The 55,614-nt window shown below is 66.1% G+C and carries 52 protein-coding genes (1 of these 52 only partly in view); 26 read left to right on the top strand and 26 right to left on the bottom strand.

Annotated features, from left to right (window positions below):
* From AC1DZT_RS19980 to hypE, 9 genes are all read left to right on the top strand, one after another.
* A protein-coding gene (locus AC1DZT_RS19980) for a hydrogenase expression/formation protein (protein ID WP_478008407.1) crosses the window boundary here: on the top strand, positions 1-459 show its 3' portion. Its footprint begins 372 nt before the window's first position; the window shows 459 of its 831 coding nt (coding positions 373-831); its start codon lies beyond the left edge, outside the window; it ends in the stop codon at positions 457-459.
* Positions 456-1,247, top strand: a complete 792-nt coding sequence (locus tag AC1DZT_RS19975; RefSeq protein ID WP_478008406.1) for a [NiFe]-hydrogenase assembly chaperone HybE — start codon at positions 456-458, stop codon at positions 1,245-1,247. The genes AC1DZT_RS19980 and AC1DZT_RS19975 overlap by 4 nt, the downstream gene beginning before the upstream one ends.
* On the top strand, positions 1,248-2,123 hold the full coding sequence (locus tag AC1DZT_RS19970; RefSeq protein WP_478008405.1) for a hypothetical protein: 876 nt from the start codon (positions 1,248-1,250) through the stop codon (positions 2,121-2,123).
* Positions 2,116-2,457, top strand: coding sequence for a hydrogenase maturation nickel metallochaperone HypA (gene hypA / locus AC1DZT_RS19965; protein ID WP_478008404.1), 342 nt, complete (start codon positions 2,116-2,118; stop codon positions 2,455-2,457). The genes AC1DZT_RS19970 and hypA overlap by 8 nt, the downstream gene beginning before the upstream one ends.
* Positions 2,457-3,302 (top strand): hydrogenase nickel incorporation protein HypB, encoded by an 846-nt coding sequence (gene hypB / locus AC1DZT_RS19960; RefSeq protein WP_478008403.1) that lies wholly within the window; start codon positions 2,457-2,459, stop codon positions 3,300-3,302. Before hypA ends, hypB begins: the two co-directional genes overlap by 1 nt.
* 3 nt (positions 3,303-3,305) lie before the next feature.
* A complete protein-coding gene (locus tag AC1DZT_RS19955) occupies positions 3,306-4,790 on the top strand; it encodes a sigma-54-dependent transcriptional regulator (protein ID WP_478008402.1) in 1,485 nt (494 codons plus the stop codon).
* Entirely contained in the window at positions 4,791-5,084 is a 294-nt protein-coding gene (gene hypC, locus AC1DZT_RS19950; protein ID WP_478008401.1) for a HypC/HybG/HupF family hydrogenase formation chaperone, read from the top strand. It begins immediately after the preceding gene.
* A complete protein-coding gene (gene hypD / locus AC1DZT_RS19945; protein WP_478008400.1) occupies positions 5,081-6,217 on the top strand; it encodes a hydrogenase formation protein HypD in 1,137 nt (378 codons plus the stop codon). The genes hypC and hypD overlap by 4 nt, the downstream gene beginning before the upstream one ends.
* Positions 6,218-6,303: 86 nt before the next feature.
* Positions 6,304-7,326, top strand: a complete 1,023-nt coding sequence (hypE, locus tag AC1DZT_RS19940) for a hydrogenase expression/formation protein HypE (protein ID WP_478008399.1) — start codon at positions 6,304-6,306, stop codon at positions 7,324-7,326.
* A 42-nt stretch (positions 7,327-7,368) separates the two neighbouring features.
* Here hypE and AC1DZT_RS19935 read toward each other — a convergent pair whose 3' ends face one another.
* Positions 7,369-10,410 carry a valine--tRNA ligase gene (locus AC1DZT_RS19935; protein ID WP_478008398.1) on the bottom strand — a complete coding sequence of 1,014 codons (3,042 nt, stop codon included), beginning with the start codon at positions 10,408-10,410 and terminating at the stop codon, positions 7,369-7,371.
* 88 nt (positions 10,411-10,498) lie between these two features.
* Here AC1DZT_RS19935 and AC1DZT_RS19930 point away from each other — a divergent pair, with 88 nt between their 5' ends.
* The 4 genes from AC1DZT_RS19930 to AC1DZT_RS19915 all read left to right on the top strand — a co-directional run bounded on the left by AC1DZT_RS19930 (position 10,499) and on the right by AC1DZT_RS19915 (position 13,582).
* Positions 10,499-11,218: a DUF3592 domain-containing protein gene (locus tag AC1DZT_RS19930; RefSeq protein WP_478008397.1), complete on the top strand. Its 720-nt coding sequence runs from the start codon at positions 10,499-10,501 to the stop codon at positions 11,216-11,218.
* Between the two features lie 148 nt (positions 11,219-11,366).
* Complete coding sequence (locus AC1DZT_RS19925; RefSeq protein WP_478008396.1) at positions 11,367-12,002, top strand: hypothetical protein; 636 nt, start codon at positions 11,367-11,369, stop codon at positions 12,000-12,002.
* A 64-nt stretch (positions 12,003-12,066) separates the two neighbouring features.
* Positions 12,067-12,789, top strand: a complete 723-nt coding sequence (locus AC1DZT_RS19920; protein ID WP_478008395.1) for a hypothetical protein — start codon at positions 12,067-12,069, stop codon at positions 12,787-12,789.
* A 55-nt stretch (positions 12,790-12,844) separates the two neighbouring features.
* Entirely contained in the window at positions 12,845-13,582 is a 738-nt protein-coding gene (locus tag AC1DZT_RS19915; protein ID WP_478008394.1) for a hypothetical protein, read from the top strand.
* Between the two features lie 16 nt (positions 13,583-13,598).
* Here the strand turns inward: AC1DZT_RS19915 and AC1DZT_RS19910 are convergent, their stop codons facing one another.
* Entirely contained in the window at positions 13,599-14,348 is a 750-nt protein-coding gene (locus AC1DZT_RS19910) for a VOC family protein (RefSeq protein WP_478008393.1), read from the bottom strand.
* Positions 14,349-14,477: 129 nt separating this feature from the next.
* Positions 14,478-14,909 carry an Lrp/AsnC family transcriptional regulator gene (locus AC1DZT_RS19905; protein WP_478008392.1) on the bottom strand — a complete coding sequence of 144 codons (432 nt, stop codon included), beginning with the start codon at positions 14,907-14,909 and terminating at the stop codon, positions 14,478-14,480.
* A 223-nt stretch (positions 14,910-15,132) separates the two neighbouring features.
* Between AC1DZT_RS19905 and AC1DZT_RS19900 the strand changes: the two genes are divergently transcribed.
* The 3 genes from AC1DZT_RS19900 (at position 15,133) to aguB (ending at position 18,452) form a co-directional block, all read left to right on the top strand.
* On the top strand, positions 15,133-16,278 hold the full coding sequence (locus AC1DZT_RS19900) for a type III PLP-dependent enzyme (RefSeq protein WP_478008391.1): 1,146 nt from the start codon (positions 15,133-15,135) through the stop codon (positions 16,276-16,278).
* A 190-nt stretch (positions 16,279-16,468) separates the two neighbouring features.
* Positions 16,469-17,482 (top strand): DUF2235 domain-containing protein, encoded by a 1,014-nt coding sequence (locus tag AC1DZT_RS19895; protein ID WP_478008390.1) that lies wholly within the window; start codon positions 16,469-16,471, stop codon positions 17,480-17,482.
* A gap of 85 nt (positions 17,483-17,567) precedes the next feature.
* Entirely contained in the window at positions 17,568-18,452 is an 885-nt protein-coding gene (gene aguB / locus AC1DZT_RS19890; protein ID WP_478008389.1) for an N-carbamoylputrescine amidase, read from the top strand.
* A 32-nt stretch (positions 18,453-18,484) separates the two neighbouring features.
* Here aguB and AC1DZT_RS19885 read toward each other — a convergent pair whose 3' ends face one another.
* The 3 genes from AC1DZT_RS19885 to gltX form a co-directional block, all read right to left on the bottom strand.
* A complete protein-coding gene (locus tag AC1DZT_RS19885; RefSeq protein WP_478008388.1) occupies positions 18,485-19,645 on the bottom strand; it encodes a hypothetical protein in 1,161 nt (386 codons plus the stop codon).
* Between the two features lie 121 nt (positions 19,646-19,766).
* A complete protein-coding gene (gltA, locus tag AC1DZT_RS19880) occupies positions 19,767-21,059 on the bottom strand; it encodes a citrate synthase (RefSeq protein WP_478008387.1) in 1,293 nt (430 codons plus the stop codon).
* A gap of 98 nt (positions 21,060-21,157) precedes the next feature.
* Complete coding sequence (gene gltX / locus AC1DZT_RS19875; protein ID WP_478008386.1) at positions 21,158-22,555, bottom strand: glutamate--tRNA ligase; 1,398 nt, start codon at positions 22,553-22,555, stop codon at positions 21,158-21,160.
* Between the two features lie 127 nt (positions 22,556-22,682).
* On the opposite strand from gltX, the gene AC1DZT_RS19870 reads away from it, so the two are divergent.
* Positions 22,683-24,800 (top strand): ComEC/Rec2 family competence protein, encoded by a 2,118-nt coding sequence (locus tag AC1DZT_RS19870; RefSeq protein ID WP_478008385.1) that lies wholly within the window; start codon positions 22,683-22,685, stop codon positions 24,798-24,800.
* Between the two features lie 2 nt (positions 24,801-24,802).
* On the opposite strand, the gene lexA is transcribed toward AC1DZT_RS19870, so the two are convergent.
* The 4 genes from lexA to trpC all read right to left on the bottom strand — a co-directional run bounded on the left by lexA (position 24,803) and on the right by trpC (position 28,143).
* On the bottom strand, positions 24,803-25,510 hold the full coding sequence (gene lexA / locus AC1DZT_RS19865) for a transcriptional repressor LexA (protein WP_478008384.1): 708 nt from the start codon (positions 25,508-25,510) through the stop codon (positions 24,803-24,805).
* Positions 25,511-25,652: 142 nt separating this feature from the next.
* Positions 25,653-26,819 (bottom strand): molybdopterin molybdotransferase MoeA, encoded by a 1,167-nt coding sequence (locus tag AC1DZT_RS19860; RefSeq protein WP_478008480.1) that lies wholly within the window; start codon positions 26,817-26,819, stop codon positions 25,653-25,655.
* A 17-nt stretch (positions 26,820-26,836) separates the two neighbouring features.
* Complete coding sequence (gene moaC / locus AC1DZT_RS19855; RefSeq protein ID WP_478008383.1) at positions 26,837-27,331, bottom strand: cyclic pyranopterin monophosphate synthase MoaC; 495 nt, start codon at positions 27,329-27,331, stop codon at positions 26,837-26,839.
* Positions 27,328-28,143, bottom strand: a complete 816-nt coding sequence (gene trpC, locus AC1DZT_RS19850) for an indole-3-glycerol phosphate synthase TrpC (protein WP_478008382.1) — start codon at positions 28,141-28,143, stop codon at positions 27,328-27,330. Before trpC ends, moaC begins: the two co-directional genes overlap by 4 nt.
* Before the next feature lie 379 nt (positions 28,144-28,522).
* Here trpC and AC1DZT_RS19845 point away from each other — a divergent pair, with 379 nt between their 5' ends.
* Together AC1DZT_RS19845 and clpX are read left to right on the top strand one after the other, a co-directional pair.
* Positions 28,523-29,155: an ATP-dependent Clp protease proteolytic subunit gene (locus AC1DZT_RS19845; protein ID WP_477999324.1), complete on the top strand. Its 633-nt coding sequence runs from the start codon at positions 28,523-28,525 to the stop codon at positions 29,153-29,155.
* A 151-nt stretch (positions 29,156-29,306) separates the two neighbouring features.
* On the top strand, positions 29,307-30,575 hold the full coding sequence (clpX, locus tag AC1DZT_RS19840) for an ATP-dependent Clp protease ATP-binding subunit ClpX (protein ID WP_478008381.1): 1,269 nt from the start codon (positions 29,307-29,309) through the stop codon (positions 30,573-30,575).
* A 184-nt stretch (positions 30,576-30,759) separates the two neighbouring features.
* Here the strand turns inward: clpX and AC1DZT_RS19835 are convergent, their stop codons facing one another.
* From AC1DZT_RS19835 to mazG, 3 genes are all read right to left on the bottom strand, one after another.
* The gene (locus AC1DZT_RS19835; protein WP_478008380.1) at positions 30,760-31,707 is read right to left on the bottom strand and encodes a nucleoside hydrolase; all 948 of its coding nucleotides are present in this window, start codon (positions 31,705-31,707) and stop codon (positions 30,760-30,762) included.
* 112 nt (positions 31,708-31,819) lie between these two features.
* Entirely contained in the window at positions 31,820-32,827 is a 1,008-nt protein-coding gene (locus tag AC1DZT_RS19830; RefSeq protein ID WP_478008379.1) for a Fe(3+) ABC transporter substrate-binding protein, read from the bottom strand.
* Between the two features lie 145 nt (positions 32,828-32,972).
* Entirely contained in the window at positions 32,973-33,794 is an 822-nt protein-coding gene (gene mazG, locus AC1DZT_RS19825) for a nucleoside triphosphate pyrophosphohydrolase (RefSeq protein ID WP_478008378.1), read from the bottom strand.
* A 52-nt stretch (positions 33,795-33,846) separates the two neighbouring features.
* Here mazG and AC1DZT_RS19820 point away from each other — a divergent pair, with 52 nt between their 5' ends.
* Together AC1DZT_RS19820 and AC1DZT_RS19815 are read left to right on the top strand one after the other, a co-directional pair.
* The gene (locus tag AC1DZT_RS19820; RefSeq protein WP_478008377.1) at positions 33,847-35,010 is read left to right on the top strand and encodes a M20 aminoacylase family protein; all 1,164 of its coding nucleotides are present in this window, start codon (positions 33,847-33,849) and stop codon (positions 35,008-35,010) included.
* A gap of 49 nt (positions 35,011-35,059) precedes the next feature.
* On the top strand, positions 35,060-35,836 hold the full coding sequence (locus AC1DZT_RS19815; protein WP_478008376.1) for a DUF6636 domain-containing protein: 777 nt from the start codon (positions 35,060-35,062) through the stop codon (positions 35,834-35,836).
* On the opposite strand, the gene AC1DZT_RS19810 is transcribed toward AC1DZT_RS19815, so the two are convergent.
* From AC1DZT_RS19810 to kynU, 4 genes are all read right to left on the bottom strand, one after another.
* Positions 35,833-37,356 (bottom strand): calcium-binding protein, encoded by a 1,524-nt coding sequence (locus tag AC1DZT_RS19810; RefSeq protein ID WP_478008375.1) that lies wholly within the window; start codon positions 37,354-37,356, stop codon positions 35,833-35,835. The genes AC1DZT_RS19815 and AC1DZT_RS19810 overlap by 4 nt on opposite strands.
* 120 nt (positions 37,357-37,476) lie before the next feature.
* Positions 37,477-38,295: a L,D-transpeptidase gene (locus AC1DZT_RS19805; protein WP_478008374.1), complete on the bottom strand. Its 819-nt coding sequence runs from the start codon at positions 38,293-38,295 to the stop codon at positions 37,477-37,479.
* A gap of 152 nt (positions 38,296-38,447) precedes the next feature.
* Entirely contained in the window at positions 38,448-38,924 is a 477-nt protein-coding gene (locus AC1DZT_RS19800) for a GNAT family N-acetyltransferase (RefSeq protein WP_478008373.1), read from the bottom strand.
* Positions 38,921-40,117, bottom strand: coding sequence for a kynureninase (kynU, locus tag AC1DZT_RS19795; RefSeq protein WP_478008372.1), 1,197 nt, complete (start codon positions 40,115-40,117; stop codon positions 38,921-38,923). The genes AC1DZT_RS19800 and kynU overlap by 4 nt, the downstream gene beginning before the upstream one ends.
* 293 nt (positions 40,118-40,410) lie before the next feature.
* Between kynU and AC1DZT_RS19790 the strand changes: the two genes are divergently transcribed.
* Entirely contained in the window at positions 40,411-41,988 is a 1,578-nt protein-coding gene (locus AC1DZT_RS19790; protein WP_478008371.1) for a Re/Si-specific NAD(P)(+) transhydrogenase subunit alpha, read from the top strand.
* 15 nt (positions 41,989-42,003) lie between these two features.
* Positions 42,004-43,440 (top strand): NAD(P)(+) transhydrogenase (Re/Si-specific) subunit beta, encoded by a 1,437-nt coding sequence (locus tag AC1DZT_RS19785; protein WP_478008370.1) that lies wholly within the window; start codon positions 42,004-42,006, stop codon positions 43,438-43,440.
* Positions 43,441-43,499: 59 nt separating this feature from the next.
* Here AC1DZT_RS19785 and AC1DZT_RS19780 read toward each other — a convergent pair whose 3' ends face one another.
* Genes AC1DZT_RS19780 through AC1DZT_RS19765 form a run of 4 tightly spaced genes read right to left on the bottom strand, consistent with a single transcriptional unit; the run spans position 43,500 to position 45,139 of the window.
* Positions 43,500-43,877 (bottom strand): periplasmic heavy metal sensor, encoded by a 378-nt coding sequence (locus AC1DZT_RS19780; RefSeq protein ID WP_478008369.1) that lies wholly within the window; start codon positions 43,875-43,877, stop codon positions 43,500-43,502.
* Complete coding sequence (locus tag AC1DZT_RS19775) at positions 43,874-44,215, bottom strand: hypothetical protein (protein ID WP_478008368.1); 342 nt, start codon at positions 44,213-44,215, stop codon at positions 43,874-43,876. The genes AC1DZT_RS19780 and AC1DZT_RS19775 overlap by 4 nt, the downstream gene beginning before the upstream one ends.
* Positions 44,216-44,222: 7 nt before the next feature.
* Positions 44,223-44,822 carry an RNA polymerase sigma factor gene (locus tag AC1DZT_RS19770; protein WP_478008367.1) on the bottom strand — a complete coding sequence of 200 codons (600 nt, stop codon included), beginning with the start codon at positions 44,820-44,822 and terminating at the stop codon, positions 44,223-44,225.
* A gap of 26 nt (positions 44,823-44,848) precedes the next feature.
* Complete coding sequence (locus AC1DZT_RS19765) at positions 44,849-45,139, bottom strand: hypothetical protein (protein WP_478008366.1); 291 nt, start codon at positions 45,137-45,139, stop codon at positions 44,849-44,851.
* Between the two features lie 192 nt (positions 45,140-45,331).
* Between AC1DZT_RS19765 and AC1DZT_RS19760 the strand changes: the two genes are divergently transcribed.
* Complete coding sequence (locus AC1DZT_RS19760) at positions 45,332-46,609, top strand: DUF3422 family protein (protein WP_478008365.1); 1,278 nt, start codon at positions 45,332-45,334, stop codon at positions 46,607-46,609.
* 135 nt (positions 46,610-46,744) lie between these two features.
* On the opposite strand, the gene AC1DZT_RS19755 is transcribed toward AC1DZT_RS19760, so the two are convergent.
* From AC1DZT_RS19755 to AC1DZT_RS19735, 5 genes are all read right to left on the bottom strand, one after another.
* Positions 46,745-47,689, bottom strand: coding sequence for an ABC transporter permease (locus tag AC1DZT_RS19755; RefSeq protein ID WP_478008364.1), 945 nt, complete (start codon positions 47,687-47,689; stop codon positions 46,745-46,747).
* The gene (locus AC1DZT_RS19750) at positions 47,682-48,689 is read right to left on the bottom strand and encodes an ABC transporter permease (protein WP_478008363.1); all 1,008 of its coding nucleotides are present in this window, start codon (positions 48,687-48,689) and stop codon (positions 47,682-47,684) included. The genes AC1DZT_RS19755 and AC1DZT_RS19750 overlap by 8 nt, the downstream gene beginning before the upstream one ends.
* Positions 48,690-48,768: 79 nt before the next feature.
* On the bottom strand, positions 48,769-50,469 hold the full coding sequence (locus AC1DZT_RS19745; protein ID WP_478008362.1) for a peptide ABC transporter substrate-binding protein: 1,701 nt from the start codon (positions 50,467-50,469) through the stop codon (positions 48,769-48,771).
* 4 nt (positions 50,470-50,473) lie between these two features.
* The gene (locus AC1DZT_RS19740; protein ID WP_478008361.1) at positions 50,474-51,523 is read right to left on the bottom strand and encodes an ABC transporter ATP-binding protein; all 1,050 of its coding nucleotides are present in this window, start codon (positions 51,521-51,523) and stop codon (positions 50,474-50,476) included.
* A 113-nt stretch (positions 51,524-51,636) separates the two neighbouring features.
* Positions 51,637-52,641: an ABC transporter ATP-binding protein gene (locus AC1DZT_RS19735; protein WP_478008360.1), complete on the bottom strand. Its 1,005-nt coding sequence runs from the start codon at positions 52,639-52,641 to the stop codon at positions 51,637-51,639.
* A 239-nt stretch (positions 52,642-52,880) separates the two neighbouring features.
* Here AC1DZT_RS19735 and argE point away from each other — a divergent pair, with 239 nt between their 5' ends.
* Together argE and AC1DZT_RS19725 are read left to right on the top strand one after the other, a co-directional pair.
* Positions 52,881-54,050 carry an acetylornithine deacetylase gene (gene argE / locus AC1DZT_RS19730; RefSeq protein WP_478008359.1) on the top strand — a complete coding sequence of 390 codons (1,170 nt, stop codon included), beginning with the start codon at positions 52,881-52,883 and terminating at the stop codon, positions 54,048-54,050.
* Entirely contained in the window at positions 54,047-55,417 is a 1,371-nt protein-coding gene (locus tag AC1DZT_RS19725) for an NAD(P)/FAD-dependent oxidoreductase (protein WP_478008358.1), read from the top strand. The genes argE and AC1DZT_RS19725 overlap by 4 nt, the downstream gene beginning before the upstream one ends.
* Positions 55,418-55,614: the final 197 nt, after the last annotated feature.

The following is a 55,614-nucleotide window of genomic DNA, read 5'->3' as shown; positions in this document are numbered from 1 at the left end:
GACCGGCTGGAGGTGGCGCCGGTGCCGGGCCTGTCGATCGCCCGCGCCTTCCGGGCCAGCAAAGCGGCGCGGCGTACGCTGGTGCCGCGCGGGCCGGGCGTGGTCAATGCGCCGCCGATCCTCGCCGAACTTCTGGACAAGGCCGCGAGCCACCAGCCCGGCGATCTGCCGCATGTGGTCAACCTCACCCTCTTGCCCCATACCGAGGAGGACCTCCTCTGGCTCGCCGAGGCCTTGGGCGAGGGCGCCGTGACCATCCTGTCGCGCGGCTATGGAAATTGCCGGATCACCGCCACCGCGATTGCCCCGATCTGGCGGGTGCAGTTCTACAACTCTCAGGATAACCTGATCCTCGACACCTTCGAGATCACGCCGATGCCCGAAGTGGCCCTTGCCGCCCGCGAGGATCTGGAAGACAGCGGCGCGCGCATCCTGGAAGTGCTGGAGGCGATCAGATGAGCGGTTTCGAAGGCTCCTACCTTGGCGCCAATGACAGGATCTCTGCCGAGGCGGTGATGGAATGCAAGATCTGCTGGACGCCCTATGACCCGGCAGAGGGCGACGATTACCGACAGGTCCTGCCCGGCACGCCGTTTGCGGCCCTGCCCGAGGATTGGCATTGCCCGGGCTGCGGCGCGCCCAAGGCGCAGTTCATGGTGCTGTCCGACCCGGGCAGCGCCGACATGGCACGTGACGCTGTCATCGCCAGCCGCACCGCCGCCTTGGAGGCCGATTTCCGCGAGATCTGGAACGCCAAGATGAAGGACGTGCCGATCGTCAACGCCGCCCTCCATGTGCAGGCCCTGGGATTTCGTCCCTGGGAGGGGCAGCTGCTTGGCGTCCTGATCTCGCCCTGGTTCCTGAACCTCGTGCTCTTGCCGGGAGAGACGCCCTGGCCCGTCCTGCGCGCCGGAGAGAAGGAGGTGATCGCCTTCCCCTCGGGCGAGTATGAGTTCATCCACAACACGCGGGAAATGGTGGGCGGTTACAAGGCCTGTTCTCTCTTCTCGCCGATGGGCGATTTTTCCAGCCAGCTTCAGGCGGTCGAGGTCGGCAATGCCATCATGGCCGCCCTGTTCGAGCCTGACCACCGCGAGGAAACCGACCGCGCCGCCGAGATCCGTGCGGCGGCGGAAGGGGCGGTGAAGGCAGAAGAGGCTGGCATCGACCCCGTGACGGCAGAGGAGGCCGAACCTGTCGCCCCCACCCGCCGCGCCCTGATCACCGCCGGTCTGGCCGAGGGTTGAATGGGCAAGGCGCTGGTCATCAGGCGGGACGGCGCAGGCTGGGGCTTCACGCCCCCCGCCGACCTGCCGGTGGCGGCGCTGCTGCTTGGCCGCCCGGTGGAGGAGGCCGCAGCCCTTCTGCCGCGCCTCTTCAACCTCTGTGCCGCGGCGCAGGGCATGGCTTTGGCCCTGGCCCTCGGCCAGCCCGCCCGCGCGCCCGAGGCCCTGCGGCGGGAGACCTTGCGCGACCATCTTCTGAAGCTTTGCGTGATCTGGCCCGGCCTTCTGGGCCTGACGCCAATGCGCCTGCCCGCGGACTGGGCCGATCCTGCCGAGACGGCAAGGATCGTCTGGGGCAGCGCCGTGCCGCAGGATTTCGGCCGCTGGCTCGCCTCGGGGCAGGGCGTGGCCCCGGTGCTTGCGGCGATTTCCCGCGCCTTTGCGCCCGGTGAGGCGGTGGCCGACCTGCCGCTCCTCCGCATGGGTACCGCCTTGCTCCCCGTGGCGCAGGAAAACTCGGTCGCGGCCCGCCATGCGGACGCCCCGGCGCTGCAAGGCATCGCGGCGCGCTTTGGCCATGGGCCGTTCTGGCGCGCGGCGGGGCTGATCCATGACATTGCCGCCCTGCAGAGGGGTGCGGCGCAAGGCCAGAGCGCGGGCGATCTGGCGCTGGTTCCCGCTGCGCGCGGCGCCTATGCCTTGCGGGCGCGGGCGACGGGCGGGCTTCTCACCGCCTTTGAGCGGCGCACGCCGACCGACCACCTTTGCGCGCCGGGCGGCATCCTGACCCAGGTCCTCGCCAGCCTGCCGCCGCAGAAGGCGCATCTTCTGCCGCTGGTCATCGACATCCTGTCGCCCTGCGTGGCGACCGAACTGCCGCAGGTGCGCCATGCATGAAATGTCGCTTTGCGAGGGTATCCGTTCGATCATCGAGGATCAGGCCCGCGCCCATGGCTTCGCGCGCGTCACCCTCCTGCGGCTGGAGATCGGCAAATTCGCCACGGTCGAAAAACCCGCACTGGAATTCGCCTTCGAGGTGGTGATGCGCGGCAGTCCGGCGGAAGGCGCGCGGCTGGAGATGATCGACCTGCCCGGGCAGGCCCTCTGCTACGACTGCGCCGAGACGGTCGAGATCGAAGACCGTTTGGCGCTTTGCCCGCTCTGCGGTTCGGGTAAGCTGATGCCGCAGGGCGGCGACGAGATGCGGATCAAGGATATGGAGGTGCTCTGATGTGCACGGTATGTGGTTGCAGCGAGACTTTGGCGTTCGACGGCAAGCGGCAGGACGAGCTTCTGCCCTTCGGCCATGTCCGCGCCCGTGCGCCCGCCGCAGCGCATCATCATCCCCACCCGCAGGACCACCACTACGGCCACGGCGCGGCGGGTGTCTCGGTCCCGGGCATGAGCCAGGCGCGGCTGATCGCGGTGGAAACCTCGATCCTCGCCAAGAACGACGACTTCGCCCGCGCCAACCGCAAGGAATTGCAGGCGCGGGGCGTGCTGGCCTTGAACCTCGTCTCCTCGCCCGGTTCGGGCAAGACCACGCTGTTGTGCAAGACGATCGCGATGCTGGGCGCGGCCCCCCTCGCGGTGATCGAGGGCGATCAGCAGACCTCGGTCGATGCCGACCGCATCCGCGCCACCGGGGCGCAGGCCATGCAGGTCAACACCGGCAAGGGCTGCCATCTGGATGCGCAGATGGTCGGCCATGCGATGGGGGTGCTGAACCCCGCGCCGGGGTCGTATCTTTTCATCGAGAATGTCGGCAACCTCGTCTGCCCCGCCGCCTTCGACCTTGGCGAGGATGCCAAGGTCGCCATCCTTTCGGTGACCGAGGGCGAGGACAAGCCCTTGAAATATCCCGACATGTTCACAGCGGCCAGGCTCGCGCTCCTCAACAAGACCGACCTTGCCCCGCATTGCGACGCCGATCTGGACGCCTACGAGGCCAACCTGCGCCGGATCAATCCCGGCATCGAAATCCTGCGCGTCTCGGCCCGGACCGGGGAGGGGATGGCGGCGTGGATCGACTGGCTTGGCGCCGAGCTTGCGGCCAAGGCCAAGGTCAAGGTCTGACCCATGGCCAGCCCGATCCGCGCCTCGGTTCTTCTGGTGGATGACGAGCCCCACTCGCTTTCGGCGATGAAAATGGCGCTGGAGGACGAGTTCGACATCCATATGGCGGGCGATGCCACCGCCGCGATGGCGGTCCTGGAACAGGAATGGGTGCAGGTCATCCTTTGCGACCAGCGGATGCCCGGGCGCAGCGGGGTGGAGTTCCTGACCGAGGTGCGCGAGCGCTGGCCCGATGTGGTCCGCATCATCCTGACTGGCTATACCGATGCCGCGTCGATGATGGCCGCGATCAACGAGGCGGGGATCCACCAGTTCCTCACCAAGCCCTGGCACCCCGACCAGCTTCTGGTGGCCACCCGCAATGCGGCGCAGCTCTTCACCCTGGCGCGCGACAATGAACGCATGGCGCTGGAGATGCGCTTTCTGACCGCCACCGCCGAAAGCCGGCTGGAAAAGCGCCGCAAGGCCCTGCGCGACGGGCTTGGCTTCGAGACCATCCTGCGCGGCCCGACTTCGCCGATGAATGGCGTGGTGGCGCAGGCGCGGGCCTATGCCAGTTTCGACGTGCCGGTGCTGCTGACCGGCGAGCCGGGCACCGGCAAGGCGCAGCTGGCGCGGGCGATGCATTATGCCTCGCTGCGCTCGGACAAGCCGTTTCACGAGGTCAACCTGACCGGATTGCCCGATGACCTGGCGCTGATCGAGCTTTTCGGGGCCAAGCGCGGGGTTCTGCCCGGCGGCGCCAACAAGATCGGCCTGATGCAGCGCGCCGACCGCGGGACGCTGTTCCTGAACGGCATCGACAGCCTGTCGCCCGCCGTGCAGATGGCGCTGTACCGGGTCCTGAGCGAGGGCGGCTTTACCCCGGTGGGCGGGAACGAGGTTCTGACCTCGAACCTGCGGCTGATCTCGGGCGCGCACCGCGATCTGGGTGCCTTGGTGGCCGAGGGGCAGTTCCGCGCCGATCTTTACTTTGCGCTCTCAACCACCGAACTGGCGCTGCCGCCGCTGCGCGGGCGGCCCGGCGATGTGGCGCTGCTGGCGCAGCATCTGCTGGTGGAGGCTTCGGCCGCGCATGGCAAGCCGGTGCATGGCTTTGACCATGCCGCGCTGGCCTTTCTGGAAAGCTATGACTGGCCCGGCAACCTGCGCGAATTGTCCAATGAGGTCATCAGGATGCTGATCCGTGCGCAAGAGGTGGTGCTGGGCGCCGACCTGATCTCGCGCCCGATCCTGCAGGCGCCGCCGGGCGAGTCCGGGGCCGACCGTTCGGCGCAGGCCGGTTTGACGGGGGATGGCAGCCTGAAGGACCGGGTGGAGATGGTCGAAATGCGCATCCTGCGCGAGACGCTGACCCGCCACCGCTGGAACAAGAGCCGTGCCGCCGCCGAACTGGGGCTGAGCCGGGTCGGCCTGCGGGCAAAACTCGACCGCTACGGCGTGCAGCCCCCCGGGCTTGCCACCGCCGATGAAGAGGAGGACGACTGAATGTGTCTTGGCATCCCCGGCCAGATTATGGCCATCACCGATGAGGCGCGCCTGATGGCGATGGCCGAGGTCTCGGGCGTGCGGCGCGAGGTCAATGTGGCCTGCGTGGCGCTTGGCCCCTTGCAGGACTTGGTGGGCCAATGGGCGCTGATCCATGTCGGTTTTGCGATGAGCCTGATCGACGCGGACGAGGCCGCCCGCACGCTGGAGGCTTTGCGCGATCTGGGCGAGGCGCAGGAGGCTTTGGCCGCCATGGCCGAGGGCCAGCGCGCCCTTGGTGAGGTGTCAGCATGAAATACGCCTCCGAATTCCGCGACCCGACGCTGGCGCGCGGGCTTCTGGCCGCGATCGCGTCAGAGGCCGACAAGATCGGCGCGAGCCGCGAAAAGCCCGTCCATATCATGGAGATCTGCGGTGGCCACACCCATTCGATCTTCCGCTACGGGCTCGACAAGCTGATCCATCCGGGGGTGGAGTTCATCCACGGTCCGGGCTGCCCGGTCTGCGTCTTGCCGATGGCGCGGGTCGATGAATGCGTGCAGCTGGCCGAACTGCCCGGGGTGATCTTCTGCACCTTCGGCGATGCGATGCGGGTGCCGGGGCACAAGAAGTCCCTGATGCAGGCCAAGGCCGGCGGGGCCGATGTGCGGATGGTCTATTCGCCGCTGGATGCGCTGGAACTCGCGCGGCGCAATCCGACGCGCGAGGTGATCTTCTTCGGGCTGGGGTTCGAGACGACGACCCCCTCCACCGCCCTGTCGATCCAGCAGGCGGCGCGCGAGGGGCTGACCAATTTCTCGATCTTCTGCAACCACATCACCGTGCCGGAACCTATCAAGGCCTTGCTCGATGACCCCGACATGCTGCTCGATGGCTTCATCGGACCGGGGCATGTCTCGATGGTGATCGGCATCCACCCCTATGATTTCATTGCCGATGATTACCACAAGCCCATCGCCGTAGCGGGGTTCGAGCCAACCGATCTGTTGCAATCGGTGCTGATGGTGCTGACCCAGATCGCCGAAGGCCGGGCGGAGGTGGAAAACCAATATGCCCGCGTGGTGCCTGAACATGGCAATCCGGTCAGCCTCGCCGCGATCGCCGATGTCTACGAACGCCGCCCGAGCTTCGAATGGCGGGGCCTGGGCGAGATTGACGCCAGCGGTTTGCGCATCCGCCAGAAATACCGCGCCTTTGACGCGGAAGAGAAATTCGGCATCGGCTATGCCGCAGGCCCGCGCCATGTGCCCGAGGTCGAGGGCTGCGCCTGTGGTGCGGTGATGACCGGGCGGATCAAGCCGACCGCCTGTCCGCAATTCGGCCGCGGCTGCACGCCGGAGATGCCGCTCGGGGCGCTGATGGTCTCGTCCGAAGGGGCCTGTGCCGCCTATTGGCAATATGGCGGGGCGCGCGCGGCGGCGGAGTAACGAATTTTCTGCGAAAATTCCGAGACACGAATTTTCGGCGAAAATTCGCAACCAAAATCTTCGCAGAAGATTTGTGAGGGAAAGACATGGCACTGCGCGACACTCATGTGACATTGGCCCATGGCGGAGGCGGCAAAGCCATGCGTGACCTGATCGACGAGGTCTTCACCGCGGTCTTCCTGCCGCCGGGGTCCGAGGATCAGGCCCGCCTGACCTCCGAGGCGCTGCAGGAGCCCGGCGCGCAGCTCGCCTTCACCACCGACAGTTTCGTGGTCACGCCGGTGGAGTTCCCCGGCGGCGATATCGGCAAGATCGCGGTCTGCGGCACGGTCAATGACCTCGTGGTCGGCGGGGCGCGGCCGCTCTGGCTTTCGGCGGCCTTCATCATCGAGGAGGGCTGCGACGTGGCCCTGTTGCGCCGTATCGTCGCCTCGATGCAGGCCGAGGCTTTGCGCGCCGGGGTGCGGATCGTCACCGGGGATACCAAGGTCGTGGGCCGCGGTTCGGCCGACAGGGTCTTTGTCACCACCGCAGGCGTGGGGGTGATCCCGCCGGGGCGGCATCTGGCGGCGGACCGCATCCGGCCGGGGGATGTGGCGCTGGTCAACGGGCGGCTGGGCGATCATGGCGCGGCCATTCTGGCGGCGCGCGGCGACATGGCGCTGTCGACCGACCTTCGATCCGACTGCGCCAGCCTTGGCCACCTGATGGAGGCGGTTCTGGCCGCGGCCCCCGGCACCCGCGCCGCCCGCGATGCCACCCGGGGCGGCATCGCCTCGGCCCTGAACGAGATGGCCGAGGCCTCGGGCGTCGGCATCCTGCTGTCCGAGCCGGACCTGCCGCTGCGGACCGAGGTCAAGGGCATGTGCGAGATCCTCGGCCTTGACCCGCTCTACCTCGCCAACGAGGGCACGCTGGTGCTGTTCGTCCCGCCGGAGGAGGCCGATGCCGCCCTGGCCGCGATGCGGAGCCTGCCCGAGGGCGAGGGCGCCTGCCGGATCGGGCAGGCTTTGGCCGATCACAGGGGCCAGGTGCGGATGACCACCCTCTTCGGCGGCAGCCGGATCGTCGATATGCTGATCGGCGAGCAGTTGCCGCGGATCTGCTGACCTCATGAAAAAGGCCCCCGGGGGTACCGGGGGCCTATTGTCTCAGCCGATCTCGGCCAGCCGGTTCAGCGCGGCCTTGAGCTTGGCCGCCTCATCCTCGCGGGCCTCGAGGTTGGCCTTGGCCTCGTCCACCACCTCTTCGGGGGCAGAGGCCACGAAGGCCGGGTTGTTCAAGCGCCCCTTCAGCCCGCCGATCTCCTTGGCGAGCTTGTCCATCGTCTTTTGCAGGCGGGCCTTTTCCTCGGCAATGTCGATCAGCCCGGCCAGCGGGATGGCGAAGGCCGCCCCTTCCAGCGCCAGCGTGATCGAGCCCTTTGGCGCCGGGCCTTCCGAGAAGCCCTCGATCCGCGCCATCCGGCGGATCAGGCTTTCGTTGCGGGCCCAAGCCGCGCGGGCCTCGTCCGAGAGGGTGATCGCCACGAGGTCGATCTTCAGCCCGACCGGCACATGGACCTGCGCCCGGGCCGAGCGGACCTCGTCGATCAGGGCGGTGACGAAGGCCATCTCGCGGGCGGCTTCGTGGTTGACCAGATCGAGTCCATAGCTCGGCCAGTCGGTATGAACCAGCAGCTTGGCGCGGGTGCCGGTGGTGGACCAAAGCTCTTCGGTGATGAAGGGCATGATCGGGTGCAAGAGGATCATCGACTGGTCGAGCACCCAGGCCATCACGGCGCGGGTCTCGGCCGCCTGCTCGCCATCAAACAGCGGCTTGGCAAATTCGACATACCAGTCGCAGACCTTGCCCCAGACGAATTTGTAAAGCACATCCGCCGCGGTGTCGAAACGGTAGGTGGCCAGCGCCTCGTTCACCTCGGCCAGCGCCTTGGCGGTCTCGCCGATGATCCAGAGGTTGGCGGTGGCGGTGGCCTTGGGCGGTGTCGGCTGGGTCGCATAGCCCTCCCAGACCCCGTTCATCTCGGCAAAGCGGCAGGCGTTCCACAGCTTGGTGCCGAAGTTGCGGTAGCCGGCGATGCGCTGGGTGTCCATCTTCAGCGTGCCACCGAGGCTCGCCATCGCCGCATTGGCAAAGCGCAGGGCATCGGCGCCGAATTCGTCGATGATCTCCAAGGGGTCGATGACGTTGCCCAGGGACTTGGACATCTTCTTGCCCTTGGCATCGCGGACGAGGCCATGCAGGTAGACCGTGTGGAACGGCACCTGATCCACCACGGCCAGCTGCATCATCATCATCCGGGCGACCCAGAAGAAGATGATATCGGCCCCGGTGATCAGGGTGGAGGTCGGGAAATACTTCTGCAGTTCCGGCGTCTGTTCCGGCCAGCCCAGCGTCCCGATCGGCCAGAGGCCGGAGGAGAACCAGGTGTCGAGGACGTCATCATCTCTTGAAATTATAGCCGTTTTCTTGCCCGTATTCGAATCCCGGTGGAGCCCAATTTTCACTTCATCGTCGTAGTTCTTAACGATAACTTCATCGACCAAATCTCCATAATATTCTTTCGCCATCGCAAGTGCGTCTTCTTCAGTTGCAGCGCAGAATTCATGGACCTTGTAGTTCGGTTGCCCTTCCTTGAAGAAATCCGATATTTCCTCAGGTCTGGGGTAACCATACCACACCGGGATCTGGTGGCCCCACCACAGCTGGCGCGAGATGCACCAGGGTTCGATATTCTCCAGCCAGTGGAAATAGGTCCGCTCGCCCGATTGCGGCATGATCACGGTGTCGCCGTTGCGGACGGCATCCAGCGCCGGGCCGACGATCTTGGCGGTGTCGACAAACCACTGGTCGGTCAGCATCGGCTCGATCACCACCTTGGAGCGGTCGCCGAAGGGCTGCATGATCGGCTTGTTGTCGACCACAGGCTCCAGCGTCAGGTGTTCCGAGCCGGTTTCTTCGTCGTAGGATTTCACCAGCACGGTCACGGCCAGACCCGCCGCGTTGATATCGGCAACCACGAGTTTCCTCGCCTCGAACCGGTCGAGGCCGCGGTATTTCTCGGGCACGAGGTTCAGGCTGTCGACCTCGATCTCATTGGTGGGCGAGCCGGCGGCGATCTCGCGGGCGCGTTCGACGGCCTCGGCATAGGGGGCGCCGTCCGACCGCATCGCGCCGCGGGTGTCCATCAGGCGGTACATCGGCAGATTGGCGCGCTTGGCCACCTGATAGTCGTTGAAATCATGCGCGCCGGTGATCTTCACCGCACCCGAGCCGAAGTTCGGGTCGGGGTATTCGTCCACGATGATCGGGATCTGGCGGTCACACAGCGGCAGTTGCACCATCTTGCCGACGATCGGCGCATAGCGTGCGTCCGAAGGGTGGACGGCCACGGCACCATCGCCCAGCATCGTCTCGGGCCGCGTGGTGGCGATGGAGATATAGTTGCGCTTCTCCCGCAGGGTCACATTACCCTCGGCGTCTTTCTCGACATATTCATAGGTCTCGCCGCCCGCGAGGATGTATTTGAAGTGCCACATATGGCCCTTCACCTCGATATTCTCGACCTCGAGGTCCGAGATGGCGGTTTCGAAATGGGGGTCCCAGTTGACCAGGCGCTTGCCGCGGTAGATCAGGCCCTTGCTGTACATGTCCACGAAGACCTTGATCACGGCATCGTGGAAATTGCCCTCCGCATCCTTGCCCGGGGCGCCGGGGGCGCCCGACATGGTGAAAGCCTCGCGGTCCCAGTCGCAGGAGGCGCCGAGGCGCTTGAGCTGGTTGATGATCGTGCCGCCGGATTTCTCCTTCCACTCCCAGACCTTGGCGAGGAAAGCCTCGCGCCCCATCTCGCGCCGCGTGGCGTTGGTCTTGTCCTTGGCCAGTTCGCGTTCGACCACCATTTGCGTCGCGATCCCGGCATGGTCGGTGCCGACCTGCCAAAGCGTGTCGTGCCCCTGCATCCGGTGCCAGCGGATCAGGATGTCCTGCAGGGTGTTGTTGAAGGCATGCCCCATGTGGAGCGAACCCGTCACGTTCGGCGGCGGGATCATGATGGAGAAGGCTTCCGGCGCAGAACCATCCGCCTTGGGCTTGGCATTGGCCCCGGCGCGACCGACCTTGCGGTCGATCCACAGCTGCGAAATCCGGGCCTCGGCCTCTGCGGCGTTGAAGGTCTTTTCCATCGGCATGCTCTAGCCCTCGTATTGTTCCGCGGCGTGTGTATCCTGTGGGGCGGGCGAGGAAAAGCGGTTTGCGGTCGGGAAAATGGATCGAGCGGTGCGCAAATCGGTTTGGCAGGTGTTCACAAGGCAAGGCGGGGTTGTCGCCGGTTTCCTGTGCGCAAGCGCCGTGATTGCCGGTCTCGGGGCGGGCGCTTGGGCATGGCAGGCGCATCGGATCGACACGCGCTGGACCCCGACGACCGGCGTTCTTCTGCGCAAGGATGCAGTCTCTGGCACGGGGCCGGGCGGAGAGGTCTATCGGCTGACCTATCGGCTGACCGCGCCCGAGGACGAAGGCTTCATCTCGACGTTGGAGGTGTACCGCGCCGCCTTTGATGCGGCCCATGTCGGGGACGCGGTCCCCCTGCGGGTCGCCCCGGGCGCGCACGGGAAGGCGGTGGAGGACAGCCGCGCCACCTGGGCGTTGGTCCCGGACTTCCTGTTCGAGGCTGGCATACTTGCCCTGTTCGGCACCGCGCTCGGCATCCGGGCGCTGCGCATCGCGCGCCGGATGGCCTCGCTGCGCGACACGGGCGAAAGGCGCAGCGCCAGGGTCACCGCCGTGGAACGTGTCTGTTGGCTCCGCCGTTCCTCCAATTGGCGCATGACCTGGCAGGATGAGGCGGGTCAGTCCGGCCGGACAAAGCTTGACGGGCAGGACTGGTGGCGAGGTCCGGGCCCGGGTTTTCCGCCGGTTGGCGCCACGATCACCATCTACGCCGACCCCACCGGCAGGCTGCCGGCGGTCTGGGAGGGCGATTGCGGGGCGCGGTGAGGGGAATTTGACGACCGGGGCCGCAATCCTCTACCAGTCTGAGGCAACATGATGGGAAGGGGCGCGCCAATTGGCATGGGGTGGCGGCAGTTACGTCCGGTGGAGCGACCCATTTCGGGCGCTGGGGAACGGCGTATGGTCCGCCGTGGTGGTTTTCTTCCTGGCTTTGCCTGTGCTGGTGCAGAACCTGCCCCAACTTGCCGCCGATTGGCAGGTGTTCCGCGACGAGGTTCTTGTGGAGGCAAAGGTCGAACGGGTCTGGCAAAGGCCGGCGCACCAGCCTTGCGTCGATGCCTGTACGGTCTATGGGGTCGATTACAGTTTCAGCGCGGGTCAGACCTTCCGGAACGCGGCGACGGTGGAGCCAAAGCTCTGGGCGACGCTGAAGCCGGGACGTGCCTTGGACATCTGGTACAGGCGGGACAACCCGGAGCAGCAGGAACTTCAGCACAGCCCGCAATTCTGGGGCACCCTTGCGGCGGTCGCCGTAAGCCTTGTCGTTTGTCTCTTCGGGGCCTTGGGACTGGTGCTGGGGATGATCGGGTTCGGCCGCGCCATCGTCCTGCGCGAAACCGGGACGCGCCGGACGGCGCAGATCACCCAACTGAAGAGCATGGGCAGGACAGGCTGGTTTGCCCTCTGGACGGATGAAACGGGCCAGACGGGGTACCTTTACCGGGGCCGGCGCCGGAACCTTCCGCCCCTCGGGGCCACGATCACCATCTACGCGGACCCCACGGGCAGGTGGCGCTCGGTCTGGGAGGGGAATTGCGGGGCGCGGTGAGGGGATGGGCAGGGCGCGCAGGCTCGGCTAGGTTCGGCTGGCGGTTTGGGACCGGGAGGGGCGAATGGCATATCCTCGACGCGGGGTGGCGGGTCTGGTGCTGACACGGGCGGGCTGGCTTTTCGGGCTTGCAGCGCTGGTCGGCCTGGTGCTGGCGATCCCGGCGGTCAGGAACCTGCAGGAGGGCTGGGCGCTTGCGATGCGGGGGGTGGAGGTCAAGGGCCAGGTCCGCGACATGCAGATCACCACGCGCTCTTGCGGCAAGAACCAGATGGACACCTGCACCGATTACAACCTCGCCTTCGACTTCGAGGCTTCGGGGGTGATGACCCATGGCACGGCCAAGGTCGGGCAAAGCACCTACAACGGCCTCACGCTGATGGCGCCGATCAGGGTGCGCTATCTGCCCGACGACCCCGCCCTGACCGAGGTGGAGGAGGGCACGACCCTTGTCAGTGGCGTGGCGCTGGTGGCTCTGGTCCTGGCCTTTCTCGGCCTCGGCCTTTGGGGGCTGCTCTCGCGCCTGCGAAACGCGCGGCGGATGATCTGGCTGCGCGACGAGGGCGGGATGCAGCGGGCGCGGGTGCTGGCGCAGATCGACACCAAGACCCGGATCAACGGGGTGGCGATGTGGCGGATCACCTGGGCCGATGCTTCGGGCGTGGCAAGCCGGAGCCGGCTGACGAGGCTTGCCGACCTGCCGGAGGTCGGGGCAGAGATCACCATCTACACCGATCCCGCAGGCCGCCTCCCCTCGGTCTGGGAGGGCGATTGCGGCACGCGGTGAGGGGATGGACAGGCCCGGCCCGGTTGGGCGCAGGCAGATGGCGCGGGAGAGGGGCATGGGTTATCCGCAACGCGGGGTGTTGAGCCTGGTTTTGATGCCCGAGGGGTGGATCTTCGCCCTGGTGACGCTGATCGGTCTGGCTGTGGCGATCCCGGCGGCCATAAGGCTGCAGGAGGGTTGGGCGCTGTCCATGCGCGGGGTAACGGTGACCGGATGGGTCCGTGACAAGCAGATCACCGAGCGATCCGGATCCAAGTTCCACCCGGGCAGGCGTGCCGATTACCACCTGACCTTCGACTTTCCCGTGGCGGGGGGGATGGCGCAGGGCCAGGCCCTTGTCGCCTCGGGCACCTACCGCGGCCTCGCGCTGAACGGCCCGGTCCGGGTGCGCTATCTGCCTGCCGACCCGGCCGTGAACGAGGTGGAGGAAGGCAGGATCCTGTCCGATGGCATTGGCCTTGGCCTGGTCGCGCTGGTGTGCTTCGGCCCTGGAACCTGGTGGCTGCGCCGCAGGCTGAGGCTGGCGCGGCAGAGCCTGCGGCTGCGCGCGGAGGGCATGGCGCAGCAGGTCAAGGTCATGACAAAAGCGACGACCGGCAGCAAGATCGGTTCCGTCCTGATGTGGCGGATCAGCTGGGCCGATGCCTCAGGCCTGACCAGCCGAAGCTGGCTGGCCAAGGAGGCGGATCTGCCGGAGGTGGGCACGCCGATCACCATCTACGCCGATCCCGCGGGCCGCATCCCCTCGGTCTGGGAGGGGGATTGCGGCACGCGGGTGCCGTCAGGCAGCTAGCTTCGGGCGGCCAGCTTCAGGCGGGGCCGACCAGGGCGAAGGCGGCGCCCTCGGGGTCGGCGATCTGCAGGGTGAAGACCCCGCCCGGCACCGGGTCGGGGCCGCGCAGGACCGAGCCTCCGGCGAAGGTCACGCTCTTGGCGGCGGCAGTGATCGAGGGGACGCCGAAATAGGGCCGCCAGAAGGCGCCGGGGCTGGCGGGGGCGAAGGTGCCGCCGATGTCCTGGCCGGCCCTTGCGATCAGGTGATAGGTCATGCCCGGCCCCATCGCCATGCTGCGCGGCACGGTCCAGCCGAAGAGCGCCATGTAGAACTCCAGCGCCGCCTCGGGGTCGGGGGTCACCAGATCCTGCCAATGGCCGTGGCCGGGGCGGCTTTGGTCGAAGGCCGAGCCTTGGGCGCCGGGCGGGGGCTGCAGGATGTTGAAGGCGGCGCCCTGCGGGTCGCGCAACGCGGCAAAGCGGCCGGCGCCGGGGATCTCGGTCGCGGCCATGCAGACCTCGGCGCCAAGCGCCTCGGCGCGGGCGAGGGTGGCGTCGCAATCCTCGACCGCGAGATAGAGCGACCAGCCCTCGGTCTGACCGGGGCGCGCCTGCATCATCCCCGCCACGCCATCGCCCTGCAGGCTGGCAATCCGGTAGGGCATGCCCGGCGCCCCGGCTTCGGCCCAGGACCAGCCCAGAAGGCTGGCATAGAAGGCTTCGACCGACGCGGGCCGCGGGCTTGCCAATTCGTACCAGCAGGGAGATCCGTGAAATCCGCTCATCTCATCCTCCGTGAAGAACATGCGCTTGCAAGGCAGGGCTGCACCTGGGCCGCAGTCTACACGGCTCTGGCCGATTTGTGAGCCGTCACCCGCGCCTGCGGCTGTTTCACGCCACCCTCACGCGGCCCCTCATGCGGCCCGGTCGATCCGGGTCGAGAGGTGGATCAGGCTTTCGGAGGATTTCACCCCGGTCATCGCCCCGATCTGGTCCAGCACCCCGTCCAGCACCGCGGTATTGGGGGCCGCGACCTGCAACAGAAGGTCGAAGCGGCCCGAGGTGGTGAAGACGCGCTCCACCTCGGGAATGGCCTTCAGCCGCGACAGGATGGCGGCCTGGCCGCGCGGCTCGATCGAGAGGAGAACCGAGGCGCGCAAGCGCCCCTGGCGGGCCTCTTCGCCCAGCTTCAGGGTGTAGCCGGCGATGATGCCGCCGGTCTCCAGCCGCTCCAGCCGGGCCTGGATCGTCGACCTTGCGACCTTCAATCGGCGGGCCAAAGTCGCCACTGACATCCGCGCATCGGCGCTGAGCAGGGCTATGATGCTTCTATCGAGCTCGTCCATGCAGTTTGACTTCCTTTATCGTCATTATGCCGACCATTTCGTACATTTATATAGTTTTGTTCGGTGAAGTTGTCACCCATATGCAGCATCCTCAGTTGCAGGAAAAGGGCGGCTCATACGCACCTGGCCTGGTTGGAAAAACCGCGCTGGTGCCAAGGCCGTCTGTCCATTTTTATGGCAACGGGGAGGGACTAGCATCTTGTTGGCAGAAAGGATCACGCCGATGGGACTGTCCAAAACGATCTGGACCAATCCGACCGAATTCCTCCGCAATCAACAGCCGGAGAACCCGGTGCTGTTTTTTGCGCCCCAGGTCGTGCAGGCGACTGCGCGTCGTTTTATTGATGGTTTTCCGGGTCTTGTGACCTATGCCGTCAAGTCCAACCCTTCGGAAGAAGTGGTGGAGAACCTGATGGCGGCGGGCGTCAAGGGCTTTGACTGCGCCTCGCCCTTCGAGATCGACCTGATCCGCCGTCTGGATCCGGATGCCGCGATCCATTACCACAACCCGGTCCGTTCGCGTGCCGAGATCGCGCATGCCGTCTCGCGTCATGTGACCTCCTGGTCGGTGGACAGCCGCTCCGAACTCGCCAAGCTGGTCGAGATGGTGCCGGCGGCCGGATGCGAGATTTCGGTGCGCTTCAAGCTGCCGGTCTCGGGCGCGGCCTATAACTTCGGCGCGAAATTCGGTGCGACGGCCGAACTGGCCGCCGAGCTGCTGAAGGTCGTGGCCGATTCGGGCTTCATCCCCTCGATCACCTTCCACCCGGGCACGCAATGCACCGATCCGGAGGCCTGGGCCTCCTATATCCGCGAAGCGGCGGTGATCGCGCAGAAGGCCGGCGTGAAGATCGCCCGCCTGAACGTCGGCGGCGGCTTCCCGAACAACCGGGCCGAGGGCATGAAGGTCGATCTGGAAGCGATCTTCACCACGATCGACCGGGTCGCGACCGAGGCTTTCGGCGCGGATCGCCCGGCGCTGGTCTGCGAGCCGGGCCGTGGCCTGTGCGGCGATGCCTATGCCGTCGCCGCCTGCGTCAAGGCCGTGCGCGATGACACCCATGTCTTTTTGAACGACGGCATTTACGGTTCGATGTTCGAATTCAGCCAGATCGGCATCATCAACCGCATCGACGTCTTGGACCGCAACGGCCACCGCCGGATGGGCGACACCGAAGGCCGCGTCGTCTTTGGCCCGACCTGCGATTCGGTCGACCGTCTGCCGGGCGAAGTGCCGATGGCGGCCGACATCGCGGAAGGCGATTATGTCGTCATCCAGGGCATGGGCGCCTATTCGACCGTGACCAACAGCCGCTTCAACGGCTTTGGCGAGCTGGCCCTGGTGACGGTTCTGTCGCTGAAGCTCTAAGCAGGCCAAAAGGCTGCGCAATCTTATGTGACCCTTAACCCCCCGGCTGGACAATCCCGGCCGGGGGGTTAACTTTTGTCCGGAAGTTCATCCCCGCCGCATCCGGCGCCCTGCGGCGCCCCGAGCCTTGCGAAGGAGTTGTCGGCTGACCCTGTTCTCCCGTCTGCGCCAGTGGTGGCGGGGTCGCCCGGTGGCGGCCACGGAAACCGCGCCAGCGCCTCTGCCGGGGCGGCAGCGCGGTCAGGTCGATCATGTGATCCTGCTGGATGGCACCTTCTCCAGCCTCGATCAGGGCCATGAAACCAACATCGGGCTAATCTTCAAACTGCTGTCGGAACAGGGCCCGCGGGCGCATCTGCGGCTTTATTACGAACCCGGCTCGCAATGGGAGGGGTGGCGGCATGGCTGGGACATCATCCAGGGCAAGGGGCTCGACAGCCAGATCATCCGCGCTTACGGCTGGCTCGCCAGCCAGTACCGGCCCGGCGACCGGATCTTCCTGTTCGGCTATTCGCGCGGTGCCTATGCGGTGCGTTCGCTGGCCGGGATGATCGACCGGGTCGGCCTGCTGCGGCAGGAGGAGGCGACCGAGCGTGCCGTGGCCCTGACCTTCCGCCATTACCGCGCCAACCCGGATTCGGGCGTCGCCCATGCCTTTGCCAAGGCCTATTGCCTGTCCGAAGCCCCGATCGAGATGATCGGCGTCTTCGACACGGTCAAGTCGATGGGCCTGCATTTCCCCTTCATCTGGAAGCTTTTCAACGACAAATACGCCTTCCACAACCACACGCTTGGCCGTTCGATCCGGCACGGCTTTCAGGCCCTGGCCCTGAACGAGACGCGGCATGCCTTCGCACCCGTCTTGTGGGAAAGCCCGCCCAACTGGTCCGGCAATGTCGAGCAGATGTGGTTTCGCGGCGCGCATGGCGATGTAGGCGGCCAGATCGGCGGCTATGAACCGGCGCGGCTTTTGTCGAACATCCCCCTGACCTGGATGCTGGAACGGGCCGAGACGGTGGGTCTGGCCCTGCCGCTGGACTGGCGCTCGCGTTTTCCCGGCGATGTGAATGCGCCGATGGTCGGCACCTGGCGGTCCTGGGGCAAATATTTCCTGCGCCGCCACCGCCGCAGGGTCGGGCAGGACGGGTCCGAACAGTTGCACCCCTCGCTCGCCTCGGTCAGCCGGCAGGGGTTTTTCCGCTGATCGTGCTCCGCCCGCGGAAAAAGCATGTCCGCGCCGGGAATCTTTGCTAGCAGGGGGCGAAAGCTGCTGCCGAAAGGACCTTCCGATGCGCAACCTGACCGTCGCCGCCACCCAGTTCGCCTGCACCTGGGATCTGCCCGCCAACCTCGATGCCGCCGAGGCGCTGGTCCGGCAGGCCGCAGGGCAGGGCGCCGGGCTGGTCCTGATCCAGGAGCTTTTCGCAGCGCCCTATTTCTGCATCGAGGAGAGGCCGGAATATTTCGCCCTCGCCAAGCCCTTCGCCGGCAACCCGCTGATCGCCCGCTTTGCCGATCTCGCCCGCGAATTGGGCGTGGTGCTGCCCTGCCCCTATTTCGAACGGGCCGGTCAGGCCTTCTTCAACTCTTGCGCGATGATCGATGCCGATGGCCAGATCCTCGGCAATTACCGCAAGACCCATATTCCGCAGGGCCCGGGCTATGAGGAGAAGTTCTACTTCTCTCCCGGCGACACCGGCTACCGCGTCTGGGAGACGGCGGTGGGCACGGTGGGCCTTGCGATCTGCTGGGACCAGTGGTTCCCCGAATGCGCCCGTTCCATGGCCCTGATGGGGGCGGAGATCCTGCTTTACCCGACCGCGATCGGCTCCGAGCCGCCGAACCCGACCTATGACAGCCAGCCGCATTGGGAGGCCTGCATGCGCGGCCATGCCGGGGCCAATATCATGCCGGTGGTCGCCTCGAACCGGATCGGGCAAGAAGTGGCGCCGGGCGGGCGCGACCTGACCTTCTATGGCTCGAGCTTCATTTCCGATCACGCGGGCCAATTGGTGGCCAAGGCCAGCCGCGACCGGAGCGAAGTGATCACGGCAGAGTTCGATCTGGACATGATCGCCGATCTGCGCGCCAGCTGGGGTCTGTTCCGTGACCGCCGGCCGCAGACCTATGGCGCCTTGGCCACGCTGGACGGCGCCACAAACCCGGTGCGCTGAGGGGCAGGCCTGCCGCCCCTTCGACCGCCCCTTCAGTCGCCCGTGACGCCGCGCTTGGCGAGGGCGGCCTCGATCTGGGTGCGCACCTTCTGGATCGTGGGCCCGTTCGGGCGCATCTCTTGTGCCACCTTGATCAGGCGCAGCGCCGAATCCGGCGAATGTTTCATCAGGCTGCTTGCCGCCATCCGAAGATCATCCACCGCCAGCGGCGTCGAGGCGCCGTGCAGCGCGCCAAGCGCCCGGATCACCGTGCGCAGCGCCAGCGCGGTTTCCTCCGGCGTCAGCTCCTCCGACCCGGCCTCGGGGTAATCGTCGAAATCATCGGGGAAGAGATCCGCGAATTCGGTGATGCCCAGACGCTGGTTCAGCCGCCGGTTGCCGATGCGGTAAGGCGCAAGGAAGGCCTCCGCCGCCGCGGCCGAGGGCAGCATCCGCTCGGCACTGGCCGGCAGGGCCTGCAGAAGGGCAGCGGTCACCTTGTCATTGCCAAGCGCCTCGTTGGCGATATGGCCGACCTTGGTCATCACCCGCCCGAGCGAGACATTGACATCGGCCACCCGCACCAGCCCGCTGTCATCGACCCCCATCAGGGCCAGCAGATCCGAAACGATGTCGCCACCCTTCAGAAGCTTGCGGTCGAAGACCCGCACGGTCAGGTTCTCGGTCCCGAAGGCCTTTTCCCACATCGCGATGCGGCGGTCATAGTCGAGGTAAAGCCAGTGCTCCGGCGCAGGTTCGGGCAAGGCGCCAAGCCCGTGTCCCCAAAGCGCAATCTCGGGCCGCCGGTTGGGCTTGGCGCCCTCCTGATGATGCGAGATCGCATGGCGGTCCTGGCGGCGCAGATAGACGATGATCCGCACTTCCTTGAACAGCGGCAAAAGGATCGCGGCCAGCTCGTCGATCGACTCCTGTTCGAAGAAGAACGAGAAATTCTCCGACGAGGCGAAGACATGATCCGCGCCGCTCTGGGTCAGCGCCCGGGCCAGCGCCTCGCCGTCATGGACCTTGAAGCCCGCCGGCAGGATCGCCTTTGGCTCGCGGTAGGCGAGGAACTGGTGCATGTTCGGCAGGTTGGGGCCGCGGGCATAGCCCAGTCCCCGCTGTAAAAACAACGCCTGGTTGTGTTGGAATGTAGCCTGAACAGTCGTGGTGCCGGTCTTGTGCGACCCGATATGCAGGGTAAGTCGGCTCATCGGCGGGGACGCAAGGGGGGGCTGGGATTATGGCGCAAATCAGGCTCTTTGATTCAAGGAATGGCCGGATCATAACGCTGACCCGGCCACCACCGCAATCTTCAATCTGTCAGGCGACCGCTCAGCGCTTGGACGCTTCGACGTAATCGCGCTTTTCCGGCCCGATATACAGCTGGCGCGGACGGCCGATCTTGCCGTTCTCGGCGATCATCTCTTTCCACTGGCTGATCCAGCCCACGGTGCGGGAAATCGCGAAGATCGGGGTGAACATCGACACCGGGAAGCCCATCGCATCAAGGATGATGCCCGAATAGAAATCGACGTTCGGGTAAAGCTTCTTGGAGATGAAGTAATCGTCCGAGAGGGCGATCCGCTCCAGCTCCTTGGCGACCTGCAGGGTCGGGTTGTTGTGGATGCCGAGCAGTTCCAGCACCTCGTCGGCCGATTCCTTCATCACCGTCGCGCGCGGGTCGAAGTTCTTGTAAACGCGGTGGCCGAAGCCCATCAGCTTGACGCCCGAGGACTTGTCCTTGAACTTCTTGATGAATTCCGGAATCCGGTCCACGGTGCCGATCTCGCGCAGCTGTTCCAGCGCCGCCTGGTTGGCGCCGCCATGCGCCGGGCCCCAGAGGCAGGCGATGCCGGCCGCGATACAGGCGAAGGGGTTGGCGCCCGAGGAGCCGGCAAGCCGGACGGTCGAGGTCGAGGCGTTCTGCTCGTGGTCGGCATGCAGCATCATGATCCGGTCCATGGCTTTTTCCAGGATCGGGTTGACGTGATATTCCTCGGCCGGAACCGAGAAGCACATGTTCAGGAAGTTGCCGGCATAGGAGAGCGAGTTCTTCGGGTAAACGAAGGGCTGGCCGACCGAGTATTTATAGGCCATGGCGGCGATCGTCGGCAGCTTGGCGATCATCCGGATCGAGGCGACCTCGCGCTGCCACGGGTCGGTGATGTCGAGGCTGTCATGGTAGAAGGCGCTCATCGCACCGACCACGCCGACCATGGTGGCCATCGGGTGAGCGTCGCGGCGGAAGCCACGGAAGAAGTTGTGCATCTGTTCATGCACCATCGTGTGACGGGTCACACGGCCCTTGAAGTCTTCCAGCTGCGAGGGGGTCGGCAGTTCACCGTACAGCAGAAGATAGCAGACCTCGAGATGCGAGCTCTGGTCGGCCAGCTGCTCGATCGGGTAGCCGCGGTAGAGAAGCTCGCCCTTGTCGCCGTCGATATAGGTGATCGTGCTCTTGCACGACGCGGTCGAGGTGAAGCCGGGGTCAAAGGTAAAGACGTCCGCCTCGTCGTAAAGCTTGCGGATGTCCAGCACGTCCGGCCCCAGAACGGGCGACATGATGGGAAGGTCGTAGGACTGGCCGTTCAGGCTCAGCTTGGCGGATTTATCAGGCGCACTCATCTCACGTCCCCCGTTGGGAGCCCCGGCCCGTGGCAGCGGACGGGGGCGGATTCGTCCTTGAACGGATGCGCCTTTGCGCATCCAAGGCCAAAGAGGCGTCAGCCAACCGCCTCATTCAACCGCGCAATCGTCTCGTCGCGCCCGATGACCAACATCATGTCATAGACGCTCGGCGTCGCCGTCCGACCGGCAAGCGCTGCCCGCAAAGGTGAGGCCAGCTTGCCGAATCCGATCCCGGCTTCTTGTGCCGCAGCGGTGAGGATATGCTCGAGTTCCGCTTTTTCCCAGTTACTATTTTGCAGCTGCAGCGTCAACTTCTTTAGTATACCACGGGATACCGTATCAAGGAAACCGGCCGCGGCGGCATCGGGCACCACGGGGCGCGACAGCAGGGCAAACTCTGCCTTATCAAGCAGTTCCGGGAAGGTCTTCGCGCGGTCCTTCAGGCAGTACATCCCCTTCAGCATCAGGTCATGCTGCTGCGGCGTCAGGGCGGGCTTGCCCGCGACCGCGAGATAAGCCTCAATTTCGCGCAGCAGTGCAGCATCCTCGGCACGGGCGATGTGCTGGCCGCAGATATGCTCCAGCTTCTTGAAATCCAGACGCGCCGGGGCGCGGCCGATGCCTTCGAGGGTGAACATCTGCATGGCTTCCTGGCTGGTGAAGATCTCCACATCGCCATGCGCCCAGCCGAGGCGGGTAAGGTAATTGCGCATGCCGGCGGCGGGGTAGCCCATCGCCTGGTATTCCTCGACCCCCAGCGCGCCGTGGCGTTTGGACAGCTTCTTGCCATCCGGCCCGTGGATCAGCGGGATATGCGCCCAGACCGGCACCTGCCAGTCCATCGCGTGATAGACCATGGTCTGGCGCGCCGCATTGGCCAGGTGATCGTCGCCGCGGATGACATGGGTCACCCCCATGTCATGGTCATCGACCACCACCGCCAGCATATAGGTCGGCACCCCGTCCGAGCGCAGGACGATCATGTCGTCGAGCTGGTCGTTGCGGAAGGTGACGCGGCCCTGGACCTTGTCGTCGATCACCGTCTCGCCGGTGCGCGGGGCGCGCATCCTTACGACGTAAGGCAGATCGGGATAAGTCGCAGGATCGGCGTCGCGCCAGGGGCTGAGGAAGATCGGATAGCGCCCGGCGGCCTCTTCGGCGGCGCGGAAGGCCTCGATTTCCTCCTTGGTGGAAAAGCACTTGTAGGCCGTGCCGCGCGCCAGCATCTGATGCGCCACCTCGGCATGGCGGTCCTTGCGTTCGAACTGGCTGACCACCTCGCCATCCCAGTCCAGACCCAGCCAGGTCAGCCCGCGCAGGATCGCCTCAGTCGCCGCCGGGGTGGAGCGTTCGCGGTCGGTGTCCTCGATCCGAAGGAGGAACTTGCCGCCATGGCCGCGGGCGAAAAGCCAGTTGAACAGCGCCGTGCGACCGCCGCCGATGTGCAGGTAGCCGGTGGGCGAGGGGGCAAAGCGGGTGACGATCTGGGCCACGGCAGGGGACTCCGACTTGGGGCGTTAACTTTTTGGAAACCTTGCTGAGCCTAGGCTGGGCAGAGGCCGGGCATGGGCTGGGCGAAGGCTCGTGGCAGCTTTAGGCAAATGCGGAGGGCAAGACAAGGTGGCGAGGCGGATCGCTTCGGCTGTGATGGCGGGCCTGCGGGGCCTGTCGGATTCGCCTGTCGACCGGTTTCTCTTCGTTCCGGTGTTCCTGGCGCTGGGGATCGGCCTCTGGTTCGGCCTGCGTTGGGAGCCGGGTGCGCTCTTCTATGCCGGGGTTGCGGGCGGGGTTCTGGCGCTGATGGCGCTGGCCCGCTTTGGGCCTTGGCTCGCGCGGCCCTTCCTGATCGCGCTGGCCTCGATGGGGATCGGCGCGCTGGCCTGCGGCCTGCGGGTCTGGCTGGTGGCGGCGCCGATGCTGGAAGTGCCCTATTACGGGCCGGTGCAGGGCCGGATCATCGACATCGACCGCTCGCAATCGGATGCGATCAGGCTGACGCTGGATCAGGTGGTGCTAACAGGCGTGGCGCCAGTGGCAACGCCGGTCACGGTGCGCATCTCGCTCCACGGGCCGCCGCCGCTGCGCCGCTACGAGCCCGGCACGACCGTCCAGATGACGGCCCGTCTGGCGGCACCCGAAGCCGCCTCGGAGCCGGGGGGCTTCGATTTCCGCCGCATGGCCTGGTTCCAGCAATTGGGCGCGGTCGGCTATACCGCCAATCCGGTGGTGACCTGGCAGCCGGCGGGGCCCTGGGATGCCGCGGTCAACCGGCTGCGCAACCGGTTGTCGGCCGGGATCATGGCGGCGGTGCCGGGCGATGCCGGGGCCTTTGCTTCGGGCGCGCTGACCGGCGACCGGTCCGAGATTTCGGCCGCGGTGGTGAGCGATCTGCGCATCTCCTCGCTGGCGCATCTGCTGGCGATTTCGGGGATGAACATGGCCTTCCTGACCGGCTTCGTCTTTGCGCTGGTCCGTTATGGGCTGGCGCTGGTGCCGCCCTGGTGCCTGCGGGTCAATGCCAAGAAGGTGGCGGCGGTCCTGGCTTTCGGCGTGGCGCTGTTCTACCTCGTGCTGTCCGGGGCCAATGTGGCGACGACGCGGGCGTTCCTCATGGTCTCGATCATGCTTGGCGCGGTGCTCTGCGACCGGCGGGCGCTGACCCTGCGCGCGGTTGCGCTGGCAGCGGTGATCCTGCTGGTTTACGCGCCGGAGAACCTGATGTCGCCGGGGTTCCAGCTGTCCTTTGCCGCCACGATCGGGCTGATCGCGGGCTTTGGCCCGGCCGAGCGTTGGCTAATCGGCAAGGGACTGCCGCGCTGGCTTTTGCCGGTGGCGATGCTGGTGGTGACCTCGCTGTTGGCGGGTCTGGCCACGGCGCCCTATTCGGCCGCGACCTTCAACCGGCTGACGGCTTACGGCTTGATCGCCAACCTGCTGACCGTGCCGGTGATGAGCCTGCTGATGGGGGCGGGTGCCGTGGCCGCCCTGGCCGCGCCCCTCGGCCTCGCCTGGCTGCCGCTGCAGGTGATGGGCTGGTCGGCGGAGTGGATCCTCTTCATCGCGCATTGGATTTCCGGTCTGAACGGCGCGATCACGCCGGTGCCGCAGCCGGGGCCCTGGGTCGTGCCCTTGATCACCCTGGGCGCGCTTTGGGCGCTGATCTGGCAGGGCAGGGCGCGGCTGGCCGGGCTGGCGCCGGTGGCGCTTGGCTTTGCGCTTTGGGCGGCGGGAGAGCGGCCCGCCCTGCTGATCTCCTCCGACGGGGTGCTGGCGGGGGTGATGGGGGCGGAGGGGCGCGCCCTGTCGGCGCCGCGCGGCGCGGGCTTTGCCGCCGAGGCCTGGCTGGCCGATGATGGCGATTTGGCCGATGCCAACGCCGCCGCCCTGCGCCCGGGTTTCGAGGGCGAGAAGTCAGCGCGCCGCTTTGCGCTTGGCGGGCTGCGCGGCGTGGTGCTGTCGGGCAAGGCTGCGGCAGAGGCGGTGGCTGCGGCATGTACCGGTGCCGATCTGGTCGTGCTGCCGGCGCGTCTGGGTCCGGCGGGGGCGCATCCGCCCGGCTGCACGGTGATCGACGCCAGTGTTCTGGCGCGCAGCGGGGCGCTTGCGGGGCGGCTTTCGGCTGGCGATCTTGTGCTGACCCCGGTCAAGGACCGGGTCAGGGCTTGGACCGGCGGGGCGGAGGTGATCCGCCCGCTGATCCTGCATCCCAACCCGGCGCGGCTGGCGCAGGGCGGCTAGGCTCAGTAGCTGCGGATCAGGCCGACGAGCTTGCCCTGCACCTTGACCAGATGGTCGGGGAAGACGCGGGTCTCATAGGCCGGGTTGGCGGCCTCGAGCGCGATCATCGCGCCGCGGCGGCGGAAGCGCTTCAGCGTCGCCTCGGCATCCTCGACCAGGGCCACGACGATATCGCCGTTCTCGGCATCCTGCTGTTCGCGGATGATGACGATGTCGCCGTCGTTGATCCCGGCCTCGATCATCGAGTCGCCCCGGACCTCCAGCGCGTAATGCGCGCCGCGCCCGGACATCAGCGCATTGGGCACGGTCACATGATGGCTGACATGGGCGATGGCCTCGATCGGCACACCGGCGGCGATGCGGCCCATCATCGGGATTTCCAAAGCGTCGCCGGCCACATCCGGCGCGATGTCGAGCGCCGCGGCCGGGCGCGGCGGCGGCGCCGGCGGTTTGGAGCCTTGCACGACGCGCGGGGTGAAGCCGGCCTTCTCCATCGCCTCGGGCAGTTTGACGATTTCGAGGGCGCGCGCACGGTGGGCGAGGCGGCGGATGAAGCCACGCTCTTCCAGCGCGGTGATCAGGCGGTGGATGCCGGATTTCGACTTCAGATCCAGCGCATCCTTCATCTCGTCGAAGGAGGGCGGCACCCCGTCGCTTTCGACGCGGATGCGGATGAAATCCAGAAGTTCCAGTTGCTTGCGTGTCAGCATTGCCGTGACCCTACCCTTGCCCGATGGCGGAATGGCATGCCATTCCCCCGCTTCATTCGGCTTGGGCCTGCCCGCCGGCACGTCCAAGTGTTAATTGAATGTTCTGCCCGTGTTCCCGGTTTGTGTCAAGCATTTTAGCCATTTACAACGGCAGGTAGAGCGCCGTGCTGCCTTTTTGCCGCGCCACATCGCCGAGAGGTCGGATCAGCAGGGCATTGGCCTCGGTCAGGATGCGGATGAGGGCGCTGTCCTGGCGATCGAAGGGGGTGATGACGCCATCCGCCAGCCTCGCGCGCATGTAGTGGGTGCGCGGGCCGGTCGGGTCGACATCGGCGCCGAGCACGGCCTTTTGCACCTGGGGGGCCACATCGGGCCGGCCCTGCAAGGCGCGCACCATCGGCAGAAGGAAGAGATGGGCGCAGACGATGGAGGAGACCGGATTGCCCGGAAGCCCGAGCATCGGCACGCCAAGCAGCCGCCCCGCCATCAGGGGCTTGCCCGGCCGCATCGCGATCTTCCAGAAGGCGCGCTCCAGCCCGAGGCTGGCGGCCACCGGGCCCACCAGATCATGGTCGCCGACCGAGGCGCCGCCGATGGTCACGATCAGATCGGCATCCTTGGCCAGGGCAAAGACGGCGCGAAGCTCGGCCTCGCTGTCGCGGGCGATGGGCAGCATCCGGGCGATGCCGCCCTCGGCCTCGATCAAGGCGGCCAGCGCGAAGGCGTTGGAGCAGATGATCTGGTCGGGGCCGGGCGCTTCGCCGGGCATCACCAGTTCATCGCCGGTGGCGATGATCGCCACCACGGGGCGGCGGTGGACGGTGACATCGGGGATGTTCATCGCGGCCAGCAAGGCGAGGTCGTGGGGCGAGACGCGGCGCGGGGCCAGTTCCTCGCCCGCCTTGAAATCCTGGCCCTGCGGGCGGATGTGGCGGGCGATGTCGGCCTTGGGGCGCAGGGTGATCTCGGCGCCAGAGGCCTCGACATCCTCCTGGATGACGACACGGGTGGCGCCTTCGGGCACCGGCGCACCGGTGAAGATGCGCACGGCCTGGCCCGCGCCGACCGTGCCGGCAAAGGCCAGTCCGGCCTGCGCGGCACCTATGACGGTGAAACGGTCGCCGGGGGCGGGGTCACCCTGCAGGGCATAGCCATCCATCGCCGAGGCGGCAAAGGGCGGCTGGTCGCGCCGCGCCAGGGCCGGGGCGGCCATCATCCGGCCGACCGCGTGACGCAGGGCCACCGTCTCGAACGGCAGGGGCGAGACGAGGCCCAGACACAGCGCCAGCGCCTCTTCGACCGAGAGCATGGGCTGGCGGGCCTCGGTCATGCCGAGGCCTCGTAAAGCCCCGACTTGCCGCCGTCTTTCAGAAGCAGCCGGATCCCCTCGATCCGCATGGATTTTTCGACCGCCTTCAGCATGTCATACACCGTAAGGCAGGCGACCGAGACGGCGGTCAGCGCCTCCATCTCGACGCCGGTCACGCCGGCGGTCTTGACGGTGGCGGTCACGCGCACGCCGGGGAGCGTGGCATCGGGCACCAGATCGACCGCGACCTTGGTGATCGGCAAAGGATGGCAAAGCGGGATGAGGTCCGAGGTCTTCTTGGCCGCCATGATCCCGGCGAGGCGGGCGACGCCGAGGACATCGCCCTTCTTGGCGCGCCCCTCGGTGATGAAGGCCAGCGTCTCGGGCAGCATCAGGATCAGGCCCTCGGCGGTGGCGACCCGGGCGGTGACGGGCTTGGCGCCGACATCGACCATATGGGCATGGCCCTGGTCGTCGAAATGGGTCAGGCCGGGGCCGGGAACCTCGCTCATGCGCCGCCCTGCGATTGCAGCGGACGCGACAGGATGGCCTTGGTCGCCGCCGTCACATCGGCCTGCCGCATCAGGCTTTCGCCGATCAGGAAGCAGCGCGCGCCGTAGCGGGCGAGCTCGGCCAGATCGTCCGCGGTGTAAAGCCCGCTTTCCGAGACGATGATCCGGCCTTCGGGCACATAGCGGGCAAGCTGGCGGGTCGTCTCCAGCGTCACCTCAAACGAATGCAGGTTGCGGTTGTTGATCCCGATCAAGGGCGATTTCAACAGCACGGCGCGGTCCAGTTCGGCGCGGTCATGCACCTCGATCAGCACATCCATACCATGAGCCACGGCCGCGGCCTCAAGCTCGGCGGCCTGGGCATCGGAGACCGAGGCCATGATGATCAGGATGCAATCGGCATGCAGCGCCCGCGCCTCGACCACCTGATAGGGGTCATAGAGGAAATCCTTGCGCAGGCAGGGCAGTTTCACCGCCTGATGCGCCGCGGTCAGGAAGCTGTCGTCGCCCTGGAAGGAGGGGCCATCGGTCAGCACCGACAGGCAGGTGGCGCCACCGGCCTCATAGGCGCGGGCCAGCGCCGGCGGGTCGAAATCGGCGCGGATCAGCCCCTTGGAGGGCGAGGCCTTCTTGATCTCGGCGATCAGGCCATAGCCACTGGTGGCGGCCTCCGACAGGGCACGGGCAAAGCCGCGCGGGGCGGGGGCGGAGAGGGCGGCCTCTTCGACAAGCCGCAGGGGACGCGCGGCCTTGCGGGCGGCGACCTCTTCCAGCTTGTAGGCCTTGATGGAGTCGAGAATTGTTGCGGTCATGCCCCGGACTTAGCGCGGCAGGGGCCAAAAGGGAAGGTGCGGCGCAGGGCCCTGGCGGGGGAAATCACGGCGGGCGGCTGTGGCGAGATTCGCCTCTGACGGGAGTTCGCGGGCCGGGACCCCAAATTTTCTGCGAAAATTTTCGCCAATTCCACGCGAAATATTTCGGGGCAGGCCGGGGCGGTTGCGCCGGGTTTACACCTTCGCGAAATGTTCCGGGGCCAGTTTGACACAAAAAGCCCCCCGATCTGCCCCCTTGTCCGCGAATCCCGCAATCTGTTCACATTTCGCCCCCGCCCTTGCAGCCCCCGGTGCGCGCCACTAAGACTCTGGCAATGCTCAGGCGATAATCCTTCAAGTCACAACAGGCAGGTTTGACATGCGCGATCCGATCGACACTTACATGAATACGCTGGTCCCCATGGTCGTCGAACAGACGAGCCGGGGTGAGCGGGCCTATGACATCTACTCGCGCCTTCTCAAGGAGCGGATCATCTTCCTGGCGGGCCCCGTGCATGACGGCATGTCCAGCCTGATCTGCGCCCAGCTTCTGTTCCTTGAGGCCGAGAATCCGTCCAAGGAAATCTCGATGTATATCAACAGCCCGGGCGGCGTTGTGACCTCGGGCCTGTCGATCTATGACACGATGCAATATATCCGGCCCAAGGTTTCGACCATGGTCATGGGGCAGGCGGCCTCGATGGGCTCGCTGCTGCTGCAGGCGGGCGAAAAGGGCATGCGCTATTCGCTGCCCAACAGCCGCGTCATGGTTCACCAGCCCTCTGGCGGCTACCAGGGTCAGGCGACCGACATCATGATCCACGCGCGCGAGACCGAAAAGCTCAAGCGCCGGCTGAATGAAATCTACGTCAAGCATACCGGCAATTCCTACGAGGTGGTTGAAGCCGCGCTCGAGCGTGACAATTTCATGTCGGCCGAGGATGCCAAGGCCTGGGGCCTGATCGACGAGATCATGGAAGGCCGCGGCAAGATGGACGACACGTCGAAATGACCGGGCTTTCGTCTGGTCACATTGATGGCAGGTGATCATTTCCGGGCGGTGCTCTCCGCCGCCCGGGGTAATTTCGGATTGTGGAGGCGCGGGCCTTGGCCTAGACTTCCCTCAAGTCGCTCCCTCTTGGGGCGCCGGGCAGAGGACGATAATGGCGAACAATTCGGGCAGCGATAGCAAGAACACCCTCTATTGCTCGTTCTGTGGCAAGAGCCAGCATGAGGTCCGCAAGCTGATCGCGGGGCCGACCGTGTTCATCTGCGATGAATGCGTCGAGCTGTGCATGGACATCATCCGCGAAGAGACCAAGACGACGGGTCTGAAGGCCACCGATGGCGTGCCGACCCCGCGCGACATCTGCAAGGTTCTGGATGATTATGTCATCGGCCAGATCCATGCCAAGCGCGTGCTCTCGGTTGCGGTGCACAACCATTACAAGCGGCTGAACAACTCGACCAAGACGGATATCGAGCTGTCGAAGTCGAACATCCTGCTGATCGGCCCGACCGGTTGCGGCAAGACGCTGCTGGCGCAGACCCTGGCGCGCATCCTGGATGTGCCCTTCACCATGGCCGATGCGACGACTCTGACGGAGGCCGGTTATGTCGGCGAGGATGTCGAGAACATCATCCTGAAGCTGTTGCAGGCTTCGGAATACAATGTCGAACGGGCGCAGCGCGGCATCGTCTATATCGACGAGGTCGACAAGATCACCCGCAAGTCCGACAACCCCTCGATCACCCGCGATGTCTCGGGCGAGGGCGTGCAACAGGCCCTGCTGAAGATCATGGAAGGCACCGTGGCTTCGGTTCCCCCGCAAGGCGGCCGCAAGCATCCGCAGCAGGAATTCCTGCAGGTGGACACGACCAACATCCTCTTCATCTGCGGCGGCGCTTTCGCGGGTCTGGAAAAGATCATCGCGCAGCGCAACAAGGGTTCGGCCATGGGCTTTGGCGCCGAGGTCAAGGACCCCGATGCCCGCGGCGCGGGGGAGCTCTTCATGGAGCTGGAGCCGGAAGATCTGCTGAAGTTCGGTCTGATCCCGGAATTCGTCGGCCGTCTGCCGGTGATCGCCACCCTGACCGACCTGGACGAGGCGGCTCTGGTCACCATCCTGACCGACCCGAAGAACGCGCTGGTCAAGCAATACCAGCGTCTGTTCGAGATCGAGGGCGTCAAGCTGACCTTCACCGCCGACGCGCTGACCGCGATCGCCAAGCGTGCGATCAAGCGCAAGACCGGCGCGCGCGGGTTGCGGTCGATCATGGAGGATATCCTCCTCGACACGATGTTCGAAATGCCGGGCATGACCGATGTGTCGGAAGTCGTGGTCAATGAAGAAGCGGTCGGCCAGAAGGGCAAGCCCCTGCTGGTGCATGCCGAGGTCAAGGAAAAGAAGCCCGCCGCTTCGGCAGGCTGATCTTTACAGACAGGATAAAGAAACGCCCGCGGTGTGTTGGACTGCGGGCGTTTTTGTTTTTGATGGGTGGGTTTGCTCCACCGGGCGAAATCGGGGGGACCTGTCCCCCCGAGCCCCCCAGCCGGAGGAGGCTTTCCGCCTCCTCCCGTCCTCCACCGAGGATATTTGTGCCAATGTGAAAGGGCTAAAGGCGTCCGAGCCTGTCGGTCAGCAGGGCAAAGAAGCCATCGGCATCGACATCGCCGACGAAGAGCGCATTGGCCTTACGGTCGGTGACGCCCCACCAATCGGCGACCGTCATGCCAAGGGTCAGCTCCGATTGGGTCTCGATCTCCACATTGATGTGGCGGCCCTGGAAGAGGCCGGGCTGCAGAAGATAGGCGATGACGCAGGGGTCATGCAGCGGCGCGCCCTCGCTGCCGTATTTCGCCATGTCGAAACGCTCGAAGAAATCGGCCCATTCGGCGGCAACCCGGCCGACATTGGTGCCAAGCGCGCGGAAGGCCTCGACCCGGGCGCGGTTGGTGACGACCTTGTGGGTCACATCCAGCGGCATCACGACCAGCGGCACGCCGGATTTGAAAACGATATCTGCGGCTTCCGGGTCTACGTAGATGTTGAACTCAGCGGTCGGGGTGATGTTGCCAACCTCGAAATAGGCGCCGCCCATCAGGACGATCTCCTGCACCCGGGCCACGATGTCGGGCGCCTTGAGGAAGGCCTGGGCGATATTGGTCAGGGGCCCGAGCGGGCAGAGCGTGACCGAGCCCGAAGCCTCGCGCCGCAGCGTCTCGATGATGAAATCCACGCCATGCTGGCTTTCCAGCTTCATCGTCGGTTCCGGCATCACCGGACCGTCGAGACCGGTCTTGCCGTGGACATGTTCGGCGGTGACGAGCTTGCGCTTCAGGGGCGCCTCGCAGCCGGCATAGACCCGCATCTCGCGCCGGTCGGCCAGTTCGCAGATGATGCGGGCGTTGCGCGCGGTCCAGGGCAGCGGCACATTGCCGGCCACGGCACAGATGCCAAGGATATCAAGGTCTTCCGGGCTGGCCAGCGCCAGAAGGATCGCAAAGGCATCATCCTGCCCGGGGTCGGTGTCGATGATGATCTTGCGCGGGTGACGTGTCATGGGATGCTCCTGTTTGGGGCCATCCAACACAAGTCGCGCGGCTTTGTCCATCCGGTCAGAAACCGGAAAGCGCCCCCTGGCCCGCCGCAAAACGAGCCAGGGGGCAGGCTCATCAGCCGTCGAAATTGACCTCTTCGATCAGCTTGACCGCATCGCCGCGCGCCTTGGCGATATCGGCGAGGCCCAGCGTATCGGGCGTGAACTTGCCCCAGCTTTGTTCCAGCGCCGAAAGCGGCACGCCCGGTTTCACCGGGAATTCGTTGTTGGTCTCGGCATAGATCTGCTGCGCTTCGTCCGAGGCGAGCCATTCCATCAGCTTCTGCGCGGCGGTCTTGTTGGGCGCGGCCTTGGTCATCGCGATGCCAGAGATGTTCATGTGGCTGCCGCCGCCGGCAAAGACCGGGAAATCGACGCGCACCGCATCGGCATAGTCCTTCTGCGCCGGATCGGCCAGCATCTGGCCGATGTAATAGGTGTTGCCAAGCGCGATGTCGCATTCGCCCGACCAGATCGACTTGGCCTGATCGCGGTCATTGCCCTGCGGCTTGTGGGCGAGGTTGGCCTTCAGCGCCTCGAGCCAGGCCTTGGTCTCTTCCGGGCTGTGGTGCAAGAGATAGGCGGCGGTCAGGGCGACGTTGTAATCGGCGAGACCCGAGCGCATGCAGAGCTTGCCCTTCCACTTCGGGTCGGCGAGGTCTTCATAGGTGGTGACATCACCGGGCTTGACCCGGTCCTTGCTGGCATAGACCACGCGCGAGCGGGTGGTCAGGCCAAACCACAGATTGCCCGGGTCGCGGTATTCGGCCGGGATATTGGTCTTCAGCACCTCGTCATCGACCGGCTGCAGCACATCGGCATTGACCAGCTCCATCAGGCGGCCAATGTCCACCGTCAGTACCAGATCGGCGGGCGAGCGGCTGCCCTCGGCCTTCAGACGCTCGGCCATGCCCTTGTCGACGAAGGCGAGGTTCACCTCGATGCCGGTTTCTTCACTGAACTTGTCCAGAAGCGGCTGGATCAGCTCGGGCTGGCGGTGCGAGTAGATGTTGACCTCTTCCGCGAAGGCGGGGGCCAGACCGGTGCTGGCGAAGGCGAGGGCGAGAAGGGCGATCCGCGACATAGATGAGTCCTTTTGTCAGGTATTTACCGTCTTAGACCGGGAAAACGCGGCGCGGTCAATAGGTGACTAAAACACTTTCCTTGCCGCGCCCGAAATCGGCGGAACCTCGCAGAAGGAGCGGAAATCTTCGCAGAAGATTTGGGTCTCAGCCCTTCTTCAGCTTGTCCTCCGCCCGGGCGCGGTTCCAGAGGCCGTCCATTTCCGCCAGATCGGACTGGTCCGGGGTCTTGCCCACCTCGGCCAGCCAATCCTCGATCTTCTCGAACCGCCGGGTGAATTTGGCATTGGTGCCGCGCAGCGCCGCTTCGGGGTCGACGCCCATGTGCCGGGCGAGGTTGGCCATGACGAAGAGAAGATCGCCCATCTCCTCCTCCACCTCGGCCTGGGTCAGGCTCTCGCGCGCCTCGACCAGTTCGGCCATTTCCTCGCGCAGCTTTTCAAGCACTTCATCCGTGGTCGGCCAGTCGAACCCGACGCGCGCCGCGCGTTTTTGCAGCTTGACCGCGCGGGTCAGTGCCGGAAGCCCCAGCGCCACGCCGTCCAGAACCCTCGCCTTGCCGCGTTCGGCCGCCTTGATCTTCTCCCAATCCACCGTCTGCTGTGCTGCGGATTTATCCCGGCTTTCGTCGCCAAAGACATGCGGATGGCGGGCCAGCATCTTGTCGGAAATGGCGCGGGCCACATCGTCGAAGCCGAACATCCCGGCCTCCTCGGCCATCTGGGCGTGGAACACCACCTGCAGCAACAGATCGCCCAACTCGCCCGGCAGCTCGTCCCAGGCCTCGCGGGTGATCGCATCGGCCACCTCATGCGCCTCTTCGATCGTATAGGGCAGGATGGTGGCGAAGCTTTGCTCGATGTCCCAGGGGCAGCCGGTGGACTTGTCGCGCAACCGGCGCATGATCTCGCGCAGGCGCTCGATTCCGCCATCGGGATCACGAACCAGCACATCAGAGGGAAGGGCCATTGCCGTTGCCTTCGTTTTAAGATTTGATCAAAGGGCAAAAAAGGAGTCTGCCATGCCCGTCCTCAACCGTATCGCCGCTTATGCCGAGGAAATGAAGGGTTGGCGTCGCCATCTGCACATGCATCCGGAACTTTCCTTCGATTGCGTGAACACCGCCGCCTTCATTGCCGAAAGACTGGCCGAGATCGGCGTGGATGAAATCCACCCCGGCATCGCCAGGACCGGCATCGTCGCCATCATCAACGGCCAGGGCCCCGGGCCGACCATCGGGTTGCGCGCCGATATGGACGCCCTGCCGATCACCGAGATCACCGGCGCGCCCCATGCCTCGACCATACCGGGCAAGATGCATGCCTGCGGCCATGACGGCCATGTCACCATGCTTCTGGGCGCGGCCAAGTATCTGGCCGAGACGCGGCGCTTTGCCGGACGGGTCGCGCTGATTTTCCAGCCGGCGGAAGAGGATGGCGCCGGCGGTCAGGCCATGGTGCAGGAGGGGATCATGGACCGCTTCGACATCGGCCAGGTCTACGGCATCCACAATTCGCCCAACCAGGAGTTCGGCAATTTCTTCACCACGCCCGGGCCGCATATGGCCTCGGTCGATACGGCCTATGTCTATCTCACCGGCAAGGGCGGCCATGGTGCCACGCCGCATGAATGCGTCGATCCGGTGGTGGCCGTGGTCGGCATGGTGCAGGCGATCCAGACCATCATCCCGCGCAATGTCTATGCCCTGGACGAGGCGGTGATCTCGGTCACGCAGATCCACACCGGCACCGCCTCCAACATCATCCCGGAGGAGGCGATGTTCTGCGCCACGATCCGCTCCTTCAAGCCCGAGGTGCGCGAGTTGTTGAAGAAGCGCTTCTACGAGATCGTCGAGGGCCATGCGAGCGCCTATAACGTCACGGCCCGCATCGATTACGACTGGGGCTATCCCGCGACGGTGAACACGCCGGACGAGGCCGCCTTTGCCACCACGGTCGCCGCCGAAATCTCCGGCCCCGAGGCGGCCCATGGCCATGCCAGCCGCGAGATGGGGTCGGAGGATTTCTCCTACATGCTCGAGGCGCGTCCCGGCGCTTACCTGTTCATGGGCACGGGGCCGGGGGCGGGGCTGCATCACGCGGCCTTCGACTTCAACGACGAGGCCGCCCCGATCGGCGCCAGTTTCTTCGCCCGCCTGGTCGAGAAGGCGCAACCTCTGGCTTGATGCCAAGGGCAAAGGCGGCAAGACTGACCTCATTATTATGAGGTTTGTCATGCACCGTTTCGCCCTTGCAGCCCTGCTTTGCGCCCTCGCCTCTGCCGTCTTTGCGGGGCCGGTGGCGGGGCTCTACGGCAATCCCAAGGGGCCCGTGCTGTCGGTGACGGCGGTGGGCGATGATGGCTTCGACTTCGCCCTGACCTCTGGCGCGCCCGCCGGCGCCCAGACCTGCCCCGAGGGTGAGGTCACCTGCCTGCATGTCGAAGGTCATGCCGCCCTTGCGGGCAAGTTCTTCACCTATATCGACCCCGAGGATGACACGAGCCGGATCTTCTTTGCCCTGACCGATCAGGGGGTCAAACTCGTCTCGACCACCGGCCCCCTCGGAAGCGGCTCGGGTAATCGCGCGGCGATGCTGGATCTGCCGGGAGTGTTCCTGCCCCTGTCCGAAGGCAGCCCTTCTCCTGCGCCGGCGGAGGAGACGCTGCGCGCCTTCCGCTCGCCCACCGGCAATATCGCCTGCCTGTTCGTGGCGGGAGAGACGACCGAGGTGCGATGCGATCTGCTCTCGCTCAACCGCAGCTTCACCACGCCGCCGCAGGACTGCGACCTTGACTGGGGCGACAGCTTTTCGATCGCCGAGGGCGACACGCGCGGCGCCCTGGTCTGTCACGGCGACACGGTGGCCGATCCCGCGGCCGAGGTTCTGGACTATGGCCAGACGCTCAGCCTGGGCGGCATTACCTGCACCTCGGACAAGGCGGGGATGACCTGCCAGACCACCGCGGGCCACGGCTTCACCCTGTCGCGCAAGCGGCAGGTGCTGTTCTAAAGCAGGAAATCCTCGGCACTCAGCGCCAGAAGCCCGTCAAGCCCGATCACCGCATCGGCGACGCCGTTGCCATCGACATCCAGGGCGACCCAGGTCCTGTCATCGGCCTGGGTGACCTGAAGCTGGCCTGCGACATGGCCAAAGGCGGCCGCGCCGATGAAGGTGAAGGCATCGTCGACATTGCCATTGCCGCGCACCGCATCCAGCGCGGAAAGGTCGATCCGGTCCTCGCCCGGGGTGAAGTCGGTGATGAGGTCGGAGGTGTCATGGCTGGCGCCGCTTTGCGACAGGGTGGTGAAGATGAAAAGGTCGCCATCCTCGCCCCCGGTCAGCACATCCTGCCCGGCGCCGCCGATCAGCCGGTCTGCGCCATCGCCGCCGAACAGCTGGTCGGCCCCGGCCCCGCCGCGCAGATCATCCGCGCCGCCATTGCCATAAAGCCGGTCCTGGCCCAGGGCCGCGAGCAGCAGGTTGTCGCCCTCGTTCCCGGTCAGCGTGTTGGACAGCGCATTGCCGTGACCGCTCAGATCGGCGGCGCCCATCAGGGTCAGCGCCTCCAGCCCGAAATCCAGCTGGAACGAGGCCCAGGACAGCACCAGATCCTTGCCAGGCCCGGTGTCGTAGATCCGCGTCAACGGGCTGTCGACGTAATAGGTGTCGCTGCCCCCGGCATCGCAGATCGCCCCCGCGATGGCCTCGCCGCGCGCATCCACCGTGTCATTGCCCAGCCCCATGTCGAGGTTGCCCGCCAGATGCCCGCCGCCAAAGCGGTCATTGCCCGCGCCAAGCGCCACATCGCCGCTGATCGTGCCGCTGTTGGCGATGACATCGGCCGAAGCCCCGGTCGCGGTGATGACGCCGGTGATCGTGCCGGAATTGGTCAGGCGAAAGCCGATGTCGGTGGCAATCTCGATCGCGGTCACGGGCGCGGTGATGCTGCCGGCATTGGTGACGCTGGCGCTGTCGCCATCGACCAGCACCGCCGACCCCGCCGCGGCGGCGAGCGTGCCGAGGTTGGTCAGGCTCAGCCCGAAATCCTGCAGATGGACCGCGTGCTGCGTTCCTAGGATGGTGCCGCTGTTGGTCAGGCTGTCGAAGTTGCTGGCAAGGAAGACCCCCACATCCGCCGCGATCCGGCCGGAGTTCACCACGACATTCTGCGCGCCCCAGGTCTGGATGCCGATCCCATTGGTGACGCTGATGGCACCGGCATTGTCGAGATGGGCCTGACCGGTGGCGGCAAAGGCCGTGCCGCCGATCTGAAAGGCCGCGCCCTCGGTATCGCTCTGGAACTGGGCGGAACTGGTCAGGCCAATGGTTACCTCGCGGTCGACCGTCACCTGGTCGAGGTAGACATACCCGCCAAAGCTGATCGCAGTTGGCCCACCCGCACCGGTGACGCTCAGATCGAAGCCCGGCATCACCAGACCGCCGCCGGGCGCCACGATCAGCCGATCGCCCGCATGCAGCGTGGAGAAGCCGACCCAGGTCACATAATTGGTAATCAGATAGGTGGTCATGGCAACTCCCTAAAATCCGATGCCGGAAATTAAGGGGATTTTAACCCAGCCACGCTGTCGCACAAGGCAAGGTTGAACTCGTGCTTAATGGGTTAAAATTTGCCGCAAATGCGGGAAAGCTCAGACCCGGCCCGAAGGCCCCATCATCGGCGCGGGCGCCGGGGCAAGCACCGGCGGCACGGGTTCGACGACCGGAACCGGATCGACCTTCGGCGCGGCCTTTTTCGCCGGTTTCTTGGCGGGCGGCGGCACCGAAAGCTTGGTCGGGAAACTGCCATCCTCGTTCAGCACGACGACATGGGTGCCATCGGGGATGCGCTCGTAAAGGTCCATCACATCCTGGTTGATCATCCGGATACAGCCAGAGGAGGCGTTGTGCCCGATGCTTTCCCATTCCGGCGTGCCATGGATGCGGTAGCCGTAATCAACGCCATTGGTCTTGAGGTACAGCGCGCGCGCGCCCAGCGGATTGGACAGGCCGCCGGGTTGGCCGTTGCGGAATTTCTCCAGTTCGGGCTTGCGGGCGATCATTTCCGGCGGCGGGGTCCAGGTCGGCCAATGGGTGCGGCCGGTGACATCGGCCTCGCCCGACCAGCCAAAGCCCGCCTTGCCGACCGAGATGCCATAGCGCAGGGCGCGGCCCTTCTTGGTGATCAGGTAGAGATGCTTGGTCGAAGGGTCGATGATCACGGTGCCCGGCGGCTGGGTGCTGGGATAGTCGACCTCCTGCCGCATCATGGCGGGGTCAAGCTTGGCCACGGGCACGGCCGGGACGGTGAAATTGGTGTCGGGCTGGGCGGCGTAATGCGCATCGGGGGCCGAAAGCTGAACCGGGGCGGTGTTGGACATGGTCACGCCCATGCTTTCTTCGCAGCCCGCCAAGGGCAGGGTCAGCGCCGCAGCCAGCCAAGCGCCCCTGTGCCAATTCCTGATCATCATCGCGCGTCCCGTTCCATTACTTTGTGGCATCCGACGAGGCCCTATCCAAAAACGCTAGCGCAGCCGGCGCAGAAGGTCAAAGCTCTCTGCGTTATAACGCCCAAATAGCGATAGGGTTCCCCGAATCCGCGCGGGTCGCGCGGAAATTGCCGTTAAAGATCAAGGGCCATGGCGCGGTTCATCGGGTTGTCATCCGGCCCTTGCGCCGGGTCGAGGCCGGGCAGATCGGTCAGCTCTGGCGCCATGCGCCAGCCGTGGCGGCCGAAAAAGCTCTGGGCATAGCGGCTGGCGAGCACCGTCATCCGCGGCAGGTGGAGCGCGCGCGCCTCGGCCAGGATCGCGGCATAAAGCGCATCGGCGATACCCTTGCCCATGACCTCGGGGCGCACGAAAGCCATGTTGAGGTAGCCGGAAGCCTCCACCATCATGAAGCCGGTCAGCTGCCCGGCTTCGGCGACAAAGGTGATGTGGCGGTCAAGCCAGGGGCCCCAGTCGGCGGGCATCGCGGGGGCGGGCATCCAATCGGCCAGCTCCTGCGGGCTGTAGCGGCCCGCCGCGCCGACCTGCACGGCGGCCACGAAGACATCCCGCGTCGCCTGCGCATCCGAAAGGCGGAAACGCCGGATCATGTCACCCGCGCCCGCGCCTTGAACTCGGGTCGGTCCCAGCTGCCGCTTGCCATGATCTGCGCGAGGATCGCCACCGCGCCGTCGATCTCTGCCGCGCCGATGTAGAGGGGCGTGACGCCAAAGCGCAGGATATCCGGTGCGCGGAAATCGCCGATCACCCCTTGGGCAATCAGCGCCTGCATGATCGCATAGCCCTCGGGATGGCGGAACGAGACCTGCGAGCCGCGCCGTGCATGGTCGCGGGGGGTGACAAGTTCCAGCATCGGGCAGGCAGCCTCGACCCCGGCGATGAACCGGTCGGTCAGGGCGAGGGAGGCGGCGCGCAGATCGTCCAGATCGACGGCGTCCCAGACATCCAGCGCCGCCTCCAGCGCGGCGAGCTGCAGGATCGGCGGCGTGCCGACACGCATCCGCTCGATCCCAGATCCGGGGCGATACCCCGGTTCAAAGGCAAAGGGCGCATCGTGGCCAAGCCAGCCGGAGAGGGCAGGCTGCACCACGTCGGCATGGCGCGGCGCCACATAGATGAAGGCCGGGCCGCCGGGGCCGGAATTGAGGTATTTGTAGCTGCAGCCCACCGCGAAATCGGCGCCCCCCGCCGCCACGCCAACCGGAAAGGCCCCGGCGGAATGTGCCAGATCCCAGATGATCAGCGCGCTAACGGCATGGGCCCGCGCCGACAGCGCTGCCATGTCATGCCGCCGCCCGGTCCGGTAATCGACCTCGGTCACCATGACCACCGCGACCGAGGCGTCGATCGCGTCCAGCACCTCTTCGGGCGCCACGGTCTTCAGCCGGTACTCGCCCCCCAAAGTCGCGCAAAGGCCCTGCGCCATGTAGAGGTCCGAGGGGAAGTTGCCGGTGTCCGACAGGATCACCCGCCGCTCCGGGCTCATCTGCAGGGCCGAGGCGAGCGCCTGGTAGACCTTGATCGACAGGGTGTCGCCCATCACCACATGGCCCGGCTCGGCCCCGATCAGCCCGGCGATCCGGTCGCCGACCCGGCTTGGCATCTCCATCCACCCGGCGGCGTTCCAGCCGCGGATCAGCATCTCGCCCCATTCCGCCGCCACCGTCTTCGCCACCCGCGCCGCGGCTTTCACCGGCAAGGGCCCCAGCGAGTTGCCGTCAAGGTAGATCACCCCCTCGGGCAGGTGGAACTGCTGGCGGGTGGCTGCGAAATCGGTGGTCATGGTCACTCCCTTTTCAGTCAGCCTATCGCAACTTTCCAGCCCGCGAAACCGCCGCTGCCCCTTGCGCCTTGCCCAAATACTCTGCGGAGGTCCGGAGGTGCAAAACCTCCGGCGGCCAGCCCGGGGCAGGCCGGTTTGTCATCCGAAACCGACACTCCGTCCCTCAAATGCGAAATTTTCGCAACCAGCCTGACCTTGGGGCAGGTTGAGGTTGCATCCGGTTTCTCGCGTGATATGCCGAAAATCAGGAAACGGCCCATTGGTCCTGGGTCGATCGGATAGGGGGAGCGCGCGTGAAGATCGGAGCATTGGCAGAGGTTTTTCCGGGGGAGAATCGCGTTGCGATGACTCCGGATTCGGCGGGGCAGTTGCAGAAACTGGGTCATGTCTGCTGCATTCAGGCGGGGGCAGGGGTCAAGGCCGGCTTTTCGGACGCGCTTTACACCGCCGCCGGGGTCGAGGTTCTGCCGGATGCCGCATCCGTGGAGGCTGCCGCCGATGTGCTGGTCAAGGTCCGCGGCCCCGAGCCTGCCGAGGCCGAGGCTTTGCGCGCCGATCAGACGCTGATCTCCTTCTTCTGGCCGGCGCAGAACCCGGAACTCTTGGAGATTGCCAAGCGGCGTGGGGCGACCGTGGTGGCGATGGACATGGTGCCGCGCATCAGCCGCGCGCAGAAGATGGACGCCCTGTCCTCGATGGCCAATATCGCGGGCTACCGCGCGGTGATCGAGGCGGGCTCCAACTTCGGCCGCTTCTTCACCGGTCAGGTGACGGCGGCGGGCAAGGTGCCGCCGGCCAAGGTGCTGATCGTCGGCGCCGGGGTGGCGGGGCTTGCGGCCATCGGCACCTCTGTCTCGCTCGGCGCCATCGTCTATGCCTTCGACGTGCGCCCCGAAGTGGCCGAGCAGATCGAATCGATGGGCGCCTCTTTCGTCTATCTGGAATTTGACGCCTCCGAACTGCCGGACGGGGCTGCGACCGGCGGTTATGCCGCGCCCTCGACCCCGGCTTTCCAGGCCAAGCAGCTCGCGAAATTCCGCGAGATCGCACCCGAGATGGACATCGTCATCACCACCGCCCTGATCCCGGGCCGCCCGGCGCCCAAGCTCTGGACGGCGGATATGGTCGCCATGATGAAGCCCGGCTCGGTCATCGTCGACCTTGCGGCGGAACGTGGCGGCAACTGCGATCTGACGGTGCCGGATCAGAAGATCGTCAGCGACAATGGCGTGACGATCGTCGGCTATACCGATTTCCCCAGCCGGATGGCGGCCCAGGCCTCGACGCTTTATGCCACCAATATCAGGCACATGCTGACCGATCTTACACCGAAGAAAGACGGTGTGATCAACCACAACATGGACGATGACGTGATCCGCGGCGCTACGGTCGCCAAGGGGGGCGAGATCACCTGGCCGCCACCGCCGCCGAAGATCGCGGCGATTGCCGCGGCCAAGCCGAAGGAAAAGGTCAAGGAGCTGACGCCGGAAGAAAAGCGCGCCAACGAAGTGGCCGCCTTCAAGGCGCAGACCCGCAATCAGGTCGGCCTTCTGGTCATCGGCGGCGCCCTGATGCTGCTGGCCGGGCTTTACGCGCCCGCCGCCTTCATGTCGCACTTCATCGTCTTCGTGCTGTCGGTCTTCATCGGCTTCTCGGTCATCTGGAACGTCAGCCACTCGCTGCACACGCCGCTCATGGCGGTGACCAATGCGATTTCCTCGATCATCATCCTCGGCGCGCTGATGCAGATCGGCTCGGGCTCCTGGCTGGTGGTGCTTCTGGCCGCCCTGTCGGTCTTCATGGCCGGGATCAACATTTTCGGCGGTTTCATGGTGACGCGGCGGATGCTCGCCATGTTCCAGAAGTCGTAAGGGGAGGAAGAGCAAATGGGTTTCACGACATCGGCTTACGTCGTCGCGGCGGTGCTTTTCATCCTGTCGCTGGGCGGTCTTTCGGGCCAGGAAAGCGCCAAGCGCGCGGTCTGGTACGGCATTGCGGGCATGGCCCTGGCCGTGGTGGCCACGCTGATCGGGCAGAGCGCCAGCGGCACCTTCTTCACCCTCCTGTCGGTCGTCATGCTGGCGGGCGGCGCGGTTCTGGGGGCCATCGCCGCCAAGCGCGTCCAGATGACCGAGATGCCGCAGCTTGTGGCGGCCATGCACTCGCTGGTCGGTCTTGCCGCGGTCTTCATCGGCTTCAACGCCGATATCGAGGCGGCGCGGGTGATGAGCCTGGACCAGACCGCCAAGGACGCCCTGACCGGCTTTGCCGCGATCCTCGCCCACAAGGACTCGGTCGAACTGACCATCCTGCGGGTCGAGACCTTCCTCGGCGTCTTCATCGGCGCGGTCACCTTCACCGGTTCGGTCATCGCCTACGGCAAGCTGGCGGGCAAGGTCGACGGCAAGGCGAAGAAGCTGCCGGGCGGGCATCTTTTGAACGCAGGCGCGGCGCTGATCTCGCTTCTGCTGCTGGTCGTCTATATCCAGACCGGTTCGACCCTCGCCCTCCTCGGCATGACGCTGGCGGCACTCTTCATCGGCTATCACCTGATCATGGGGATCGGTGGGGCGGATATGCCGGTCGTGGTCTCGATGCTGAACAGCTATTCCGGCTGGGCTGCGGCGGCGATCGGCTTCTCGCTCTCCAACGACCTTCTGATCGTGGTTGGCGCGCTGGTCGGCTCCTCGGGTGCGATCCTGAGCTATATCATGTGCAAGGCAATGAACCGGTCCTTCATCAGCGTGATCCTCGGCGGTTTCGGCGGCACCACGGGACCTGCGATGGAGATCACCGGCGAGCAGGTGGCGATCGACACCGAAGGTGTCGCTGCGGCGCTGAACGATGCCGACAGCATCATCATCATCCCGGGCTACGGCATGGCCGTCGCCCAGGCGCAGCAATCGGTCAGCGAACTGACCCGCAAGCTGCGCGCCAAGGGCAAGAACGTCCGCTTCGCCATCCACCCTGTGGCAGGCCGTCTGCCCGGCCACATGAACGTGCTTCTGGCCGAGGCCAAGGTGCCCTATGACATCGTGATGGAGATGGACGAGATCAACGACGACTTCCCGAACACGGATGTCGCCATCGTCATCGGCTCGAACGACATCGTGAACCCGGCGGCGCAAGAGGACCCGAATTCGCCCATTGCAGGGATGCCGGTCTTGGAGTGCTGGAAGGCCAAGCTGGTGATCGTCTCCAAGCGCGGTCAGGGCACCGGCTATTCGGGGATCGAGAACCCCTTGTTCTACAAGGAAAAAACCAGGATGTTCTATGGCGACGCCAAGAAAAGCCTTGATGCCCTGCTGCCGATGATCCACTGATCCGGCCGAGACTGACGCCGAAACCCCGCCCCTCACCGGGCGGGGTTTTGCTTTGCGCCTCAGCCGCCGTGGCGGCGGGCAAGGTCGTCCAGCACCACGCCTTGCCCCTGCACCATCAGCGCATCCAAGGCCGCCCGCAGCCCATCGAGCGCCGTGGCCGCCTTGGCCCGGTCGAAGGGCCGGGCGAGGATCGCCGAGGCCGCCGCCGCCCGTGCGGCCTGCACCGCCTGCAGCGCCGGCTGCAGATCGGCCCGATGGTCCATCAGCGCCCGGCCAAGGGCGCGGCGTTCGGCCGTGGGGAGCGTGATGGCGCTGCCGCCGCCGAGCATGTTCTGCCGCAGCTGGTACAGTTTCAGCCCCGCCCCCAGGGCCAGTGCATTGCCCAGCAGCGACAGCGCCAGAACCGTGCCGAGGGCGATGGATTTCCACCCGGTCATTGCAGCATCTCCCATCCCGAAAACTCGCCCAGGGTCAGCGCCAGCAGGGGCGCCCCCAGCGCACCGCCGGCACCTTGCCAGCCCAGCACGGCCAGACCGACCCACAGCGCGGCATAGGCCCCAAGCGCCAGCCTTGGCGAAAAGCGCCGCTGGCCCGGCCTGTCCTGCGCCAGCCGGGTCAGGACGGCACGGGTCAGGTCCGCCTCGCCCGGTGGCGCGACAAGGGCGTCGTGCAGCAGCCGCGCGTCGCCCTCGGCCAGCGTGCCGCGATAGGGGGCGGGCCAGTCCGAGGGATCGGGGCCGAACCGGGCCTCAAGCTCTGCGCGGGTTTCCGTCATCTTCCCCTCATCCTTTCAGCTCCAGCCCGGTGCGGGCGCGCAAGGTCGCGCGGGCCCGGACCAGCAATTGTTCGACGGCACCGGTGCCGGTGCCCATGACCTCGGCAATCGCCGCGGTCTCCATCTCGGCCAGGACGCGCAGCAGCAGCGCCTGGCGCTGCCGCTCGGGCAGGGCGCGGACGGCGGCGCGCACCAGGGCCAGATCCTGACGCGCCGCAAGATGGCGCAGGGCGTCGGGACTGTCATCCTCGGTCTCTTCATCCGCGCTGCCAAGGCCGAAGAACTGGCGGACCCGGGCCCTGCGGTTGCGGTCCTGACACTGGCTGAGTGCGATCCGGTAGGTCCAGGTCGCAACCGAAGCCCGGGCCGGGTCATAGCGCGGGGCAAGGGACCAGAGCTTCAGGAAGACCTCCTGCGCCGCATCCTCGGCCTCGCCCGTCTGATGCAGGGCGCGGGCGCAATAGCTGCGCACCCCGCGCCCGTAAAGGCCGATCAGCCCGGCCAGGGCCTGCCGCTCTCCCGCCGCCATCCGCGCCATCAGGGCCTCGGCCTCTGCCGCATGGGCAGGCCGGGGCTTCGGGGTGGCGGAGGCGGCGGGCAGGGTCATCGGCGCAGGCTATGCAATCCGCCGCCTCAACGCGAGGCCTTGACGGTGCGGCCGAAGGTCTTGCCATTGGCCCGCGTGCCCGAAAGGGTCGAGGTGAGCTGACCGCCCCCCGCCGTGGTGGAACGGGCCCGCGTGCTGACCTTGCCATTGGGCCCGGTCAACGTGGTCGTGCTGGCGCAGGTGGCCTGGCCCGAAGCCTTCTGGCACGACCCCGTGCTGACGAGGCTGCCCCCGTTCGATCCGGTGACGGTGACATTCTCGGCGAAGGCCGGGGCGGCGAGGCAAAGGATCACGGCGGCAATCAGTGTGTGTTTCATCTCAGTCTCCTGAAGGGGTTTATGCCCGGATCTACGCAGGCCGGGCGCCCGCCCTACGCCGCCAGCTGAAACTTTTTTGCCAGTCTACCGAAGTATACTGACAAGCCCTTGTTTCTAGGGCGCTTTCGGCTTTACGATTTGGCGGCTTTCCCTATCTTCGCCCCTCAGCTTCCGCCCGAACCGAGAGACGCCATGACCCCCTCCGACCATCCCCTGCGCTATGCCCTGGTCAACGAGCTTCATGCCCGGCCCTTTCCGGTGGTCTCGGCGCCCTCGACCGCGGTTTTCGCCGCCCTGATGGCGGATGAGGGCGCCAACCGTGACCGCGAGGCCGACCGCGCCCATCTTCTCGCGCTGCTCGACCGGCACGGCTCGGCCCATCCCCAGCCCGAGGCCAACCATTTTTTCGGCCCGATCGGGCGCTCGACCCTGAAATGGGAAAGCCATACCGAATTCGTGACCTATTCCGCCTTCACCCCCGGCGTCTCGGACCGGCCCTTCGATCCGGCGGATGCGGATGTCTTTCCGCCCGACTGGCGCGAGCAGGCCGCGGCGCGCTGTGCGACCTCGGTCCTGGTGCGGATCGAGCCGCTGCCCGCCAAAGAGGCCGAACTGGTGGCCAAGCTGGAAGACTGGTTCGTCGCCGAAAGCATCGCGGTGTCGCGGGTGGTGGAAGGGGCTGCGGTGATCGCGGGCGATTTCCGGATCGATCCGGCGGGCCACATGCGCTTTGCGGTCTTCGTCGCCCCCGGCACCGGCACAAGGCGGATCGGCCGCATCGTCCAGCGCCTGTGCGAGATCGAGACCTACCGCGCCATGTCGATGCTGGGCCTGATCCAGGCGCGCGAGCTGACCGCAAGGCTGAACCTGCTGGACCCGCAACTCTCTCGGCTGGTCCTCGGCCTCGACACCGACAGGCGCCCGGCGGAGGAGGCCCTGCATGACCTGCTGACCATCGCCTCGGATCTGGAAAGCCTCGCGGTGCAAAGCTCGTTCCGCTTCGGCGCCTCGGCGGCCTATGAGGCGATCGTGACCCAGCGCATCGACGTCCTGCGCGAGGAAAGGATCGGCGGGCGCCAGACCTTCGGCGAGTTCATGATGCGCCGCTACGATCCCGCGATGCGGACGGTGAAAAGCACCGAGGCCCGGCTTGGCGCCATGGCGGAACGCGCACAGCGCGCCGCCGAACTTCTGCGCACCAGGGTCGATGTCGAACGTTCGGCGCAGAACCAGGAGCTGCTGGCCTCGATGGACCGCCGCGCTGACCTCGCACTCCGCCTGCAACACACGGTCGAGGGCCTGTCGGTGGTGGCGATCAGCTATTACGCCACCAGCCTCGCCGCCCATATCGCCGCCCCGGTCTTCGAACACTGGCACATCGAGGAGCCGATGGCGCTCGCCCTCCTGACCCCGCTGGTTATCCTCGGCGTCTGGCTCGCGCTCCGCCGCATCCGCAAAGCGATGCACTGACCCTTTCATTGGTCCATAAATATCCCACGGGTGCGAGCCATTTGCCCGCAGGGCGAAGAAATGGCGAAACGGCGGGGGGTGTGAAACCCCCCGCTTCCGAAAGTGGGACCTCGCGATGACCTCCGCCCACCTGGCTCAACGCCCGCGGATGCGCGGGTCGAGGGCGTCGCGCAAGCCGTCGCCGATGTAGTTCACCGCCAGCACCGTGAGCGAGATCGCAAGGCCCGGCAGGATCACCCGCATCGGGTAAAGCTGCATGTAATCCACCCCGTCATAGAGCAGCCGGCCCCAGGTCGGGAAATCCGGCGGGAAGCCGAGGCCGAGGAAGCTCAGCACGCTTTCGGTGATGATCGCCGAGGCGATGCCGAGGGTTGCCGCCACCATGACCGGAGAGATCACATTGGGCAGGATGTGCCGGAAGATCAGCCGCATGTTGGGCGTGCCGATCGAGCGGGCGGCGAGGACGAACTCGCGCTCTTTCAGGGCCAGGACCTGGCCGCGCACGATGCGGGCGGAGGACATCCAGCTGGTCACGCCGATGGCAAAGACGATCAGCAGGAAGGTGCCCGACTCCGGCCCCACGACCTTGCGCACCGCATCGCCGAAAAGCATCATCAGCACCAAAAGCAAGGGCAGCAGGGGCAGGGCGAGGAAGAGGTCGGTCAGCCGCATCAGGATACCGTCGAGCCGCTTGAAATAGCCCGCCAGCACGCCCACCGCCGTGCCGATCACGACCGAGATCAGCATGGCCACCGCCCCCACCGCCAGCGAGATCCGCCCGCCGTACAACAGCCGCGCCAGCATGTCGCGCGCCAGCTGGTCGGTGCCGAGCGGATGCGCCCAGGTCGGCGGCTTGTTGCGGCCAAGGATCATCTTGGCGGCATCGGGGTTCACATAGGAGGGATCGACCCGCCAGAGCAGCGGCCCGATCAGGATGGCGCCGATCAGCAGGCACAGCACGACCAGACCCATCATAGCGCCCTTGTGGGTCTTGAACTGGTCCCAGATGTCGCGGGCCTGGCTGCGCGGCGGGGCGAGCTTCACCTCCGGCTCGGGCTTGGGCAGGGCAGCTTCAATCATAGCGGATCCTCGGGTCCAGGATGCCGTACAGGATATCGGCGATCAGGTTGAAGGCGACGATCAGGATGGCGAAGATGAAGGTCAGGGTCTGCACCATCGGCAGGTCATTGGCATGGATCGCGCCGATCAGCGCCGCCCCGATGCCGTTCACCTTGAAGACATTCTCGGTGATGATCGCCCCGCCGAAGATGCCGGGAATCCCCAGCGCAATCACGGTCACCACCGGGATCAGCGAGTTCCTCAGCACATGTTTCAGTACCACCGTGCCCTCGCCCATGCCCTTGGCGCGGGCGGTGCGGACGTAATCCTGGCCGAGGTTCTCCAGCATCGAGGACCGGGTGTAGCGGCTGATCTCTGCCGCGTTGAACAGGGCCAGCACCATGACGGGCAGCACCATCTGGCGCATCTGCGCCACGAAACTCGCCCAGTCGGTGACCTGCAAGGAGGTGTTGTAGATCGAGGGGAACCATTTCAGCTTGATCGCGAAGATCACGATCAGAAGCACCCCGGTGAAGAAGGTCGGCACCGAATAGCCCAGCATCGCGATGAAGGTGCCCAGCTGGTCGAACCAGGAATATTGCTTGTAGGCCGAATAGATCCCGATCGGGATCGCGATCAGCACGCCGACCAGATAGGCCGTGCCGATCACCGTCAGGGTCTGGGGGATGCGCTCGCCGATCACGCTGAAGACCGGGCCGCGGGTCTGATAGGACAGGATGCGCTGCTGGCCCTCGACGATATGGGAGCCGAACAGAAGGTCGAACTGGTGCATCGGCTCGACCCAGAAGAACTGGCGCAGCCAGAGGATGTAGCGGATGAAGACCGGCTGATCGGCGCCCATCGCCGCCATCATCTTCAGCCGCGTCTCGGGCGGCACGGTCAGGGGCACCTCGGACATCGGGCTGCCGGGGGCGAGGTCGACCAGGAGGAAGATCACGAGCGAGATCAAAAGCAAGGTCGGGATCGCAAGCAGAAGCCTGCGCAGGGCATAGGTCAGCATCGGGGCTTGCCTTTTGCACGGGATCGCGGGCCGGCCCGGGGAAGGGCTGGCCCGCGACCTTTGGGGTCAGATCAGGGGATTACTTCGTGCGGGTCCAGTCCTGCGCGTTCCACAGTTCCGAATCCCAGACGTTCAGATCCACCCCGCCCAGCGTGTTCGAGGCAGCCGACAGGCGGCCACGGTCGACCAGCGGCACGATGGTCATGCTGTCCTTGGTCAGCATGTCGTTCATCTGCTTGGCCAGGGTGCCCCGCTCGGCAATGTCCGAGGTCGCCGACATCTTGGCGGCCAGCGCGTCATAGTCCTTGTTGCAGAAGCGGTTGATGTTCTCACCCTGCCATTGGCTGTCCGGCCCCGGGATCTTGTCGCATTTGTAGCCGGCCAGATAGGCTTCCGGATCGGTGCCGTCGAAGTTGTTGGCGTACATTTCGACATCGGCATAGAACTTCTGGAAGGTGTCGGGCGAGCCCGCGTCGCCGCCGAAGTAGACCGAGGCGTCGATCGACTTCAGCTCGACATCCACGCCGAGATCGGTCCACCAGGACTTGATCAGCGACTGGAAGTCCTGCCGGACCGGGTTGACCGAGGTCTGGTAGAGGATATGCAGCTTCTTGCCATCCTTTTCGCGGATGCCATCGGCGCCGGGCTTCCAGCCGGCGTCATCCAGCAGCTTCTTCGCGCCATCCATGTCCTGGGCGATGCAGCCGGTGTTGTCCGAGGCATAGGCCTCGGGCGCCGGAACCAGGTTGCAGGTCGGGCGGCCCGCGGTGCCATAGCCCACATCGACCAGCGCCTGACGGTCGATCGCCATCGACAGGGCGTGGCGCACGTTCATGTCCGACAGGATCGGGTGGGGATGCTTGACGGTCGAACGCTCACCCTCGGGCAGATCCGAGGACGGGTCGGTCAGGTTCATCTCGATCCGCTCGACCAGGGTGCCGAAGCCATTGACGAAATGGCCCTTGCCCCCGGCGGCCATCTGGGTCTGCAGTTCCGGGTTGACCTGGGTGTTCCAGGCATAGTCGAACTCGCCGGTTTCCATCACGGCGCGCGCCGCCGCCTCGGCATCGCCGCCGCCCTTCAGGGTCATCGTGGCGAAAGCCGGCTTGGCCGGGTCGCGGTAGTTCCGGTTGGCTTCCAGCTCGATCGTGTCATTGGTCTTGAAGGAGACGACCTTGAACGGGCCGGTGCCGATCGGCATGTTGTTGGCATCGGTGCAGGTGGGCGCTGCGGCGCCGATGCACTTCTCGAACTGGGCCTTCTGCAGGATCGGCGAGGTGGCGCCGACGAAGGCCAGGTAGGGGTTGGGCTTGGGCGCCACGAAGGTCACGACGATGGTCGCGGCATCCGGAGTTTCGACCGACTTGATGCCTTCGTATTTCGAGGCCTGGGCGCAGCCGCCCGCCGGGTCCTTGCAATAGTCATAGGAGAACTTGACGTCCGCCGAAGTGACCGGCGAGCCATCCGACCAGACCACGCCCGGCTTCAGCTTCCAGGTGATCACCGTCAGATCCTTGGACAGGCCGCCATTGTCGACGGTCGGGATATCCACCGCCAGACGCGGGAAGAGCGCACCCTTGGAATCGAAACCGGCCAGCGGCTCCAGCACCAGCGAGGCGGATTCCAGCTCCTTCGTGCCACCGGAGAGATAGGGGTTGAGGTTGGACGGCGCCTGCCAATAGAGGACATTCACATGGCCATCCGAGCCACGCTCGGCATGGGCGGCGCCTGCCAGCGACAGGCAGGCGGCAGCGCCCAGAAGAGCTCTCTTCAATTTCATGGTGTTACACTCCTTGTTGTTGCAGTTGGACTTGTCCGCCCCCGGTTGATCCGATGGGTGCGGCTGGACTTGGGTAAAGGTGGCAGGCCACCTGCCGCCCGGGTTCGACCTCGGTCAGGTCCGGGCGGACCTGGTGGCAGATCTCCATCACCTTGGGGCAGCGCGTGCAGAAGGCGCAGCCCTTGGGCGGATTGGCGGGCGAGGGGACATCGCCCTTCAGGATGATGCGCTGGCGCAGGCCCTCGCGGTCGGGGTCAGGCTCGGGCACGGCGGAGAGGAGCGCCTCGGCATAGGGGTGCAGGGGCCTGGCATAAAGCGCATCGCGGGGCGAGAGTTCGACGATGCGGCCAAGGTACATGACCGCGACCCGGTCGGCGATATGGCGCACCATCGAGAGGTCGTGGCTGATGAAGAGATAGGTCAGGCCAAGGCGTTCCTGCAGATCCTCCAGAAGGTTGACCACCTGCGCCTGGATCGAGACATCGAGGGCCGCGATCGGCTCGTCGCAGACGATGAACTTGGGGTTCAGCGCCAGGGCGCGGGCGATGCCGATGCGCTGGCGCTGGCCGCCCGAGAATTCATGCGGGTAGCGGTTGGCAAAGCGGCGGTTGAGGCCGACCTGATCCATCAGTTCGTAGATCCGGGCGAGGCGGTCGGTGCCGGATTTGCCCGAATGTTCGACCAGCGGTTCGCCGATGATCTGGGCCAGGGTCATCCGCGGGTTGAGGCTGGCTTGCGGGTCCTGGAAGACCATCTGCATCTGCGGCCGCTTCTTGCGCAGGGCCTCGGGGGCCAAGGCAAGGATATCGTCGCCCGCGATCTCGACCGAGCCCGCGGTCGGCTCGTACAGCCGGATCAGGGCGCGGCCGACGGTGGATTTGCCACAACCGCTTTCGCCGACGAGGCCGAGCGTCTCACCCGCCAAGATGTCGAAGCTGACGCCGTCGACGGCCTTCACATCGCCGGTATGGCGGCGCAGGACGCCGGTGTGGATCGGGAAATACATCTTGAGGTCGCGGACCCGGACGAGGGGGCGGGGCGTGGTGTCAAACATCTGCGCGCCTCCCCAGGTCCCGAAGATGGGCAGCATTGCCCATCCTACGCCCAACCCGGGCGCAGCGGCTGACGGTAGGATGGGCAATGTTGCCCATCTTGCGGGGGGTGAGGTCACGCATGGCCCGCCTCCCAATGACAGGCCACGTCATGGCCCTGGCCGAGCGGCAAGGCGTCCACCGGCCGGCGCTGCGGGTTTTCGATCTGGCAGCGGTCGAAGACCTGGGCGCAGCGTGGCGCGAAGGGGCAGGCGCGCGGGGCTTCGGTCATGATCGGCGGCTGGCCCTCGATCACCTGCAGCCGCGCCGCCCGGGCGCCGCTCAGCGAGGGCACGGTCTTCAGAAGCGCGCGCGTATAGGGGTGCTGCGGATCGGCGAACAGCGTCTTGACCGGCCCGTGTTCGACGATCTGGCCGCCGTACATCACCATCACCCGGTCGGCGATGCCGGCGATCACGCCCAGGTCATGGGTGATCCAGATGATCGCCATGCCGAGCTTCTGGCGCAGCTCCTTCACCAGTTCGAGGATCTGCGCCTGGATCGTCACGTCCAGCGCCGTGGTCGGCTCATCCGCGATCAGCACATCGGGGTCGCAGGCGAGTGCAATGGCGATCATCACCCGCTGCCGCATGCCGCCCGAGAACTGGTGCGGATAGCTGTCCAGCCGCGAGGCCGCATCGGGGATGCCAACCAGCTCCAAGAGCTCCACCGCCCGGACCCGGGCCTGGGCCTTGTTCAGGCCCATGTGGCGGATCAGGGGTTCCATGATCTGGAAGCCGACCTGGAACACCGGGTTGAGGCTGGTCATCGGGTCCTGGAAGACGAAACCCACCTTGGCGCCGCGCACCTCGCGCAGCTCCCGCGCCGGGACCTTGAGCAGGTCGCGCCCGCCGAGCCAGACCTCGCCGCCGCGCACCTCCGCCGGGGGCATCGGCAGCAAGCCGATCAGCGACATCATCGTCACCGACTTGCCCGAGCCGCTTTCCCCCACAACGCCCAAAAGTTCACCGCGCTTCAGGTGAAAGCTGACCTGATTGACCGCATGCACCTCACCGCCGCGGGTGCGGAAAACGGTCTTCAAGCCCCGAACGTCCAGGACGGCGTCGCCCCCATCGGGCATAGGTTTCTCCCCAGGTCTTTGTTTTTATTGGTCTTGCGTCGTCAGGGTCGGCTGGCGTCCAGCGCCATGCTCGCCCTTCCCGAAGCTTTCCCGATTTTGTCCAACCGATCAATCTTTATCTTGACCGATCTGCCCGCTCTTGACGCTACGATCTGCAGCATCGATCGCACAATCCGCCGGATGTTGACACCGGCAAGGCGCGGGTGGAGGGTCCCGGGCAGAATGAACAGGAGGCCGCGATGGTCGAAATTCTGACGCCGATCGAGATTCTCGCGGCTCTGGTGGCCTTTCCGACGGTCAGCCATGACAGCAACCTGCCCCTGATCGACTGGGTGGAGGATTACCTCACCAGCCACGGCATCGCCACCGCCCGGCACTGGAACGAGGATGGGCGCAAGGCGGCGTTGATGGCCCATGTCGGGCCGATGATCGACGGCGGCGTGCTGCTCTCGGGCCATTCCGACGTGGTGCCGGTCGAGGGCCAGGCCTGGTCCTCGGACCCTTTCACGCTGACCACGCGGCAGGGTCGGATCTATGGCCGCGGCGCCTGCGACATGAAGGGCTATGTCGCCCTCGCGATCTGGGCCCTGGTCGAGGCCACGCGCCGCGACCTGAAGCGGCCCTTGCAACTCGCCCTCTCCTACGACGAGGAGATCGGCTGCACCGGGGCCGATCCGATGTTGGGCACGATGGCAACCACCTTCCCCAAGGCCGAGATCGCCCTGATCGGCGAGCCGTCGCGGATGCAGCCGATCCATGGCCACAAGGGCGGCACCGGCTTTCATGTCCATGTGAAGGGCTTCGAGGTGCATTCCTCGCTGCTGCCTTACGGCGTCTCGGCGATCATGGAGGGCGCGCGGCTGATCGCTTGGGTCAACGACCGCAACGAAGCCCTGCAGGCCGAAGCCCCGAGCCCGCTTGCCGCCCGTTTCGATCCGCCCTTCACCACGCTGCACATCGGCATGATCTCGGGCGGGACGGCGCATAACATCACCGCCGCCGATTGCCGTTTCGCGCTGGAAATGCGGGTGGTGCCGGGCGAGGAGGTCGAGACCCATGCCAGGGCCTTCGAGGCCGCCGCCGCCGAACTCGGCGCCAACCTCGCCGCGCGCAAGAACGGCGCCGGGGTCCTGCTGCAACGCTTCTTCCGCGTGCCGCCGCTGGAGCCGGAGGAAGGCCCCGGCCGCGGCGCCGCCGAGGCGCTGGTGCGCCGCCTGACCGGGGCCAATGCCGCCGGGGTCGTCTCTTACGGCACCGAGGCCGGGCATTTCCAGGCCCGCGGCTATTCGGCCGTGGTCTGCGGGCCGGGCGACATCGCCCAGGCCCACCAACCCGATGAATATCTGGAAGAAACCGAGTTTCAGGCCGGGCATGACTTCATGCGCCGCCTGCTGGAGGATCTGGCGTGACGCGTTTTGCTGAAACCGGCCCGATCGGCATCGCCACGCCGATCCGCTTTGGCGCGCCGCCGCCGGCTGCCTGTGACGTGGTGGTGATAGGCGGCGGCATCATCGGGGTGATGACCGCCTGGTTCCTCGCCGAACAGGGCTTCAAGGTCGTCCTCTGCGAGAAGGGCCGCATCGCCGGCGAGCAATCCAGCCGCAACTGGGGCTGGATCCGCCAGCAGGGCCGCGACTTTGCCGAATTGCCGATCATGATGGAGAGCCTTGGCATCTGGCAGGATCTGCAGGCGCGCTTCACCGCCGGCGGCGGCCCGGGGCTGGGCTTCCGGCAGGAGGGGGTCATGTACCTCGCGCGGACCCAGGCCGAGATGATGGGCTTCGAGATCTGGGCCGATCAGGCGCGCGCCATGGGTCTGGATGTGCGGCTGCAATCGGGGTTGCAGGTCTATGACCGGATCAAGACGGCGGCGGTGCAATGGGTGGGCGGGCTTTTCACCGCCTCGGACGCAAGGGCCGAGCCCTGGGTGGCGGTGCCGCTGCTGGCCGAAGGCGCGGTGGAACAGGGCGCCGTCATCGTCGAGGATTGCGCGGTGCGCAGGCTGGATCTGCAGGGCGGCAAGATCGCCGGGGTCTTCACCGAGAAGGGCCGGATCGCCTGCGAACAGGTGGTAGTGGCGGGCGGGGCCTGGTCCTCGCTTCTGCTCAGGGCGGAGGGGGTGAAGATCCCGCAGCTTTCGGTCCTGGCCTCGGTCGCGCAGACCGAGCCGATGCCGGAGGTCTTTGCCGGCAACGCCGCCGACGACCGCTTTGCCTTTCGCCGGCGCGAGGATGGTGGCTATACGATCGCGCCGGGCGGCTCGCATGATTTCTACCTTGGCCCCGATGCCTTCCGGCATGTGGGCAAGTTCCTCGGCGTCCTGCGCCACGACTTCCGCAAGACCAAATTCCGCGCCCGCGCCCCGGCGGATTTTCCCGATGCCTGGCGCACGGCACGGAGCTGGACCGGCGAGGAAGTCTCGCCCTTCGAGCGGATGCGCGTGTTGAACCCGGCGCCGAACCTGAAGGCCCTGTCGAAGGTGCAGGACGATTTTGCCGCGGCATTTCCGTCGCTTGGCCGCCCGGCGCTGTTGCGGACCTGGGCGGGCATGATCGACACGATCCCCGATGTGGTGCCGGTGGTGGACCGGGTGGCGGCGATCCCGGGGCTGGTGGTGGCCACCGGCATGTGCGGCCATGGCTTCGGCATCGGGCCGGGGATGGGGCGCGTGGTGGCGGACCTGGTGGCGGGGCGGGAGGTCGGGCATGACCTGACGCGGTTCCGGCTGTCGCGGTTCAGCGATGGCAGCAAGTTGGTGCCGGGGCCTTCTTTGTAGGGGGAGGCGGGGGCTGCCGCCCCCGCACCCCCGCCCGGTGGGGGCTTTCCGCCCCCTCCGGACCGCCCCCGAGGATATTTCTGCCAGTATGAAAGGGGGAAGGGCGGGGGTTGCCGACGGGCGGTGATTTGCGGATCATCGGGCAAAGGAGTCGTCCCATGCCCGTCAAGAACCGATTTGCCGAACTGCTGCCCCCC

The sequence above is a fragment of the Rhodobacter sp. P1_C2 genome (assembly GCF_056406375.1).
Note: the sequence above shows the minus strand (reverse complement) of the source record. Positions and strands in the feature narration are given on the sequence as shown.

Bases quoted from the DNA above. Each gene is read 5' to 3' on its own strand.
- hypE (WP_478008399.1), top strand. From the start codon at position 6,304: ATGGCACTGCGCGACACTCATGTGACATTGGCCCATGGCGGAGGCGGC.
- gltA (WP_478008387.1), bottom strand. From the start codon at position 21,059: ATGAGTGCGCCTGATAAATCCGCCAAGCTGAGCCTGAACGGCCAGTCC.
- hypA (WP_478008404.1), top strand. From the start codon at position 2,116: ATGCATGAAATGTCGCTTTGCGAGGGTATCCGTTCGATCATCGAGGAT.
- AC1DZT_RS19750 (WP_478008363.1), bottom strand. From the start codon at position 48,689: ATGCTGACCTATGCCCTGCGCAGGCTTCTGCTTGCGATCCCGACCTTG.
- AC1DZT_RS19815 (WP_478008376.1), top strand. From the start codon at position 35,060: ATGCACCGTTTCGCCCTTGCAGCCCTGCTTTGCGCCCTCGCCTCTGCC.
- AC1DZT_RS19900 (WP_478008391.1), top strand. From the start codon at position 15,133: ATGGGACTGTCCAAAACGATCTGGACCAATCCGACCGAATTCCTCCGC.
- AC1DZT_RS19830 (WP_478008379.1), bottom strand. From the start codon at position 32,827: ATGTCGCGGATCGCCCTTCTCGCCCTCGCCTTCGCCAGCACCGGTCTG.
- hypC (WP_478008401.1), top strand. From the start codon at position 4,791: ATGTGTCTTGGCATCCCCGGCCAGATTATGGCCATCACCGATGAGGCG.
- AC1DZT_RS19745 (WP_478008362.1), bottom strand. From the start codon at position 50,469: ATGAAATTGAAGAGAGCTCTTCTGGGCGCTGCCGCCTGCCTGTCGCTG.
- AC1DZT_RS19860 (WP_478008480.1), bottom strand. From the start codon at position 26,819: ATGCTCTCGGTCGAAGAGGCGCTGGCGCTGTGTCTGGGCCTCGTCTCG.
- AC1DZT_RS19885 (WP_478008388.1), bottom strand. From the start codon at position 19,645: ATGAGCCGACTTACCCTGCATATCGGGTCGCACAAGACCGGCACCACG.
- AC1DZT_RS19765 (WP_478008366.1), bottom strand. From the start codon at position 45,139: ATGAAACACACACTGATTGCCGCCGTGATCCTTTGCCTCGCCGCCCCG.
- AC1DZT_RS19755 (WP_478008364.1), bottom strand. From the start codon at position 47,689: ATGATTGAAGCTGCCCTGCCCAAGCCCGAGCCGGAGGTGAAGCTCGCC.
- AC1DZT_RS19800 (WP_478008373.1), bottom strand. From the start codon at position 38,924: ATGATCCGGCGTTTCCGCCTTTCGGATGCGCAGGCGACGCGGGATGTC.
- AC1DZT_RS19810 (WP_478008375.1), bottom strand. From the start codon at position 37,356: ATGACCACCTATCTGATTACCAATTATGTGACCTGGGTCGGCTTCTCC.
- AC1DZT_RS19740 (WP_478008361.1), bottom strand. From the start codon at position 51,523: ATGTTTGACACCACGCCCCGCCCCCTCGTCCGGGTCCGCGACCTCAAG.
- trpC (WP_478008382.1), bottom strand. From the start codon at position 28,143: ATGACCGCAACAATTCTCGACTCCATCAAGGCCTACAAGCTGGAAGAG.
- AC1DZT_RS19955 (WP_478008402.1), top strand. From the start codon at position 3,306: ATGGCCAGCCCGATCCGCGCCTCGGTTCTTCTGGTGGATGACGAGCCC.
- AC1DZT_RS19770 (WP_478008367.1), bottom strand. From the start codon at position 44,822: ATGACCCTGCCCGCCGCCTCCGCCACCCCGAAGCCCCGGCCTGCCCAT.
- AC1DZT_RS19780 (WP_478008369.1), bottom strand. From the start codon at position 43,877: ATGACCGGGTGGAAATCCATCGCCCTCGGCACGGTTCTGGCGCTGTCG.
- argE (WP_478008359.1), top strand. From the start codon at position 52,881: ATGGTCGAAATTCTGACGCCGATCGAGATTCTCGCGGCTCTGGTGGCC.
- hypB (WP_478008403.1), top strand. From the start codon at position 2,457: ATGTGCACGGTATGTGGTTGCAGCGAGACTTTGGCGTTCGACGGCAAG.
- lexA (WP_478008384.1), bottom strand. From the start codon at position 25,510: ATGCTGACACGCAAGCAACTGGAACTTCTGGATTTCATCCGCATCCGC.
- AC1DZT_RS19845 (WP_477999324.1), top strand. From the start codon at position 28,523: ATGCGCGATCCGATCGACACTTACATGAATACGCTGGTCCCCATGGTC.
- kynU (WP_478008372.1), bottom strand. From the start codon at position 40,117: ATGACCACCGATTTCGCAGCCACCCGCCAGCAGTTCCACCTGCCCGAG.
- AC1DZT_RS19785 (WP_478008370.1), top strand. From the start codon at position 42,004: ATGGGTTTCACGACATCGGCTTACGTCGTCGCGGCGGTGCTTTTCATC.
- AC1DZT_RS19775 (WP_478008368.1), bottom strand. From the start codon at position 44,215: ATGACGGAAACCCGCGCAGAGCTTGAGGCCCGGTTCGGCCCCGATCCC.
- AC1DZT_RS19905 (WP_478008392.1), bottom strand. From the start codon at position 14,909: ATGGACGAGCTCGATAGAAGCATCATAGCCCTGCTCAGCGCCGATGCG.
- aguB (WP_478008389.1), top strand. From the start codon at position 17,568: ATGCGCAACCTGACCGTCGCCGCCACCCAGTTCGCCTGCACCTGGGAT.
- AC1DZT_RS19760 (WP_478008365.1), top strand. From the start codon at position 45,332: ATGACCCCCTCCGACCATCCCCTGCGCTATGCCCTGGTCAACGAGCTT.
- AC1DZT_RS19735 (WP_478008360.1), bottom strand. From the start codon at position 52,641: ATGCCCGATGGGGGCGACGCCGTCCTGGACGTTCGGGGCTTGAAGACC.
- AC1DZT_RS19920 (WP_478008395.1), top strand. From the start codon at position 12,067: ATGGCATATCCTCGACGCGGGGTGGCGGGTCTGGTGCTGACACGGGCG.
- clpX (WP_478008381.1), top strand. From the start codon at position 29,307: ATGGCGAACAATTCGGGCAGCGATAGCAAGAACACCCTCTATTGCTCG.
- AC1DZT_RS19910 (WP_478008393.1), bottom strand. From the start codon at position 14,348: ATGAGCGGATTTCACGGATCTCCCTGCTGGTACGAATTGGCAAGCCCG.
- hypD (WP_478008400.1), top strand. From the start codon at position 5,081: ATGAAATACGCCTCCGAATTCCGCGACCCGACGCTGGCGCGCGGGCTT.
- AC1DZT_RS19820 (WP_478008377.1), top strand. From the start codon at position 33,847: ATGCCCGTCCTCAACCGTATCGCCGCTTATGCCGAGGAAATGAAGGGT.
- AC1DZT_RS19970 (WP_478008405.1), top strand. From the start codon at position 1,248: ATGGGCAAGGCGCTGGTCATCAGGCGGGACGGCGCAGGCTGGGGCTTC.
- AC1DZT_RS19975 (WP_478008406.1), top strand. From the start codon at position 456: ATGAGCGGTTTCGAAGGCTCCTACCTTGGCGCCAATGACAGGATCTCT.
- AC1DZT_RS19935 (WP_478008398.1), bottom strand. From the start codon at position 10,410: ATGCCGATGGAAAAGACCTTCAACGCCGCAGAGGCCGAGGCCCGGATT.
- AC1DZT_RS19805 (WP_478008374.1), bottom strand. From the start codon at position 38,295: ATGATGATCAGGAATTGGCACAGGGGCGCTTGGCTGGCTGCGGCGCTG.
- AC1DZT_RS19915 (WP_478008394.1), top strand. From the start codon at position 12,845: ATGGGTTATCCGCAACGCGGGGTGTTGAGCCTGGTTTTGATGCCCGAG.
- moaC (WP_478008383.1), bottom strand. From the start codon at position 27,331: ATGAGCGAGGTTCCCGGCCCCGGCCTGACCCATTTCGACGACCAGGGC.
- mazG (WP_478008378.1), bottom strand. From the start codon at position 33,794: ATGGCCCTTCCCTCTGATGTGCTGGTTCGTGATCCCGATGGCGGAATC.
- AC1DZT_RS19835 (WP_478008380.1), bottom strand. From the start codon at position 31,707: ATGACACGTCACCCGCGCAAGATCATCATCGACACCGACCCCGGGCAG.